This window comes from Pirellulales bacterium (genome assembly GCA_035546535.1).
Classification (GTDB): domain Bacteria; phylum Planctomycetota; class Planctomycetia; order Pirellulales; family JACPPG01; genus JACPPG01.
This window is the reverse complement of sequence record DASZWQ010000205.1, coordinates 1-47,104: the sequence shown is the minus strand read 5'-3', so window position 1 is coordinate 47,104 and position 47,104 is coordinate 1. Positions and strand designations below refer to the sequence as shown.

The following is a 47,104-nucleotide window of genomic DNA, read 5'->3' as shown; positions in this document are numbered from 1 at the left end:
GTGCCGGCGGCTTTCCTGTTCGTTCGCGGCGTTGATTGGACGAGAAGCGCGAAAGCGCTTGATCATCAAGCGGATGGGGAGGGATTCGAACCCCCGGGGCACTTGCGCACCCAGCAGTTTTCAAGACTGCCGCATTCGACCACTCTGCCACCCATCCGATAGCGCGGTTTTGCCGACCGCTTGGGGCCTCTGATTCTATCTAGCGCCGGCCCAAGAACGAAGTGCCTGATGCGAGGTGTTTGTCGGGCCAAAACCCGGCCGCTCGGGGGCGAAGAGAGAATTCCCGCAACAACCCACACGTTACGCAACTGGGAGAGGATCATTGCGCCACGGCCGGGGACCCGCGCTAAGGAAACCACCGTGGCATGCACTCTGTCATAGGCTCCCTTGTTCTCGGTTTCACAATACCCGCCCAGCAGGGCAATCTGGCCATTTCCCAGGATCGCGGGGGCGGGATGCTAGAATTATCAATAGTCGAGGAGCTTTTTGCGGGGGATGAGCGGGGCGAGAATTTGCTTTCGAGGGTGATCGCCATGAGACTATGGATCGTCGTTGCCCTGGTTCTGTTCTCCGGCTGCAAGCCCAGCGTGAGCGACTTGCGCGCCCAGTACGCCAAGGAAAAGGAGAAACTCGGCGAGCGCGAAAAAGCACTCCTGGAATTCGATCGGTTCAAGGTCGACCTGGCCGGACAGGAGCGGATCCAGAAGGCGGACGTCGATAAAGTCGAACAGTCGCTCGCCGAATCGGGGGCGGACCGTCAGGATCGAAAATACGAGGACGATCAGAAGTACGTCGCCACGCAGCGCGAGAGTCTGGCCGAAGCCGACCACATCGTGGACGAGACGCGTGCCAAGCTGGTCGCGGAAGTCGAAGACCAGCGCCGCAAAGTCGCCGAGGTCGAGGCCCAATTGAAAAAGGCGCAGCGTTAAAAGCTGGCGCCCGCGGCGGCGCGGCTCAGGCCGACCGGCACAGGCCTGCCGACTCCTGGCCCGAGACCATACTGGCACGCAGAACTAGGACACCACCGGCACTCTCCTGCGATTGACGCGCTCCGGCGGCCGAGCTACAAAGGCTGGTCTCGCCCTGCGGTGGCGGGGCCATTCCCAGCAATTGCACGCCCTTGGCTAGGAGCTTTCACGGTGGGTGGAATCAGCGAACGCCACAAGGAAATCAAGCGCCGGCGTCACCGTCGCAAGAAGCTGGCCCACCTGGCCAAGAAGCTCAAAACGGCCAAGGTCTCGGAACGCCCGGTCATCACCGATAAGCTGCGCAAGCTCACGCCCGGTGCTGACGTCATCATCGCCAACTGGCAACTGACCAAGGCCGATCGCTAACGAGCGCGATGCGGTGCAGTACTTACACCAGCCCGACGCACCAGCGTGGGTTCTTCATGTGCATCGGCCATAAGGTCCCTCGCTGGCGCTTCGGGCCGGTGGGTCGGTTCGTCGGACATTGTGGTTTCGTAACCAGCTTGCTCGCAGGGTGCGCTACATGCACGCATCCCCCCGAAAGGCGAATTTCGCGCACGGAGCGCCTCGGCGACAAGCATTTCAGCCAACCTCGGCCGGCTCGGATCTGGCGACTCGCTCGAACTTGAAGTCGCCATCTTCGTAGTCGATCCGCACCGTGCTCCCTTCGGTGTAAGTCCCCTTCAAAAGCTCGGTCGCCAGCGGATTCTGTAGCTTTTGCTGGATCACGCGCTTCAGCGGTCGCGCACCATAGATCGGGTCGTAGCCGATCAAGGACACAGCGTCCAAAGCCGCGTCGGTCACTTCCAGGTGCAACCCCGCGTGCTCGACCTGCTTACGCAGACGCTCGACCTGCAGATCAACGATCTTGCGAATCTGCTTGGCGTCGAGCGGATGGAAGGTGATGACCTCGTCGACGCGGTTCAAGAACTCGGGCAGGAATCGGCCTTCGAGCTCTCGTTGCACGGCATCGCGAATCGTCTCCTGGCTGGCGCCGTTGCGCGTCAGCTCCTGGATTTCCTGGCTGCCGATGTTCGACGTCATCACGATGATCGTGTTCGTGAAATCGACCGTGTGACCTTGATTGTCGCTCAGCCGTCCGTCGTCGAGCACCTGCAACAGCACATTGAATACATCACGATGGGCCTTTTCGATTTCGTCCAACAAGACGACCGAGTAGGGGCGCCGGCGTACGGCCTCGGTCAGTCGGCCTCCTTCTTCGTAGCCGACGTAGCCCGGCGGCGCGCCGATCAGCCGGCTGACCGTGTGGCGTTCCATGAATTCGCTCATATCGAGACGGACCATGGCGTTTTCGTCGTCGAACAGCACCTGGGCGAGCGCCTTGCACAGCTCGGTTTTGCCCACGCCCGTGGGGCCGAGGAAAATGAACGAGCCGATCGGCCGGTTGGGATCTTGCAGGCCCGACCGGCTGCGGCGTACCGCGTTCGATACGGCTTCGATTGCCTCGTCCTGACCGATGACGCGCTGATGCAGGCGTTCTTCCAGGACCAACAGCTTGGCCTTTTCGGTTTCCATCATGCGGCTGACCGGAATGCCGGTCCAGGCGCTGACGACTTCCGCGATTTCGTCGGGCCCCACTTCCTGGCGCAGCAGGCGCCGGCCGCTGGTCGGCGGCGCGGTGCCCGCGCTTTCCAATCGCACGGCCAGTTTCTTGCGCTGATTATCCAGCTCGTATAGTCGCTGATAGTCGCGCTCGTCGATCGGCAGCCCCTGCGACTGGCGCTCCTTGATCGTGTTGCTCAAGTGGCCGAATTCGAGCTCGACTTTGTCCAGTTCATTGCGGATGGCCTGCACGTCGCCGACGCCGTGTTTCTCGGCCTCCCATTGCTCGCGCAGATTGCGCAGCTTGCGCCGCAATTCTTTCATTTCCTCTTCGATGTCGGCCAGGCGGTCTTGGGCGTGTTCTTCGGTCTCTTCCGAGAGTTGCCGCTGCGCGAGCTCCAGTTGCACGAGCCGGCGCTGCACCTGGTCGATTTCGGTCGGCACGCTTTCCAGCTCCATCGCCAGCCGGCTGGTCGCTTCGTCCATCAGGTCGATGGCCTTGTCGGGCAGGAAGCGGTCGGCGATGTAGCGGTTGGACAGGTTCGCCGCCGCGACCAGGGCCGAGTCCTTGATCCTTACCCCCTTGTGATGCGCTTCGTAACGCCCCTTCAAGCCGCGGAGGATCGCGATTGTATCCTCGACGGACGGCTCGCCAACGAAGACCGGCTGAAAGCGCCGCTCCAGCGCGGGATCTTTTTCGATGTGTTTGCGATACTCGTCGAGCGTCGTGGCGCCGATGCAGCGCAGCTCGCCGCGCGCGAGCGCCGGCTTGAGCAGGTTGGCCGCGTCGTTGGCTCCTTCGGCCGCGCCGGCACCGACGACCGTGTGCAACTCGTCGATGAACAGGACCACGTTGCCAGCCGATTGCACCTCCTTGAGCACAGCCTTGAGGCGCTCTTCGAACTCGCCACGGAACTTCGTGCCGGCGATCAACGCCCCCATGTCCAGGGCGATGACGCGGCGGTTCTTCAGGCTTTGCGGCACGTCACCTTGCACGATGCGCAGGGCCAGCCCTTCGGCGATGGCGGTCTTGCCGACGCCCGGCTCGCCGATCAGCACGGGATTGTTCTTCGTACGCCGCGACAGCACCTGGATGACGCGGCGGATTTCCTGGTCGCGGCCGATCACCGGGTCGAGCTTGCCCTGGTTGGCCCGCTCCACCAGGTCGATGCCGTACTTCTCGAGCGCCTGGAACTTGGCCTCGGGGTTCTGATCCTCGACGCGCGCGCTGCCGCGCACCGCCTGCAGTGCCTTGAGGATATCGCTCTCGCCGATGGCGCTGAGCTTGAGGACCTGCTTGGCCTTGGAGTCGGTTTTCGCCAGGGCCAACAGCAGATGTTCGGTGGAAACGAACTCGTCTTTCATCAACTCGGCTTGCTTCGCGGCCGCATCGAAGATTTGCATCAGCGCCGACGACGGTTGCGGCTGCGCGCCCCCCGAGGCGCTCGGCAACTGCTTGAGTTCCCCCTGTAGCACCTTTTCCAACTGTCCGCGGTTGGTACCGATTTTCTCCAGCACGTGCCGGATGACCCCTTCGGTCTCGGCCACGAGTCCCGCCAACAAGTGCAGCGGCTCTATCTGCGAATTACCGCGATCAGCGGCCAGTTCCTGGGCCCGTTGCACGGCTTCTTGCGCTTTGATTGTGAGTTTGTCGAAACGGAATGCCATGAATGTGTTTTCCTTCTCGGCCCGGATACGAAAGCGGCCGGCGGTTCCGTCTCGAACCAGCCGGCCGCCGCGAATCTGAATTTTGGCTCGGCCGTCAGCCTTACTCCTTCACCTCGAACTCGGCGTCGATTGCCTCGTCCTCGCCCGGCTTCTTGCCGCCGTCGTTTGCCGCCGTAGCGCCAGGCGAGGCGGTCGCCGCCTCGTGCAGCACCTTGCCGACGGCGTGGAACGCCGCCTCCAGCTCGCTGATGGCGTTCTTGATCGCCTGCACGTCGCTCCCCTTGGCCACGTCGCGGGTCTTGGCGATGGCGTCTTCGAGCGGCTTCTTATCAGCACCGCTCAGCTTGCCTTCGTTTTCCTTGACGAGCTTTTCGACCTGGAAGCACAGCGACTCGGCCTGGTTGCGCCCCTCGGCCAGCTCGCGCTTCTGTTTGTCCTCGGCCGCGTGCGACTCGGCATCGCGGGTCATCTTGTCGATCTCTTCCTTCGACAAACCGCTCGACTTCTCGATCCGCACGTGCTGTTCCTTGCCCGTGCCCAAGTCCTTGGCCGAGACGTTGAGAATGCCGTTGGCGTCGATATCGAACTTGACCTCGATCTGCGGCACGCCGCGCGGCGCGGCGGCGATGCCCTCCAGGTTGAACTGGGCAAGCAGCCGGTTGTCGTTGGCCATCTCGCGTTCGCCCTGGAAAACGCGCACCGTGACGGCGGTCTGGTTGTCGTCGGCAGTGCTGAAGGTTTGCTTCCGCTCGGTGGGGATCGTGGTGTTGCGTTCGACGAGCTTGGTCATGATGCCGCCCAGGGTTTCGATACCCAAGGACAACGGCGTCACGTCCAACAACAACACGTCTTGCACTTCGCCGGCCAAGACGCCGCCCTGGATCGCGGCGCCGACGGCCACGACTTCATCAGGATTTACGCCCTTGTGCGGCTCCTTGCCGAAAATCTTCTGCACCAGCTCCTGCACTTTGGGAATGCGGGTCGAACCGCCCACGAGCACGACTTCGTCGATGTCCTTCGGGCTCATCTTCGCGTCTTCGAGCGCCTTCATCACGGGCCCACGGCAACGCTCGATCAACGGATCGACCAGTTGCTCGAACTTCGAGCGCGTGATGTTCATCTGTAAATGCTTCGGGCCGCTGGCATCGGCCGTGATGAACGGCAGGTTCAAATCGGTCGAAGCGGCCGAGCTCAATTCCTTCTTGGCCTTTTCGCACGCCTCTTGCAGACGCTGCAGGGCCATCTTGTCGTTGCGCAGGTCGATGCCCTGGTCCTTCTTGAATTCGTCGGCCACGTAGTTCAAGAGGGTGAAGTCGAAATCGTCGCCGCCCAGGTGCGTATCGCCGTTGGTGCTGATCACGCGGAACACGCCTTCCGCCACTTCCAACACCGAGACGTCGAACGTGCCGCCGCCAAGGTCGAAAACCACGATCTTCTGCGCTTCTTTCTTGTCGAGCCCATAGGCCAGCGAGGCGGCCGTCGGCTCGTTGATGATGCGGGCGACTTCCAAACCCGCGATCTGGCCGGCGTCCTTCGTGGCCTGCCGCTGGGCGTCGTTGAAGTACGCCGGGACCGTGATCACGGCCTTGTTCACCTTATGCCCTAGGTACGCCTCGGCCGATTCCTTCAGCTTGCGCAGAATCTTGGCCGAGATCTCGGGCGGCGTGTATTCCTTGTCGCCGATCTTCACCTTCACGTAGTCTTGGGGCCCGCCCGTCACGGTATAGGGCACCAGCTTCTCTTCAGCGGCGACCTCGCCGTGGCGGCGGCCCATAAAGCGCTTGATCGAATAAACGGTGCGGGTCGGGTTCGTGACGGCCTGCCGGCGGGCCGGCTCGCCCACCAACACGTCTCCCTTATCGGTGAAGGCGACCACGCTGGGCGTGAGTCGATTCCCCTCTTGATTCGGAATCACCTTCGGATCGCCCCCTTCCATGATGGCCACCACGGAGTTGGTGGTACCGAGGTCGATCCCGATGATCTTTTCGCCTTGTGCCATGAGTCTTTGCTCCTGAACCTGTTGCGCGCTTCGTGCGTCCCACGAGCGCTCTGCGGTCTGTTATGTTTGGTTTGCTTGTTTACGTCGAAACGTCGTTACGTGATTTTTGGAGTAGTCGCCGTTGCCTCCGATCCCTGAACAAAACGCAGGGAGCCGAGCCAGCCAGAAATGGCCGCGGCAACACGCTGGTCAATTTTTGAACGCAAAGCTTGTGCCGGGGTTGATCGGCAATCGGCAATTTACAAGTTCTTGCCGGAAAAGGTGTTGTGGCCTTAAATGCAATGGCTCGCTCAGCGCGGGATGCGGCGAGAGCTCACTTATCTGCCAGAATGGCGCGGGCGCGGAAACGCCCAAGATCAACGCTGCCAAAATGACAGGCACAGAATTAATTCCGGTCCTAACCTTGAGTGGCCCCCGTATTTAGCATCGCTGACGAGCTTCCTCCCCGGGTAAGCCGCCATAGGTGAAACCCGGAGACGTAACCTGATTGTAGGACTTCTCGACTCCGAATCCAAAAGAATCCAACGTGGCAAAAGAGCGTCCCAATCCCGATACTCGCACGCGGGCGGCAAAACTTGCGTCAGCGCCCGAGCTGCGCGTAGCGCTTGGGCGGGCTGATCGTGAATTGCTGGCCCAGATCAACGCCAGGGCCAAGTTGGCCCTCGCCCTGGCCGCGGCCGAGAAGCAAGACCTTCCCGCGTTCCGGCCCGACCGCGACGACGCGACGATCGAAGCGGCCATCGCGCAAAACAAAGGCCCACTCTCGGCGGATCACGTCCGCGCAATCTTTCGCGAGATTCTCAGCAGCGCGCGCCAGTTGACCAAACCGCTGCGCGTCGCGTTCCTCGGGCCCTTCTACACCTACAGTCATCTGGCCACCCTGCACCGTTTCGGCGAAAGCGTCGAGCTAGTGCCGGTCGGGTCGATTGCGGCCGTGTTCGAAGAGGTGAATCGCCGGCAGGCGGATTACGGCCTGGTGCCGATCGAGAACTCGACCGACGGGCGGATTGCCGACACGCTCGACACGTTCACGCGCGAGCGCGTGCGGATCTGCGGCGAAGTGCAGCTGCGCATTCGCCACGCCCTGATGAGCCGCAGCCCGCGGAGCGAAATTGTCGAAGTCTATAGCAAGGCGCAGCCCTTTTCGCAGTGCCGCAACTGGCTGGCCAAGCACCTGCCGGCGGCCCGTCTGGTCGAAGTCACGAGCACCACGGCGGCCGCACAGATGGCCGCCGATAAGCCTGGCGCGGCCGCTATCGCCAGCCGCGAGGCGGCCGTGCACTACGGTCTCGACGTGTTGGTCGAGGGGATCGAAGACAATCCCGACAACATCACCCGCTTTGCCGTGATCGGCGCCGACGCCGCTCCGCGCTCGGGACGCGATAAGACCGCCGTGATGTTCCAGATCGCACACCGTCCCGGCTCACTCGCGGAAGCCATCACGATCTTCAAACGCAACCGGCTGAACCTGACCTGGATCGAGTCCTTCCCGATCGCCCGCGGCGAATACCTGTTCTTCGTCGAATTCGACGGGCACGAGACCGATCTGAAAGTCCGCCGGGCCCTGGCCGCGCTCGGCAAGAAGGCGCAGCGCCTGGAAGTATTGGGCTCCTGCCCGCAGACGCAACCGGTGGGATAGGCGGAAGCGCGAAGTGATGAACGCTGAGTGCTGAACGGAAGCGGGCGTGGCTACTCGCTAGCCATCGTATCCCATATTTCGCTCATCGCTCATCACTCCGCGCTCATCACTTCTTCCTCGATCATGCGATACGAAACAGCGCCCGCGCGTTGGCGGTCGTCCGCTCGGCAAACGCTTCAACGTCGACACCGCGCACCGCCGCCAGGCACGCGGCCGTATGGGCGACGTGGGCCGGTTCGTTGCGCTTGCCGCGCAACGGATGCGGCGAAAGATACGGCGAATCGGTCTCGATCAGAATGCGATCATCGGGAATCGTGGCCGCCACGGCCCGCAGCTCGTCCGATTTCTTGAACGTCACCATGCCGGCAAAGCTGATGTACAGGCCTAGCTCGACGCATTCGGCCGCCGTCGCGGCGCTGCCGGTGAAGGAGTGCATGACGCCCGAGAGCGGGCCGCGCGTGCGGGCTTCGCGCAACATCGCCAGAACTTCGGCATCGCTTTCGCGCGTGTGTACGACGAAGGGCAAGCCGCTCTGCTGCGAAAGCCGCAAATGCCGGTCGAAATAATCTTGCTGGAGCGCAAGTGGCGACGTGTCCCAATAGCGGTCCAACCCCGTCTCGCCCACCGCCACCACGCCCGGCGCGGCGGCAAGTGCCACGATCTCGTCCCAGTCGCCCGCGGCGGCGTGAATGGTGTCGTTTGGCTGGATGCCGATAGCCGCAAACACGCCCGGGTAGCGGGCGGCAATGTCGATCGATTGCCGGCTCGATGCCAGGCTGTAGCCGATCGTCACGATACTCTCGACCCCGGCGGCCCGGGCACGCGCGATCACGTCGTCGCGGTCGGCGTCGAAATCGTCCTGATTCAGATGCGCGTGAGAATCGAAGAGGCGCATCGGGCTTGAGTGCCTGAGCTGGCAGGCCCTGAGCTTTGTAGGCTACGACGGTTGCTTGACCAGATCTTCGAGAGCTTCCAAGTGAGCCCGTTCGCTGCCCAAGATCTCTTCGGCCAACTCGCGGGCTTCGCGATCGGCGCCGAAGCTGGGCACGATGCGCTCGATATCGGCAATATCGCGCTTCTGGCAGCGGATCAACTCCAGCACCAGAAAATCGAGCGACAGCAGGTTCATGTCCGTGTATTCCATCGGGAATGAACCGCGGTCCACGCGGCCGCCGCGGGCGTCGATCAGATCGCCCAGACGGCCCACCATCTGCTGCTGATCGGCCAGGATATGCACAAGCGCCTGGCTCGCCGGCTCATCGCCCGGATGCGTCCAGGGGCAAGCGTCGGCCAGGTACGTGGGAAGCGAGCGATTCTCGATCGCGAACAATTCGTTCAGTAGGTCGATGGTTTTGGCCGAGGGCATGAATCGTTTTGCGCTCTTAGTTCAGCAATTGATGACTGGCCACCGCGGCCCACTGATACAGTTGATCCCAGGCCACGCCCAGCACGACAACCGGCAGCGTGATAAGAGCGACGAACGCTCCCTCGGCCGAGACCATCGAGAAATCGACCGGCAAACGATCCGCCGGCTCGGGATCCATGGTCATCGTCTTGACGATCCGCAGGTAATAGAACAGGCTGAGCGCGGTGTTCAATCCGCCCACGACCAGCAGCCAGTACAACTTGGCCGGCACGAGCGCGTAGAACGCCAGCCACTTGGCGATGAAGCCGCTGAAGAACGGCAAGCCGATCAGGCTGATCAAAATGATCGAAAAGCACACGACCAGGCCCGGCGACGTGCGGATCAGGCCGGCGTAGTCCTTGATCTCTTCGCTACGCATGGCGTTCCGCAGGAAAGCCACGACGGCGAACGCCCCCAGGTTCATGAACAAGTACACGCCGACGTAGAAGGCTACGGCCGCCACGCTTTGTTCGGCGGCACCGTCGTCGCGCCCGATGAGGGCCACCGCAGCCGCGGCCGGCATCATCATGTAGCCGGCGTGGGCAATCGTCGAATAGGCGAACAGCCGCTTGATATTCGTCTGAGCATAAGCGGCCAGGTTGCCGAACGTGCAAGTAATCGCGGCCAGAAAGGCGATTACGCCCACGATGTAATCACGGCTGCGCTCGAGCACGGTCGGCTTGGCGTCGAGATCCAGCTCCAACTGCCCGGCCTTACCGAGGTCGATAAGGGCCAGATCGCGCTTGAGCCCTTCGCCCGGAGCAGGTTCGGCATCCGGCACGTCCTGTACGTTCGCGACGAGTGTCACTTGGGCTTGCCGGTCGTGCAGGGCCACGGGCTCCGCGACTTGCGCCTGGTGCGCGAAGCCAATGCCGACGCGAATCAACAAGGCCATGGCCGCCGCCTTCGACGCGACGGACAAAAACGCGTCCACCTCGGCGCTGGCCCCCTCGAACACGTCCGGGCACCAGAAATGGAACGGCACGGCCGACAGCTTGAACGCCAGGCCGACGGCCATCATCAGGCCCCCGAGCATCAGCACCGCCTCGCGCTGGCCGAACGCTTCGGCCGACATCGTGGTGAGCTGCGAAACAATCGTGGGGATGTGGGCCGAGCCCGTCGCACCGGCCAGCAAGCTGATGCCGTAGAGCATGACGCCCGCGGTGCCGGCGCCGAAGACGGAATACTTGAGTGCCGCTTCGCTGCTCTGCCGGCGTCCCTTGAGAATGCCAGCCAAGGCGTACGACGGAACGCTGGCCATCTCGACGCCCAGGAAAATCATCAACAGATGATTCGCCGAGGCCATGATGCACATGCCCAGCGTCGCGCCCAGGATGAGCGTGTAGAAGTCGGCGCCATCTTCCGAATCGGGAATGCCCGACAGGCGCGTCATTACCAGAAACAACACGGCAAAGATCAAGAGCACCGAGCGGAAATAGACGGTGAAGCCGTCGAACAGCAGCATGCCGGTGAAAAGCTCGGTCGGGTAGGGGCTGCCCCCCACGACCGGTTCGCTGCCCAGGTAGCGCCAGGGGGCCGCCAGCACGAGCGCCGCCACCGAACCGGCCAGCGCCACGTAAAACGCGTCGACCCGAAATCTCGGCAAACGAAGCAGCAGCATAACGACGATCGTCGCGCAGATCGCCAACTCCGGCCGGAAGCCAGGGAGCGACACGTCGATCGTGTCTAACCGCAGATTATTGACCAGTTCCTGAAAATTCACGGCTGTTTAGTTTCTTGTCTGTTGGTTATCGCTGTGCCGCTTTTATCGCTGTGCTGCCAGGGCCATTTCCGACAGATCCTCGGCCGCATCGATCCGCGGTTGCTTCACGGTGCGCGTCCAGTCGGCCAGCTCGTGGATTTCCTTGTTCACGCTCGGCGTGAGGTACCGGAACACCGCCTGCGGGTAAACACCGAAGACGATGGCGAATGCCAAGAGCGGCGCGGCTATCGCCAACTCGCGCGGGGTCATCGGGTAAATATCCTCGCCGTGCGGTCCCTTGTATTCCGGTCCCAGGTAAACGCGCTGCAGCGTCCACAAGATGTAGCCGGCCGTCAGCACGACGACCGAGGCCGAGATCACGGCCAGCGTCTTGCTGAACGACCAGACCGACAGCGTCACGAAGACTTCGCCGATGAAGCCGCACAAGCCGGGCAACCCGAGGCCGGCGAAGAAGATGCCGAACGCCAGGCCGCTATAGACCGGCATCCGCGCGAACAATCCGCCGAATTCGTCCAGGTTACGATGATGCACGCGGTCGTATATCACGCCGACCATGAAGAACATGCCGGCCGAGCTGATGCCGTGGGCGATCATTTGGAACATGGCGCCGTTCATGCCCAGCGCCCAATAGTCGGGGTTGTAATCCGTGCCGATCCAAGCGCTCCACACGCCGATCCCCAGGATCACGTAACCCATGTGGCTCACCGAGCTGTAAGCGACGAGCCGTTTGAAATCCTTCTGCGCCATGGCGGCGAAAGCACCATAAACCATGCTCAAGACGCCGATGCCGGCCACCACGTACGCCAGGTCATAACCCGCGTCGGGGCAGATCGGGTAACAGATGCGGATGATGCCGTAGCCGCCCATCTTCAAGAGCACGCCGGCCAGGATCATCGAGATTGGCGTCGGAGCCTCGACGTGCGCGTCAGGCAACCACGTATGCACGGGCACGATCGGCACCTTGATGGCAAAGCCGATAAAGAGCAGCACGAAAGCCCACCATTGGATCGACTTGCCCAGCCACAGCTCGGCATCGAACGGCGAATCCGGTAGTTGCGCGAGTTCGGCCAGGGCCAGCAAGTTGAACGTATGGGCCGGCGCGGCCGCGTCTTCGGTAATGGCCGTGATAACCGTCTCCGGCACGTGAGCCTTGGCCAGTTGCTCGGGGCTGAGCAACTTCAGGTCGCTGTTGAAGTACAGCATCAGGATTGCGATCAACATCAGCACGCTGCCCACGAGCGTATACAGGAAGAACTTGATCGCGGCATACTCGCGGCGCGGACCACCCCACACGCCGATCAGGAAGTACATCGGCAGCAGCATCACTTCCCAGAAGACGTAGAACAGGAAGAAGTCGAGCGCCAGGAACACCCCCAGCATGCCCGTCTCCAGGAGCAAGAACAGGATGCAATACGCCTTTACGTGCTTGGTGATGTTCCAACTGGCGCCCATGGCCAAGAGGGTGACGAACGAGGTCAACACCAAGAGCGTGAAGCTGATGCCGTCGACGCCCATGTAGTAATAGATGTTGAACGACTTGATCCAATCGATCGAGAAGGTGTCCTGCATCGCGGCCTGCCCGACCTCGAAACGGGAAGTGCCCGCTGCTTCACTGCCGCGATCGAAACACATATAGGCCGTCAGGCCGAACACGGCGATCGTGATCACCAGGCTGAACAGGCGAATGGCGTCGGGCCGCTTGTTCGAGAATATCGGCAGCATCAGGGCAAAAGCGCCCACTGCCGGCAAAAACACGATCAAGCTCAACAGCAGCATGTAATTCGATTCGTAGTTCGGTGCCATCGTCGGTCAGCTTTCGTCGTCAGTCAGTTACCGTTGGTCGGTTCTGTGTGAATGTTGTCGCTGCGGGCATGCCGCGTCAGGTCGTCGCCGCCACGCTCCAGCGGATCAAGAGCGTCAACGCCACGGTGCCGATCACGATCAGCATCACGTATTGCCGCAGCTTGCCGGTCTGCAGCGTGCGGAACGAATTGCCGATCGACCAGGTCCAGGCGGCCACCACGTTGACCAGGCCGTCGACCAGGTAGCGATCGATCAGGTCGTCGATACTGGCGATCGAACGAACGCCACGCGCCAGATTATCGATCGCACCGTCAATCACCTGGCGGTCGAAATTGGCCACCAGCTTCGAGAAGAACAAGACGGGCCGCACGAAGATCGCGTTGTACAGCTCGTCGAAATACCACTTGTTCCAGAACAGCCGGTAGATCGGCGCGAATTGGCGGCGCACGTCCTCGGGATTCAACCGGTTGAAGGCGTAGAACGCGGCCGACAGGACCAAGCCCGCCAAAGCGACGAAGAACAACGACACTTCGGCCAGCCCGTGAATCGCGTCGGAGTGGCTGAGCGGCTCTTCGGGAAAAACCAAACTGGGCAGCAGATATCCGGTCGCCGCGGCACCGATGCCGACGCCCCGCGCCTGTTCGAGCAGCTTTACCACGCTGAACGGGAACCACGGGAAGCCGACGATCACGGCGAACACCGCCAGCACCACCAGCGGAATGTACATCACCGGCGGCGACTCGTGCGCGTGATCGTACACGTGATGATCGCGCGGCTTGCCGGCGAACGTCATGAACCACAGCCGGAACATGTAAAACGCCGTGATCCCGGCGCCGCCGACCGACAGGGCGAAGAAGACGCCGCCGTGCGTCGGGTTGACGTTATAGAACGACAAGACCTGGGCGACGATCGAGTCCTTCGAGTAGTAGCCGCTGAAGCCGATGACGAACGGAATCGCGGCACCGTAGATCGCCAGCACGCCGACGAGCATCGTGTAAGCGGTCCATGGCATCTTGTGCCGCAGCCCACCCATACGACGCATGTCATTGGTGTGCGTGGCGTGAATCACTGAGCCCGAGCACATGAACAACAAGCTTTTGAAGAAAGCGTGCGTCACCAGGTGGAACAAACCGGCCGCCCAACCGCCGACACCCAAGCCGAGCATCATGTAGCCCAACTGGCTGACCGTGGAGTAAGCGAGCACGCGCTTGATATCGACCGCCGTGATGGCGATCGTGGCCGCGAGAAACAGCGTGATGCAACCCGCGTACGCGATGACCAAGAGCACTTCGGGGGCAAACACGGGATAGAACCGCCCGGCCAGGTACACGCCGGCGGCCACCATCGTGGCCGAGTGGACAAGTGCCGAAACAGGCGTGGGACCTTCCATCGCGTCGGGCAACCAGACGTGCAGCGGGAACTGTGCGCTTTTGCCGACGCACCCGCAGAAGATGCCGACACCCGCAATCACCAGCAGCCAGTAACCGTAACCCTCTTCGCGCCAGGTTTGAATCTGCTCGGCCGAGGGCTCGACGCCGGCCGCGATCTGATCCATGGCGGCGTAGCGAACCATGCCGTCGGGCACGGTCAACTGATAGTTGTTCTCCGCGGGACGGACGGTGCTGAAAATGCCCGTCTCGACTACCTCGCCCTTTTCATTGCGATAGTCGCCGAACGCAAAGGTGCCCAGGCTGGCCCACAGGGCCATCAGGCCGATGATCATGCCGAAGTCGCCGACACGGTTGACGATGAACGCCTTGTTGGCGGCGTTCGAGGCGCTCTTTCGCTCGATGTAGAAGCCGATCAGGAAGTAGGAGCAAATGCCCACCAGTTCCCAGAAGACGAACACCATCAGGATGTTCCCGGCGTACACCAACCCCAGCATGCTGAAGCAGAACAGCGACAGGTACTGGAAGAACCGGTGAAAGCGTCCGGGCCGATGGAGGTGGTGACCGTCGGAGAGCGTGACTTCGTGATCGACGACCTCATGCAGCTCGTCGTGCATGTAGCCGTAGGCGTAGAAATGAATCAGGGTCGCGATCAGCGACACCATGGTGAACATGAGCACGGTCAGCGAATCGATGTAGTAGCTGATCGCCAGCTTCAAACGGCCGACCTGCGCGAGCTTGTACAAATCGCCGGTGTAGGCTACCGACGGCTTGGTCGGCAGGCCGTGGCCCGCGTGCCCACCTTCATGAGCTGCGCCTTCGTGTACTTCGCCCGCATGCTCGGCCGTGGCGTGCTCTTCAGCGATGGCCTGATCGACGGTTTCGCCGACCGCGACATTGGCGTGTGCAACGTCCGAGCCCCGGTGGTAGCCGAGCTGCCCGAAATGCCATATGCAAAACGCCGTGAACGACAGCACGAAGGAAGTGAGAATCGCGCCCGTTGCCACATAGCTGGCCAGGATGCCGTGCTTGCCCATGCGCGGGCCAAACAGCACGATCAGCGCGAACGAGGCCAGCGGCACCAGCCAGGCCAGCCCAAGCAACAGCGGCAATGATTGGTCGGGTGACATCAGCCTTTTAGTTCATCCGCGCGATCGACGTCGATCGTGGCGTGATTGTTATAGAAGTTCAAAGTGATGGCCAATGCCACGGCGGCTTCGGCCGCGGCCAGAACGATGACGAAAAGCGAAATCAACTGCCCGTCCAGCCCGAGGGAGTATGGGGAGTTGTCGCTCAAGAAGTCGCTGCTGAACGCCACGAAGTTGACGTTCGCGCCGTTGAGCACCAGCTCGACGCCCATCAGGATCCCCAGCGCGTTCCGCTTCACCGCCATGCACACGACGCCGCAAATAAACAGCACCGCGCCCACGACCAGGAAGTGCGAAACGCCGACGGGTTGAGTTAAAAACTGCATGGTTCTAGGTGCCGACTTCTCGCTCGGCGGACGATGCAAGTCGGACGGTTATGATCTAGGCCGGGCGCGACGCTTGGTGCGGGCCAGGTACGCCGCCCCCACGAGCACGACCAGCAAGTGGACCGACACCAATTCGAACGGAAGCAAATAGCCCGACATGCCAGGCTTCAGCGATTCGGACCCTGGCTGCAAGCGATCGACACGCGCGCCCAACAGCCCTAGGCCGATCGGCGTGGAGGTCTTCGGCGGCGCGTCGGGAACGCCGCCGCCCGTCGTTAGCGGGGTGAACTCGATGGTTGTCTTTTCGTCGATCTCCTCTTCAACGGCGGACGTCAAACGCACCTTCGCGCCCGTCGACTGGGCGGCATGATGATCCTCGTGCGCTTCGGCCGTCGCCGGACGATTGCGCCAATCGGGAATGGCAAACGCCGCCGGCACCAAGAGCGCCGCCAGGCAGCCCGAGAGCATCACGGCCACGATCCAATCGCCGCCGGCCGTCTTCATCGAGACGAACGGGCCTTGCGCCGTGAGCATGACGCCGAAGATCAACAGCACCAGCGTGCCGCCGACGTAGATCAACAGTTGCATCGAGCCGACGAAATCGGCGCCGGCCAGAAAGAACAGGCCGGCCGTCGCACCGAGCGAAATGATCAGGCACATCGCCATCCGCACGATGTTCGCCGCCACGACCGTCGCCACGGCGAAGCCGCACGCGAACAGCGAGAACAGCAAAAAGAAGAATGTGTGCCAGTTGATCGCGTCCACGCTCACTCCCCTTCCGCCGCCGAGCGGGCGACGGCGCTCAGGTGCGTCATCCCAGCGGCCTGGGCTACGTTGGCGTCCGCCTTCGGCGCTTCGGGTTTCTTCGCATCATCGAATTTCAAATACCGCTCGGCATAGGGCATCGCACGCAGCCCCAATCCGCCCGGCAGGTAGAACGTCCACAGCGTAGCCCCCAGGAACATCACGGCCGCGATCGGCGTGCAGTACTTCAAGCACACCTGCATCACCTGGTCGATGCGCAAGCGAGGGAGCGTCCAGCGAACCCAGATCATGAAGGTCACGCCGGCCACGCACTTGAAGATGAAGTTGAACAGCCCCAGCAGGTTGCCGATCCAGGCCAGCACGGGACCATGTTCGGGGGTCAGGTGCAAGATCGACGCCACCGGTACCGGTCCGTTCCAGCCACCGAAGAACAGAATGGCGGCCAGCCCGCTGACGATGAACATCGAACCGTATTCGGCCATGTAAAATGCCAACCAGCGGAAGCCGGAATACTCGGTATGGAAGCCGGCGACCAATTCGCTCTCGGCCTCGGCCAGGTCGAACGGGGCGCGATTCACGCTGGCCGTGGCGCAGGTGAAATAAACCCAGAACGTGATGAACGTGAACGGATCGTGAAACACGAGCCAGTTGGTAAACAGGCCTTGCTGCATGTCGGCGATCTTCACCAGGTCCATCTGGCCGGTGATCAAGACCGGCACTACGACGCACATGCCCAGCGGCACTTCGTAGCTCACGACTTGGGCCGCCTCGCGCATGGCGCCGAACAACGACCACTTCGAGGCCGAAGCATATCCGGCCAGGATGACGCCAAAGACTTCCAGCCCTAGCACGGCCAGGATGAAGAACACGCCCACGTCCATTTGCTGCGCGACCCAACCGCTGGCGAACGGCAGTGCCAAGAGCGCGGCGAACGAGGCGCAGAAACTCACGTACGGCGCCAGGCGGAACAGCACCGCGTCGGCATCCTTCGGACGCAGGTCTTCTTTCGTGATCAGCTTCAAACCGTCGGCCAGCAATTGCAGCCAGCCGTACTTGCCGCCGCAGCGTGTCGGGCCGAGACGGTCTTGAATGCGCGCCGAGACCTTGCGCTCGACCCACACGAAGAACATGGCGCCGATGAACGGCACCAGCAACAAGAGCAGACACTGCACCAAACCGACAGCGACATACGCCAGCGGAGCCAGCGACTGCGGCAGATAACTCGCCAGTGCTTCAGCCACCGTGTGAATCATCCCTGAGCGATTTACAAGTCGCTCGTATGAGCCGCGAGACCCTCGGCCGGCGCTGCGATCGCACCGATGCGTAACTCGTTACCGAGTACGGGAGTCCCGTAAGATCGTGAAATATGGCACAAGGTCCGGGGTCTGTTCAAGCCCCCCAAGACACGAATTTGCCGCCTGTCGAAAACACCTCGGCCGTCACACCCGATAGCGCGGTCAATCCGACTTGATCCGGCTGGCAAAGGCCGAGGCGCGATGGGTCGAGCCAATGCAACGGATCGCGCGCAGCGCCGCACGGCACCTGCCCCGACTTCGTGGCACGGAAGTTACCTGCCAGAGAAGTAAGCTTCGGGCAATGCACCCGTCGGGCTTCTGCCCCGCGCGTAGCAATTAGCGATCGATTTCGCCCATCACCACGTCCAGCGAGCCGACGATGGCCGGCACGTCGGCAATCAGGCAGCCGCGGCACAGCTCGTGCGTCACCGACAAGTTGCAGAAGCTGCTGCTGCGCGCCCGCACGCGGCGCGGAATACTCGCGCCGTCGCTGACGATGTAGAAGCCCATCTGCCCGCGCGGCGCCTCGGTCTCGAGGTACGCCTCTCCCTTGGGCAGTTTCTCGGTCAGCTTCACGGGCGTGCCGAAATCTCCCTTGGCCGTGCTGTAGCGATCAATTCCCTGGCGCACCAGGTCGATCGACTGCATCACTTCCAGCATCCGCACATAAAAACGGTGCCAACAATCGCCCAAAACGGCCACATGGGGCACGGCGGGATAGTCGTGGTCGCGCGGGTAATGCCCGTCCTTTTGCACGATGACCTCGAACGCGTAGCCGTCGTACATGTCGGTGTAACGATCCTCGCCGTCGCGGCGCAGGTCGTGATCCACGCCGCTGCCACGCAGTACCGGGCCGGTGCAACCGTAGTCGATCGCCATCTCGGGCGAGAGGATGCCCAGGCCGGCCGTGCGCTTCACGAAGATCGCATTGGTGGTCAACAGCGTATGGCACTCGACGATCACTGGGAGCAACTGATCGAGAAATTCCTCGCACTTCTTCAGCCAGCCCGAGGGGAGGTCGTGCGTCGCGCCGCCGACGGTCAAATAGCTGTACGTGAGCCGGGCGCCACAGGCGAGTTCGAACAAGTCCAGGATCTTTTCGCGCTCGCGGAAGGCGTACAAAAACGGGCTGAACGTACCCAGGTCGAGCCCATAGGCGCCCATGCCGACCAGGTGGCTGGCGATGCGGTTCAACTCCGAAATGATCACACGCAGGTGCTTCGCCTTGTCGGGCAACTGATACTTCATCAGCTTCTCGACGGCCAGCGCCCAGCCGAGATTCATGTTCATCCCGGCCAGATAGTCCATCCGGTCGGTGTACGGAATCCACTGTCGTGGCGTGAGATTCTCGCCGATCTTCTCGGCACAGCGGTGCAGATAGCCGATGTGCGGGGTGCACTCCGAAACGACCTCGCCGTCGGTCCGCAGCACCAGGCGCAGCACCCCGTGGGTGCTGGGATGTTGCGGTCCCATGTTCACCAACATTTCGTCGGTGCGAACGTCGAACTCGATAATGCGGGGATCGTCGAGGTGCGTGGCCATGAAACTTCGTCGCGTATGGTTTTTACAGAATAGTGCTGTCTATGCGGGGCCGACTCGCGCCGCCGCTTTAGCGGCCGCGGATGCCGTGGTACTCAAGCGGCATCTCGTAATCCTTGCGCAGCGGGTGACCGACCCAGTCCTCGGGGCACAAGATGCGCCGCAGGTTCGGGTGCCCCACGAAGCGCACGCCGCTCAGGTCGTACGTCTCGCGCTCGTGCCAGTCGGCCGTGCTCCACACGCCGCTGACGGTCGGCACCTCGGGCAGTTCGCCCGGCGTGTCGTCCTTCCAACGCGGCAGCATGACCTTCACGACCAGGCTCGATTTGTTCGGAATGCTCCACAAGTGATAGACGAGCTCCAGGTGCGGGTCGAAGCCGGCTTTGGCCGCCTTCTTCGGGTCGGGCTCGAAATAGTCGACCACCGTGATGCAGTTCAGCAGGTTGAAACGCAGCTTCGGGTCGTCGCGCAAAAATGTGCAGACGTCGACCAGTCCCTCGGGCGATACCTCGATCCACGGATCGATGGCTTCGAAGTTGCTGCCGGTGATTGCCTCACCGAATCGCTTCTGCAGGGTATCGAGAAATGTTTGGCCGCTCATCGAATATCGTTCGCTCAAATTAGACAAAAGAGCGGCGGCAACCACGTGCAGCCGCGGCCCAGGCCATGCGCCCCGCTCAACCGACCAACATCGGCTCCTCTTCCTCGATCACGTCGGGAGGTGCCGGACCGCGCCGCCCGCGCTCGACGCTCAGCGCACGTACCCAATCCAGGTCGCCACGGCGCCACACGTAGGCAAACCCGACCAGTAGAACGGCAAAGAAGACGAGAATATCCGCGATCGAGAGCGCGGCCAGCATGCGAGCCGTCTCGGGCACTTGCTCGGCATCGGCCGCCGTGGGACGAGCCGCCTCGGGCACGTCCAGCGCGTCGTACACGGCGCTGACCGGTGGGCTGAGCTTATCGTTCTCCTTCATCGCCACGATCTGGGTGCGGCCCGCGACATGGGGATCCATCAACTCGGTGGCCTTGCCAAACACGGCGGCCCACGGAAAGAAGAAAGCCACTTCGACGTCGAAGATGATGAACAACAAGGCCACGACGTAGAATCGCAAGTCGAACTGCACGAAGCTCGAGCCGATGGCCGGCTCGCCACACTCATAAACCTGCAACTTCTCGACCGAGGGTTTCTTGGGGCGAATGAATTTCCCCATCACCAGGTGGATGAAGAGGAAGAAAAAACCAAAGCCGAAGAACAACGCCAGATACCCGGCGATCAAGGTCGGCGACATGACGCGGCACCCGAGAGAATTAGGGCGAAGCGGGAAACTTCCCCGCAAAAGCAGAATTCTAGGCCAAGCGGCCCCTTTTGCAACCCTACCGGGACCGTTGGCCGCATGGACTTTCGGCAAGGAAGGAGGGGAAATCCGTTTCACGAGCACGGCACCCTGACGAGTGGTCTACCACAATTCGATGCGGGCTCTGGGGGCCATGGCCACGCTTGCCGTGGCCATGCTCAACTGGCAAGAGATCGAGCCACATGCTCACGCAAGCGTGAGCATGGCACCCCTCATTTTCTACGGTAACCGGCCGCTACCCTTTGGCCACCGCTCCGGCCGGCAGGGGATCGAAGCCGTCGGGCCAGCGCGTACGGGCGTCGTAGACGGCGCCCAGCAGGTTCGCATCCGTAAGGTCGACGCTCGACAGGTCGGTCCCCAACAGGCTCGCCCGCTCTAGCCGCGCGCCGCGCAAATTGGCCTGAAACATGCTGGCATGCCGCAGGTTGGCCTCGCGCAAGTCGCATTCGGCGAGCGACGCGGCGATGAGCATCGCGCAATTGAAGTTGGCGCGCACCAGCAATGCCTGCTCAAGGTCGGCCGAGGCGAGATTGGCGAACGAGAGATCTGCCTCGCACAAATCCGCCTTGCGCAGCACGGCCCGCGTCAGGCTCAGGCCCGATAAATTCGCGCATCGCAAAACAAGCCCGGTCAAGTTTGCCTTGTCGAGCCGCCGCGCTTCGATTCGGTGCAGAACAGCACCGCCCTTGTCCTTGATCTCGAACAGATGTGTTTCCTCGCCCGGAAGCCATGTCGAGCGATACCGCCCACGCTATTTATGCATTGTAAATGAAAAAAGTTCGAGCGTCTTGAAGGGCCCGAATTCAAAACGGAATCAAGGACGATTGCCGAGACGAAAGTGCGGCGGTTGCAAGGCGCGCTTCGCGCCAATGAGCTCGAGTCGAACAGCATTATGCTGCCGTGTCGTCAGCCGGAAATGCTGTCGTTCGTCCCGGAACCGCCCACCGAGGCACCCGCCGTCAGCGGCTGACGGCCGCGGAAGCCGGCATCCAGCTCGTGCCAGTGCAGCACTTCGGGCTCACCGAGCTTCCAGCACAGATAAATCGGCCGTCCCTCATGCGTCGCGGGAAAATCGACCAGCCCGTCGGGGCCGTTCTTGGGCTCCACGCCCAGCGCTTGCAGCTCCTCGACGTATTCCTGCAGCCGCCGGCTGTCCTTCTCTAATTCCTCTTCGATTTGCGACAGCTCTTCGCCGTAAGCGTCCTGCGGGCTGCGTTCACGGCCGGCCAGCAATAGCGCCAGCCGCTCGCGCCGCTCGACGACTTCGCGCGAGAGTTGGGCCAGGTCGTTCACGATGGCCCGCACCAGCGGCAGCGACGCATTGGCCGATTCGACGGTGAAGATCTTGCGTCCCTCGAACGGCTCGCCAGGCATGACCGAACCTCTTTACTCTGCTGGTGCTTTGCTCTTGGTCACAGCGATTGGTGGCCAGCTTACTGGTTGGGGCCGCCGTGTACCGGCTCGGCAATGATCTTCGAACCGGCAACGGCCGTCGGATTCAACGTCGCCCGACCCCAGGCAACGTCCACAGGCAGTCGCGAGAAGTCGACGATGCATCCGTCGCGGCTATAGCAGCTCAGATCGTGCGTCGCTCCCATAAATATGCAATCCACCGGGCAGGGATCCACGCACAACGCGCAGAACATGCACTTCGTGTAGTCGATCGTAAAACCCGTGACCTTGAACCCTTTACCATGCGTAACGCGTTCCTTGCCGATGTAGATGCAGTCGACGGGGCAGGCCTTGGCGCACTGATCGCAGGCGATGCAGGTCGTCAGGTCATAGCGGTGAAAACCGCGATAACGCGGGGCGACGGGTACCGGCAGTTCCGGATACTCGTACTTTTCGGTGAACGTCTTGCGCTGCGGATCGTACGTCGCAAGCCAATAGCGCAGCGTCACATACAAGCCGTGCGCGACCGTGAATACGGCGTCACGAATATTCCGAAACCATTCCAACATGGTGAGGATACCGCGTGATAGGGGCGATTCTTGGCGTCGGGAAGGACAATTCTGATGTGCGCAGGCGCTCGCACGCGCCGCGCAGGTCCCGATCGATCCCGATTATAGGCACGCCGAAAATACCCGCAAGGACTCGCGTGCGAGCCGCACCATGGCAACGGAAATCGAAAGCCGAATCGCAGGAATCCTTGGCCATGCCCGCATCGTAGGCGCTACGCCAGCCCTAGCGCGCGCTCCCTGTTGACCTCCGGTGACTGGGTGGATCGAACACGGATTGCGCGCGGGTGGGCATCGAGCCATGGTCTTTGTCCGAAGGAGAATGGTCGCGCTGAGGTCCGACAATTTGCCGCAACATCGGCGCGCGAAAGTCCATCCGCCAAAGGCGTCCACCTCGCCGGATGGGGATCTTCCCGAGCCGGACGTGCCCAAAACCGAAGCTTCACTTGTCGAAAATCAGGCCGTTGGCCGACGGTACCTGGCCCACGGGGCGGTGTCTCTTGTAACGGTCATCAGGTCATGTAAGTCCTTACAGGACAAGTGATTCTATATCGTCGTCGCAAATTCCTCAGGGGCGATCAAATCGGCGCTGGTGACTTTACCCCAACGAATTGCGTGCCAAAGTGGCGTAAAAACCCCGGGGTGGCCAATCGAATAACTTGACTAGTTTCCTGGGCTACGTAGAGTGAAATGAGGTAAATCACCTGGGTGATGTACGGAAGTTGACCCGAAATTGTCGGTTTCCGTGGTCCGCCCGTCGTGCGGATTACTGACCAGATACAAGGAAGTCGCTCCCCCCCAGGGAAGCTTTCCAAACGAAGGAACGTCCGATGTTGGTCCTATCGCGGAAGAAGAACGAAAGTATTGTCATCAACGATGACATTACCATCGTCGTGGTCGAAATCCGGGGGGATAAGGTCCGCTTGGGAGTCGAAGCACCCAAGGAAGTTCCGGTGCATCGCAGCGAGGTCTACCAGGCGATCCATCGCAATGACGATCATGGTAGCGGCGCCGACAAGCACGCACCAAAGCCGGACGTCGCGGGGGCCGAACCCGCGGCCGAAGCCTAAATCGCGCTTGCTGTCTGATCGCACTGGCTTCGTCTTCTCGATCTCTTGCTCGCGCGGCTAGCAATCTGCGACCGTTTGCGGTCGGTGCGCTTCGCTTCGAAGCCAAGCTGATTTCGCCCGCGTGCATGCATGCTACTTGACGGCTTATCGTCCGCACGATTATACAGCCGTCTTGGCTATCGCCAGGCTGGCCCCGTCGTCTAGCCGGCCTAGGACACAGGCCTTTCACGCCTGCAACACGGGTTCGAATCCCGTCGGGGTCACTTGTGATATTTGCCGCGCCTCGATCGCGGCGCCGGGGCGCTCGGTGTGCGCGCCTATTATAAGGGCGACCGCTCTTTCACCGTTTGCCGCGCAACTCGCGCAGCATCTGTGTCAGTTGCGGCAGCATCCTTTCGGCCGCCGCCTCGCCCACGTCCGCCAGCTCCCGCGCGCTCTCGAAATCGGCAAACTCGAACGCCGAGGTGTCGGGCGTGATCATCAAGTCCACGGCGCCGCTGCGTAGCGCCGTAATGCCATAGGCCTGCACCTCGTTGACCCGAAATAGCGTTTCCAGGGGGCCCGCGCGGCGCATGCGCTCGGTCGGCGTTCCCGGCTCATTACCGCCAAAACGCGCCGGCATGCGGGTTGCTACGTCGATGCCCACGACGAACGATGCCCCGCGCTCCGATAACACATCGGCGGGCAGGTTGTTGAGCACTCCGCCGTCGACCAGCGCCATACCGTCGGTGAGAATGGGCCGAGAAATCATCGGCACATTGATACTCTCGACGACGGCGCGCACCGCGTCGCCGCGGTCACGAATCACTTGTTTGCCGCTCACCAAATCGACGGCCACCGTGGCCAACGGCAATTGCAATTGCTCGAGAGTGGCGTCGCCGAAAAAGTGCCGCAGCATCCGATCCCACGCCCCGATGCGGAACATCGTCCAGATGTAGATGCGATCTCCGCCTGGTATGGCGCGCCATATTCGCGGTGGCGTGAGCGCCTCGCGAAAGGCTTCGATGGCCTCCGGCGGCGAGAAGCCGGCCGCGTAGGCGGCCCCCATCAGGGCGCCGCTGCTGGTACCGGCGATCATATCGAACGAAAGCCCGGCGCTTTCCAAGCGGCGTAGGGCTCCCAAGTGCGCCAGTCCGCGCGCGCCGCCGCCGCCGAGCGCCAGCCCGATGCGCACGCCCTGCAGATGGCGCACCAGCCGGCTGATTCCCTGTTCATGCTGGCGGCTGGTCGCTTGCCGCGGTTCGTCGAGCACGACTTTGAAATCAGGGCGCGCCACCCGGGCGTCGTTCGGTAGCGCCGGTGCAAAGCGTTCGCTCGCGCCCATGATCCAAACAATCCGCGGGCGGCCGGCCAGCCGCGGCTCGGCGGCCAGCAGCTTGCGCAGGTTCTCCCAACTCGTGCCGGCATAGCGCGTCTCGACAAGCCACCAGATTTCCTCGCACATGCTCAATAGTTGCGGTAGCTCGTTCTCCAGGCCGGCTTGCGTCAGGTCCAACAACACGCGCGTATGATGCTCGACGACTTGCTGCAAACGTTCGCGCACGACGCGCACTTTGTCCTGGCCCGATAGCCCTGCCGGGATACGCTCGATCAAGTAATTGCCCTCGGCCGGCCACTTTTCCGGCCGGTCGGTGAGGACTTCGACCGATTCGCCGCCAGCCGCCAGGGCCTGTGCCAGTGGGCCCACGAATCCTTGGGTGCGCAGCGTGGAATTGACGATGCCGACGAGCGAGAGCTCCTGGTTGCGCTTGCGGCCGCGCGAATCCCAGCGCAAACGCAGTCCGAGCGAACGACTTAGATTCGCGGCAAATCCAGGAACCGAATCCAACAGGCGCTCGAAGCTGTCGCGATCCAGTTCCAGCAGTTCGCTATCGATCACGGCCGACGCGGTGGCGGTGCGCAATCCGTCGGTGAGCACGGCCATTTCGCCAAAGTGCTGGCCGCGACCGATGTAGCCCAGCAGGCGGTACGGCTCGCCGTGGCTATCGACGGCCAATTTCACGCGGCCGCGCACGACGACGTACATCGTGTAGCCGGTGTCCCCCTGCCGGCAAATCAGATCGCCGCTGGCGACCACCATCGGGCGCACCGCATCGGCCACCGTTTGCACTTCGGCCGGGCTCAGACCGCGACAGAGATCGCTGCGGCGCAGAACTTGTAACGAAACCTGGTTGATCGCGGCGTCCTCCGTGACTTTGGGCTCCTCGACAAAAGAATCGCGCCCCGTCGCCTGATTGTCAACGCTTGCTTTTGCGGGCGTGGACGACTTCGCGTGGAAGAAGCCGCCTTGAAGGCCGTCGTACCTCGGCCGATAATCCGAGGGTGAGATTCTGTTTTGCCGGAGAGCCCCTTTGCACGCTGCCGGAGTTGAACCGTACGACGCACTGCTGGTGCTATCCTTTGGCGGCCCCGAGCAGCCCGACGACGTGCTGCCGTTTCTCGAGAATGTCACGCGCGGTCGCAATGTGCCGCGCGAGCGGCTGCTGGAAGTCGCCGAGCACTATCACCATTTCGGCGGCAAAAGCCCGATCAACGACCAGAACCGCGCGCTGATCGACGCCCTGACGCGGGAATTCGAGCAGCATGGGCCACGGCTGCCGATTTATTTCGGCAATCGGAATTGGCATCCGTTCCTCGCCGACTCCGTACGGGAAATGGCCGCGCAGGGCGTCCGCCGTGCCCTGGTGTTCTTCACGTCGGCGTTCAGCTCCTACTCGGGCTGCCGGCAATACCGCGAGAACATCGAGGCCGCGCAGCGCGAGGTCGGGCCTGCCGCCCCGCGCCTCGACCGACTGCGGATGTTCTTCAATCATCCGCTCTTCATTGAAACCATGGTCGGGCGTGTATCGCAGTCGCTAGAAACGATCCCCGCAGACCGACGTGCCGGCACGCCACTGGTATTCACGGCGCACAGCATTCCGCTGGGCATGGCGCAGAACTGCGAGTACGAGGCGCAGCTGCGCGAAGCGTGCCGACTCGTAGCCGCCTCGTTTCCAGGACACGCCTGGCAACTGACCTATCAAAGCCGCAGTGGTCCACCGACACAGCCGTGGCTCGCGCCCGATATCCTTGACGCGCTGCGCGAGCTGGCCCGGCAAGGTACAAAAGACGTGGTGGTCTTGCCGATCGGCTTCATTTCGGACCACTTGGAAGTGCTGTACGATCTGGATATTGAGGCCCGGCAGCTAAGCGATTCGCTCGGCCTGAACATGGTCCGCGCCGGCACGGCAGGCACCGCTCCCAAGTTCGTCGCCATGATCCGCGAATTGGTACTCGAACGCGTCGAGCCCGGCCACCCGCGCCGCGCGCTGGGAACGCTCGGGCCGAGTCACGACGTCTGCGCGGCCGATTGCTGTTTGCCGCCGCAACGATAAGCGCGCGGCCGGAGAGGCCGTTGGGTCGCGATTCGACGGCTGATCATCTTCGCGGCTCATACCGCATCGCTATCACACTCGGGCTGAGTTGCAGCCGGCTTACGAGCTTCAGGTCGACGTGTTTTGAAATTCCGGCGAACAACGTCGGTCCATGACCCGTCAGCCGAGGATGTACCACGAACTCGTATTCGTCGATCAATCCCAGCTCGGCCACTCCCCGGTCGCCAGTGGGCGGCGAAAACGCTAGTGCCGTCGCGATGCGGGACAGTCGGCGTGCTCCCTACAATTCGGCGGCAAATGTCTAACAGGCAACCGTCGCCGCAACGTCCGACACCAGCAACACGGCTTGAACGCCGTGAAGCTCATGGCCATCAGTGGCATTGCTTACTTCCATCGTCCAGCGACCGGTACTAGCGCCTAAAAGTAAACCCGAGTGTTCCCCCCAAGTTACCTCAATAGTGCCTGCCGGCAATATCGAGACCAAATAACTAGGCAGAGGAGTGCGGCGTCGTCGCGGCAGCGGTTAAGTAGATCTCATCAGCCGACGCCGTCGCGACGCCGAGTTCCGCAGCGACCGCGTCGATTGCTTGCTGAGCGACGTTGAGATCTACCATGCCGTCGGAGGTAAAGTAGGGGCCGATGTAGCGATCGTAGTACTGCTGCACCTCATCACGTGTCAGACGATGGAGGAACAAGGCGATGTAGTCGAGGGCCAACTGCGGCTTTTCGGCGAGCGTGTGCAGGGCTCGCTGGTTCGCCCGCACCAGCGCCGCTAGCGCCGGGTTGTCGAGCGGGCTATGAGTAGGATCCACGGCGATTCCCACCGTGGGGATCTGAAAATGGTCGCCAACCCAGGAGAGAACGGAAAAGCCCTCTTCGGCGGCGACCTGTTCGGGCCCCAAGGTGCTCCCCACATAGGCAGCATCGATCGAACCGTCGCGAAGGCGGCGCAGATCCATCTGGTAGTCGCCCGGGGCTCGGGCGATGCATTGTAAGTCGCGATCGGGGTCGAGACCGTGCTTGCGGAGCACGATTCGCGCAAAACATCCGGGCGCGGTGCGAGGTGCATGGACTGCCAGGCGGCGCCCGCGCAGATCATTCATCGATTTCACATCGCCGCGCCCCAGAAACCAGAACAGCGGACGATGGGTGTTGACGGCGAGCATCGTCCATGGAATACGGTCGGTCAGGCGCGACAATAATGTTCGACCTAAACCGATCGTTGCGCCGTTGCGCAGTCGCTCGGTTTTCCACCGGATTCCGTCGCGGACGGCGACATGCACCCCCTCGTCCTCGAAGCATCCCTCCTGATCGGCCACATACGCGACCAGTTCTTCGTGGAGACCACGGCCGACATAGGCCAGATCGATCGTGGGCATCGGCGCCATAGCCTTTCTCCTCGCCTTCAAATGTCGGAAAGTGCGTTTCCGCCGGCAGCGCTCAGTCCATTTCCACGCCGCCGTTGACCGGCAAGTAATGACCGGTGGTGAAACCCGATTCCTCGCTTGCTAAGAACGCTATGACCTTGGCGACGTCGTCAGGACGGACCAGCCTCCCCATCGGTGTGATCGCGGCGAGGTGGCCCAGCTCCTCAGGTGTCAATTGCTCGGTCACCCTGGTCCCCCCTACCGCGCCCGGTGCGACGAGATTGGCGTTGATTCCATGCGGCGCCAGTGCCAAGGCCACGTAGCGTACGAACCCGTTCAGGGCTGCCTTGGCGGTACCCATCGCGATCATTCCGTCACGAGGATGGAGCGACGGGTTGGCGCTGAGATAGATTAGCCGACCGTATTTGCGCGAAACCATTCCCGGTACAACCGCCTTCGTCATCAGAAACGCGGCGTGTAGTTCGTTGTTTAGCTTGCTGCCAAGCTGCTCCCAGGTCAGCTTTTCGAACGACGTGATGGCAAATGGGATCAGCGCGTTGTGTACGAGCACGTCCGTTCCACCCCAGCGCTGATTGACCTGATCGACCATGGCGGCGACGTCGTCAGGCACGGTGACGTCGGCTTTGATCGCCACAGCTTCGCCGCCGGCCGCGGCGATGGTTGCCACCACCGCGTCGGCCTCTGGAGCACTGGCACGGTAGTTCACGACCACCCGATACCCTTGTTTGGCCAGTAGCAGTGCCGTGGCCGCACCGATACCGCGGCTGGCCCCGGTGATGATGGCGACTCGTGCCATGTTCTGATCCTCCAGGGGCTCCAGGGGAAAACGCTGCATGTCCTGTACCATGTGCACGCACATCCGCTGCAGGCGCCCACGCCGGTATTGCTGAGTTAGCAATTGATCCAAAACCGACCCGACGGCGACAAATACAGTGTCGACTTGCTTGCTTTGAACTCACCCCTTACCGCAATGGCGTGAGTTACACAGGACATGCCCAGATAAGTGACTTATGAGCGGTTTTTTTCCTCACTTTCTGAATCCAGTGGCAAGCCCGGGCCGCGACTTCTGCTGGCGAGGAATACCGCAGCGCCATCGAAGCATAGGCTTGCTAGTTACTCGTCAACTTGAGCCCGACGATGGCAATCAAGAGCAGGCCCAGAAAGCAAAGCCGCAAGGGACCTGCGGGTTCACCAAGAAAGATTCCAAGCGCTACCGTCCCGGCGGCGCCGATACCGACCCAAACGGCATAGGCGGTTCCGATTGCGAGCGTGCGCGCCGCCATGGCGAGCAGGATCATGCTGCCGGCGATTCCCATGATGGTAAACACGCTGGGCCAGAAGCGCGTGAACCCATCGCTGTATTTCAGCCCGATCGCCCAACCGGTCTCGAGGAACCCGGCAATAATGAGAAGGAGCCATGCCATCGACGAACCCTTTCCGTTGGGCGTCGTCTTCGCATGACCGGGTACGGCGCGTCTCGTCCGGGCCAAGAATTTGGCTACGGCCGAATTCTATTCAGCAGGGGGTAATCGCTCAAGTCAGACGGCCAGAGTACGACCCTCATCATGCACGGGGACGGTAGCGTTGCGGCTGGGAAATGATCTCTGAAATTCGACCAGGTCGAAGCCGGCGCGATCGTGACTTATCGCCGAATTCTTCGCGCCACGAGCAGCCCTCCGCCGAGCATCATCAGCACGACGGTCGACGGCTCGGGGATTCCGGGAGGAGTGCCCCCAGCGAGGGACGCGATTTGCAAGGTCTGGTAGCTCCCCCCGATATTGACCGCGGTTCCACCCATGAGAATGTTGACGTAATCGCCGTTCCAGGCAATGCCACCGCCGCTCTCGGCAATCGTGAAGTCCTCATTCGAAAAAATGTTCATCGGATTGAGGTGCGTCTGCGTGGCGAGCTCGAGTTTACCGCCTGCCACAAGTGACAGCGTCGTGGTTGTCGCCGTCACCCCCTGCGCGAGCAACGTGAGGACGGTGTCGTCCGAGGTTGATCCCCCGGCCCCGGTCGAGCCCCAACTAAACGAGGTGATATCAGCGGCTGTTATCGCCCCGAGAGCACCATCCGTGGTAATCGAGCCCGACAAAACTCCATGTATCGGCACCGTGGTAGGAGTGCCGCCGACCGAGGTCGTCTCTGTGCCGCTTCCCGGGAAGGAATAAAACTTGTAAGTGATCGGCGCCGCGTTGGCACAGGACACGGCGACGGCAGAAAACAAAATAAAGACCAACGATAAGCGTGTCATTAGCGCGCCCCCCTTTTTTAAAATGAAGATGAATGTCGGGTTCTACGGCCCGCGTATGCTAGTGCTGCCATGTTGTCGAATGAATATGCCGTTCGGCGAAGAGCCCGACGCGCGGCCAGCGGCGCTCTTGAGACGCATTCGCCCACGGCTAGTGAGGTGCTTGTGACCCCCCGCGAGCGTCATGCGTTATCACGCAGAATGATGTGTGCAATGACCCGGTTGGCGGCCACGGGATAGAACGGCACCGAAATCGTCGAAAGAGGTTTCGTTCCCTTGGTCGGCAAAGATGATGTCGACTTCGAAGTCCGGTGCGCAGCCAGGCGCAACTCGGGTGATAAAGAAGATGCGAGAGGAGGGACTCGAACCCTCACGCCTTGCGGCACTGGATCCTAAGTCCAGCGCGTCTGCCAATTCCGCCACTCTCGCGCATTCTGCAGGAACAAGTGTGGGCCTCGATCCGCAAATCGTCAAGTCAGGCGATTTTGCCCTTACTGATGGCAGCCCGCTAGAGCGTACACGCGCTGAATCGGCCGCGGCGCGCTCGGCAATCAAATTGCCATGCGGATCGCGGCTCACGCGAACACTTCGCCGCCTAAGAGTGCCGGCGCGGGAAACTCGGCCTGGCATGATCGGCAGTTCTCGCGATTGCGCGGTACCCGCGCGCCGCAGGCGGCGCAATCATCGAGCGCCGGCCAGCGGCGATGGGCGAGATAACCCAACAGCCCCGCCGGACCGAGTAAGAACACGAACACGGCCCAGGCCGGCGCCGTGCGCGGCTCGTAGCGCCGCTGCCGGCGGAAAGCCAGCACCGCGAGCGCGGCAGAAATCAAGCACAAGAGTGAATACAGACGCCACGATATGTTCCAAACCCTCCATCGTACTTTCGTCAAGTCGACGTCCTTGTTCGCGGCGCCGGTGAGCAGGTAGCCGAACGCGGCCAGGACCGCCGGCGACGGCACGGCGCAGATGGCGACCCGGAGCACGGGCACGTCCATGTTTTGCCCCTCGGCAAGCGTGATCGACTCGCGCCGCGTGACGTGGCTTTCCGCGTCGAGCCAGTAGAGCTCGTGCGTGTAGGGGGGCCCGACATCGGTGCCACGCCATTGCTCAAGGACGATCTCGGGGCCGAGCGGTAGGTAGATTTTGATGTCCCGGCCGATAAGCGCCTCGGGAAGTGCGATCGTCCGTACGGTCTCTCCCTGCCAATCGAGCAAGAGAAGATGTTCCCGTGTGCGAACGAGGACGCGCATCTCTTGCTCGACATCATCGTCGACTTCTTCCGACTCATTGGTCATGTCGATCGAAAGCACCGGCTCGGCAAGCGGCACGTGCCTTACGGTCTGAGACGCCAGGTCGAGAAGGTACAACTGATCGACGGAAAGAATTGCCACGCGGCCGCCCCCGTCGCGTGGGCCGACGTAATTCGGCGTCATCCCGCGGTAGGGTCCAGCCCATAAGGTCGCCGTCGTGCCCGTGAGCGATCGCGCGCCGAGGTCGAATTGCTCGGCCGGGGGCGGCTGATCGATGCGAAAGCCGCCGGTGCCCAGGAATCCAACGAACGCCGAGGTTTGCGAGTCGTAGCCCACGAAGTAGGCGCGCTCCAGAGCTTCTCCCTCGCGCACCAGGTACCAATATTTCTGCGGTACGCTGCCATTGGTGTAACCGCGGATCCAATCGTAGAAGTTATTGGTCCGTTCGGCGGTCAGGTCGGCGGCGAGAGTTCTCGGCTGAATGAACTTGATCCCGCCGGATTTCTTATGGGTTAATTCCCCCGAGGGAATGACCTTCCGGTCCAGCGACAAATATTCGTTCGTGGCGTTCTGGCCGCTCTTCCATAGCCAAATCACGGGCCGTCCCAAGGCCGTGATTTGCAGCATTTCGCGCGCTTGCCCTCCGGCCCACGACGTGACCACGCTCACGCCCGTGAAGCCGGCGAAAATTCCCCAGGCGACCATGGCCCCGCCGGCCAGGATCGTGGCCAGCAAAAAGGCCGCCAGGCCCGAGTTGCGAAAGTATCGACCCATGATCGGCCTCGGCCCTCTCAGGAAAAATCGCGCGCACAGGCGACGTGCAAGATCGCCCACAAGTAAGCAACACCAATGATCAAAAGCGGCAGCACTTTGAAGAACCAGCTCGCGGGAATGCTGCAGAACACGACCGCGGCGAATAGCGCCAACGGTACCGGCCAGAAGCGGCTGCCATACCAGCGCGCCGAACGCAGACCGCTCAAGAACGCCGCCAGGTACAAAAGCAACATTGCCAGGCACACTGGCCAGGCCAGCCCGGTCATCGACCAGAAGAACGGGCTTGGATGCGTGCCGGGCGTAGCGGCCCACAGGGCGAAGACCAACAGCGGAAACGCCGTCACGGCCAGGCTCGCCGCAGCGCCGACCGCCAGCTTTGCGCCAAAGATGCTCGTTCGTGGCAGAGGGCGATGCAGCAGAAAGTGAAACGTGCCGCGCGTCAGCTCCGAAAACGTCTGCCACAATCCCGTCAGGAGCGCAAACAAGCCGCCGACTACGATCACCATACCAGTGCGGCTGTCGAACGGATTGTAAAAAGGAATGCTGTTTCGCTGGCTCGCGATATTGACATCCTCCGGCACGTTGCCCGTGGCGCAACCGAGCAGGTACAGTTGCACGATCGAAACCACTGCCAACAGCGGCAATAGCTCGCGCAATTCTTTACGCACGATGGCCAGGATCATCGGGCTACCTCCCACTCGATCGAGGGTAGCGCCGGCGTCTCGCCGCGCGTGTAGGCGATAAACGCGTCTTCCAGGTTCATCTCCATCACCTCAATGTTCGTTGCACCCAGTCCTTGCGCGATCTCGGCGTGCTGCGGTCCGTAATTCACGACGACCAGCTCCAACTGCCCGCCCGATTGCCGCTGGCCGACCAGGCCTGGACAGGCCGGAAAGCGCGGCGCCGCGCCCACGAACTCCAGCACCACGCGCCGCACCGTGGCCTTGAAATGATCGGTCGGGCAGTCAACGCGCAACACGCCATCGACCAGGATGCCAATCCGGTCCGCCACGCGCTCGACGTCGCCCAGGATGTGCGAGCTGAAGAAGATCGTCCGGCCGGCGCGCTGGATCAGTTGAATGATCGACTCCAGAAAATCGCGGCGCACGACGGTATCGAGCCCCAGCGTCGGATCGTCGAGAATCAACAGATCGGGATCCGGTGCCAGCGCCAAGGCCAGCGACACTTGCGCCCGCTGACCATTCGAGAGCCGACGGATCTTCGCACTTCCCGCGATGCGAAAATGATCCAGCACCTGGCTGACAAAACGATCGTGCCACACGGCGCGAAAAGGAGTGTTCGTATAAAAGCTGCGCGTGAAGCGCACCGCTTCGGCCACGGTCATGCCGCGATAGAGCGGATGCCCTTCGGCCAGGTAAGCGATTCGCGCGCGAGTCGCCGGCGCCAGGTCGCGGCTGTCGTCGCCCAAGAGTGCGGCTCGGCCCGAGTCGGGCTGAACCAGGCCCATAAGCATCTTGATCAACGTCGATTTGCCGGCGCCGTTGCGTCCCAGAAATCCGTAAACGCATCCTGCCGGCACGCGCAGGTTGACGGTATTCACGACGCGCCGCGGCCCGTAATGCTTCGTCAGTCGCTCGATGACAATCGCGTCGCTCATGCGGATCGAACCCTCGCAGGACGTGTTCACGACGTCGTGGTGGCCTCGGTCCAGGCGAACTGCCTGGTGCGCTCGGCGATCAACTCGATCAGCTCTTCGGCGGTGCAGCCCAGGCGCACGGCCTCGACCAAGAGCGGATCGATCAGCTTCAGCAAACGCTCGCGGCGGGCCCGCTTGGCAACCGGTTGCGGCGCCTCGGCCACGAACACACCCAGCCCTTGCCGGGTGTACAACACCCCCTCGCGCTCGAGCTCGGTATAGGCCCGGGCGACGGTATTGGGATTCACAACCAGCGTCTGCGACAGCTCGCGGACGCTGGGTAGCCGCTGGTTCGGCCGTAACTGCCCGCGCGCAATGCCGGCAGCGATCTGATCGATCAACTGCTGGTAAATCGGCACGCCCGTCGCGGGACTGATCGAGTATTGCACGCTGCGCCTCCAACTGTACTAATACTACTAATACAGTGTGCGGATGGCAAGAGCGCCGGAGAAGTTTTTCCTTTTTTTCACCAGCCCGAAGCGGAGAGCGAGAGTTTTTGAACGCGACCGAGGCCGGCTCCTACCGATGCGTCATGCCTTTTCGGCGGAAGGCGAACAAGCATGCTGACCTAGGGAGTGCGCTTACCCAGCCACTGAGGCCAAGGCCGGCATTCCCATCCGCTGCATCCGTGCGTAATACAACACGATCGGTACCGTGATCGCGAACAACAGAGCGTAGTAGATGCTGAACGCTGCCTCGTTCCATTGGTCCAAGGGGCCTGTGATCAGCTGCGCGATGATGTTTTGCTGCACGAGCACCAGGGCCACGAGCCAGCCGGCGTGCGGAAAGAGATCGCCACGGAAATTCCGCGCGACCGGCCAGAAGAGCGCGCACACGCAGATTCCGATCAAGAGAAGAAAGAACACGGGGCCAAAATACTGCCACAGAAGCGCGCTGTAATAGTCTTCGTTGCCGCGATAGATATTGAACCATCCCTTCAGCCCGGCCCGCAGCGAAATGCCCAAACCGTACAGCGAGCCGACGCGCAGCGCCCAGCGTTCGAGGTTGGGGTCGCCATAAGCCTCGTACTCCGGGGCCGGCTGGCGATCGTAAGCATTGCGTCGCAACAGGTAGTAGGCGATGCCGAACACGATCGTCGTCGCGAAATAGACGCGCCCCCAGAATCGCGGCGCCGATAACAGCAAGAAACCAAACAGCGACGTCAGCAGCAGGTACACTGCCAGCCACTCGAGGTTCGGCCCCGCGATCGCGCGGCGCGCGCGGACCTCGGTGCGTTCGGCCGCCGACATACGGCCGTTGACGAGAAAGTACGCGATGCCGAAAGCCAGCCCAATCGACAGTCCGCCCGACGATTCCCAGCAGCGCCACCAGTTGAAACTTGCGTTGGGCCACACGCCGGGGGCCCATTTCCAGTTCTGGCACGCGGCCCAGCCGGCCCCGTTCACGACCCCCACGGTGGAAATCAGCACGACGTTTTTCCCGTCGCGCCGCAGGAATTCGTAGGCGAGCAAACCTAGATACAAGCCCAGGTGCATGATCGCCGCGCCGCAATCGTTCGTCAGGCGGCGCAAGTTGGGATTGTGCTCGATGTCGCGGTAGCGATCTTCGAACGCCTCGTACATCGGCAGAAAGTACTGCGGATACGCGTAGAACAGCCACCGCGCCAAGTACGCGGCGCCGATGCCGCACGCCAGGCGAATCAGCCAGTGCCCCAGACGCGTCGTGTGCAGCGAGCCGCACCAGGCCAGCAGGCAAGCGCTGATACCGGCCCAAGGGACACCGGCGATGAACAGCCACAGAAACCCGTACCAGCGCGAAATGGGCACGGATTCGCCGGCACCATAGTTGGTGAGCATCTTGCCTTCGAAAAAGCTGGGCCATTGCATCCAGCCGCGCGCGCCGGCGATGCCCATGCCGGCCGTCACGGCCAAAACGATCCAGCCCGACGTGTAGCGGCGCGAAGGTTCTCGGCCCGGTTCGCGCGCGATGAACCACCAGGCGGCTCCCCACATCACGCCGGCAAAAATACAACCGACCGAGGCTCCAAAGCCCGAGCAGCCACGCACCGCCCAGGTCATGCCCCCGAGCGCTACGAACAACAGGGTGGGCAACAGCAAATCATCAATCAGGTCGCGTCGGGCGGAGTACTGCATGGACAACTGGCTCGCCTGTCAAAGTAAAAAAGAAGGGTGCCATGCTCACGCTTGCGTGAGCATGCCGGTCGTGACGCATCGCTTAATTTACCACCGGATCAGCATGGCCACGGCTAGCGTGGCCATGGCACCCAAACCCCGCCTTGGTGAGAGAGCACATGCGGCCGACGAAATCGTCAGCCAGGAATGATTTTCGAGATCAACTCGCCGCCATTGATCGTGGCTCGCTCGTGTCGGCCGTTGTGCAGCCAGGTGAGCTGCTTGTGATCGAGCCCCAAAAGCGCCAGGACCGTGGCGTGCAGATCGTGCACATGCGCGCGATCCTCGATGGCGAACAAGCCCATTTCGTCGGTGGCGCCGATGATCCGACCGCCGGGCAGGCGCGCGCCGGCCATCCACATCGTGAAGCCGTAGGGATTATGGTCGCGGCCGTCTCCCTTCTCGGACATGGGCGTGCGGCCGAATTCGCCGCCCCAGATCACGAGTGTCTCGTCGAGCAGTCCGCGCTGCTTGAGGTCTTTGAGCAAGCCCGCGATCGGCTTGTCGCTGGCGCGGCACAGCCCGCTGTGGTTCTCTTCGATTTTGCTGTGGGCGTCCCAGCGGCTGCCCGATCCGCAGTAGACCTGCACGAAGCGGACGCCGCGCTCGACCAGCCGCCGCGCGAGCAGGCACGAGCGGCCCATCGCTTCGGTCGCCGGATCGTCGAGGCCGTACAGCGACTGGGTCATTGCCGTTTCGGCGGCCAGATCCACCGCTTCGGGCGCGGCCGACTGCATGCGAAACGCTAGCTCGTAACTGGCGATGCGTGCTTCCAACTCGGGATCGTTCCCCCGGTAATGCGCGTGGCGCCGATTCATCTCAGCCAAAAGGTCGAGCTTCTGTCGCTGCTCGGTGGTGGTAATTGATGCGGGCGGTTCCAGGTGCAGGACCGGCTCCGCGCCGCGGCGAAAACGGGTCCCTTGATACGTGCCAGCCATGAAGCCCGTCCCCCAGTTGCGCGCGCCGCCTGGCGGCTCGCGATCGCCGTCTGTCAGCACGACGAACGCCGGCAGATTCTGGTTCTCGGTCCCCAGGCCGTAGCTGGTCCAACTTCCCAAGCTGGGCCGGCCGGCCAGGATCGAGCCGGTGTTCATCTGGCACACCGACCCGACGTGGTTCAGTCCATCGGCCCAACACGAGCGGATGACGGTCAATTCGTCGGCACAGCTTGCCAGGTGCGGCAGCCAATCCGAAACAGGAATGCCACTCTGTCCGGCCGGGCGAAACACGCGCTGGCTGGCCAGCAGCGCATTGTTCGATACGCCCATCGGCGTGATCGGGCGCTTGATGCTCGCCGGCAGCGGTTGGCCGGCCAAGGCGTTGACCGCCGGCTTGGGATCGAACGTATCGAGTTGGCTGGGCCCGCCGTCCATGAAGAGAAAGATCACGCTTTTCGCACGCGGTGCGAACATCGGAGCGCGCGGCGCCAGCGGCGCCGTAACCGAGGGTGACGCGGACGCCATCGCGTCGTCGCCGCGCGCCGCACGTCCCTCGCTCAACAGCGCGACAAGCGGCAGCGCCCCAAAACCGGCCCCGCAGCGCAGTAAGAAGTCGCGGCGCGAGCGAATCGCTTCGTCATGCGCGGGTCGCGAAGGCGGCGGCGGGTTTTGAAAGTCGCCAGGCATTTGTCGTCTTGAAATCCTCGATCAGTCGACGAACAAGAACTCGTTGCTGTTCAACAGCACGTGGCACAAACCGACAAGCGTCCGATGCCCCACTCGGCCGCCAGCCGGCGTAGACTTTTCCTCACCGGAACCACCCGTCTGCCGATGGAGAAAATCGCTCGCCGATTGCAATTCGTCCGGCTGCGGCTCCCGCTGAAATACGAGGCGATAGGCCGCGCGGATTGCGCGCTGGGCATCGGTCGATTCCGACGACTCCACGCGCCGGCTCAGCTCCGCGGCACGCTCGAGCGACCAATCGGCGTTCAACAGGAACAGTGCTTGCGGCGCCGTCGTCGTTTCCAGACGCCGCGTACACGTTTCATGGGTGTCGGGCATGTCGAACACTTCCAACAGCGGCTCGCGCAAATTCCGGCGCACCAGCAGATAAATCGAACGCCGGTTACGCTGCGCGGGATCCTTGTCAGGCTTCCAGGCATAGGCTTCGCTGATTCCCTTGGGCAACTCGCTGCGCACGCTCGGTCCGCCCATTTCGAGATTCAACTCGCCGCTGGCCGCAAGGATCGCATCGCGCAATTGCTCGCCCGTCAGCCGGCGACGAACGAAGCGCGCATAGAGCGCGTTTTCCGGATCGGCGGAAAGCATCTCGGGACTCGGGTCGAGCGAGGCCCGGCGGTACGCGGCCGAGGTCATGATCAGTCGATGCAGCGACTTGAAGCGCATGCCGTCGGCTTGCCACTGGGCAGCCAGCCAATCCAGGAGCGCCGGATGCGTGGGCGGTTCGCCCTGCCGGCCGAAGTCCGCGCTACTCGCGAAGCCCCGGCCGAAATGCTGCTGCCAAACCCGATTCACCATCACCCGCGGCGTCAGCGTATTTTCCTGCCCGGCAATCCAGCGGGCGAGCGCCAAGCGCCGGCCCGTGCTCCGACCGGCAATTGGCTGAATTTGCGGCGGCGCCGGTCCCAGTACGCTCAGGTAGCCCGGCTCGATGGTCGCGTCGTCACCGGGAATGGAAGTTGGCGGCGCCACTTCGCCGATATCACGCGCGAGCGTAGCGACGGGCAAGGGGGCCGGCGGCGCGCCATGCTCCTCGCGCAAGCGGCGACGCAATGCGGCGTGCGCTTCGCGCTGCTCCTTGGTCATGCACTTGGCGACGTCCTCGGTGCTCACCACCAATTGCCGCGAGGCCAGCTCGATCATTTGCGATTCGAGCGGCGTGCGGCCCCCGACGGGCGTGTCGAAAATCTTTTGCATGTAGTCGGGGAACACCCCGCGCTTCTCGGCCATGAGCTTTTCGCGATTTGGCGCTTCGAGCGCCGCGATCTCGTCGCGCAGCGTGGCCGTGGCCGTCTCCCATTGCGCCTGCTTCTCAGCAAACGCCGCGCGCTCGGCGCTGGTTGCCAGCGGTTCGTCGTCCGTTAGCGCAAGCGCCGCGAAGAAGGCTTGCAGGCGAAAGTAATCCGCCTGCAAGATCGGATCGTATTTGTGGTCGTGGCAGCGGGCGCAACCGATCGTCAGGCCGAAAAACACCTGGCCCGTCACGTCCGTAATATCGTTCAGGATATTGCTGCGCTGGTCGGCCACGTCGCGGCCGTTCTCCTCATAAGGCCCGAGGCGCAGGTAGCCCGTCGCCACGAGGGCCCGCGGGTCATCGGACTGCAATTCATCGCCGGCCAGTTGCTCGATCACAAAACGGTCGAAGCCTATGTCTTCGTTCAATGCCGCGATCACGTAATCGCGATAGCGCCAGGCGTTCTCACGCAGATCGTCCGACTTGAACCCGTCGCTCTCGGCGTACCGCACCAGGTCGAGCCAATAACGAGCCACGTGCTCGCCGTAACGCGGCGAGGCGAGCAGCCGATCGATCAAACGCTCAAACGCCTCCGGCGCGGCGTCCGCCTCGAATTGCGCCACTTCCTCGGGTGTCGGTGGCAAGCCGTGCAAATCGAACGTCGCACGGCGAATCAACGTCCGCCGGTCCGCCTCGGGGGCGGGCTGGATGCCAGCTTCGTTGAGACGCTCTTGCAAGAACCCATCGATGGGATTGGCGGTCGGAGTCGTGGTCCGCGGCACCGCGGCGCGCACAAGCGGCCGCCACGCCCAATAGTCGCGATCCTCGGCGGAAAACGCGCTCGTGTCGGCAGCGTGCGCCGGTAGCGCCATGCTCAAAATTGTGCCAACGGCCGCGCCAAGGAAAAGGACAAGATGCCGGCCAAATACCGGCCGCAGACGAAAACGCATCCGCTCTTTGCAGCGAATCGGCCGGCCATGGCGTGCGGGACAAGGCATCGGTCTTTGCCCGGTGGGAAGGAGCGAGGTAGCCGAGGACGTGCCAGCGGCCGCGAAAGCGCCAGCACGTATAAGGGGCCAGAACAATAGCCTACGGCGATCGGCAGCTTAATTCAATGCGCCGCGGATTTTGTTAGTCCTGGACGATCCGGTGGGCATTTACGTTCGGGTCTGGGCTGTGGACACGGTCGCGGGTCATTCTGGAATAGGCTTGTCCGTGAAGAATTCAGGGGCATGCGCAATGCCATGATACAGACGCAGAGGATTGCCAGGCATGGCCGCAATGCGTGCCGCCTCCTGCGCACGCTCAACCAGCATTCCGAAGCGGAACGCGGCCAACAATGCCAGGACAGACAGCACGACTTTGAACCACGGTTTCATGCCTCAATTCTAACGACACCGCCCGCGCCGCTCCCGAAAATTCTGAGAGTCGAAGTAAACCAGTACCCATCCCCCGCTCTTTTGACACGCGCTTAGGCCGGTCGATAGGCTGGATGATCATGGGCGAGATAGCCAAGCACGCGCAGGTGGTTCGGTGACGAGGACTGTCCATGAAAGGTGGGAGTCGGATGGTTGAGACTTTTACCGATCTTTCTCGGTTGGTCATACGGCTGGCGGATCACGAAGCGATGCGCTTCAACCACGAATACATCGGCACCGAGCACCTCTTACTCGCGTTGACCAGGGACGTGGGCGGCGTTGCCACGGCGGCGCTAAAGAGCCTCAACTTGGACACGCGCAAAACTCGCTTTGCGGTCGAGAGGCTTTTGCCGGGCGGTCTAGTGATGACGCCCGATCTGCGTTTGACGCCGCGTGCGAGAACGGCACTTGCCTATGCTATCCAGGAGGCCGCAAGCCTAAAGCAAAAACTCGTCGGTCCTGAGCACATTCTACTCGGCCTGCTTCGCATGCACGAATGCGGTGCAGAGCACGTCTTAAGCGACTTGGGTGTAACCAAGGAGGCCGTGCGTCGAGAGGTACTCGGGCATTTGGGTGACGGGCCGAGCCACACAGATGCGAGTTGACGAGCATGATACCGTCCATGCCCAAAGCTCCTAAGCACACCCGCCGGTGGTTCCAATTTTCGGTGCGAGCGATGCTTGTCGTGGTAACTATCACGGCATGCGTGGTGGTAGCCGTTAGTCGGTTTAAGTACGATCCAATAGAGAGGATTCGAGAGGCGGCGATTGTGGAGGCAATGCGAAGGACATCGTTACCTCGCAGCGCCATCCGCGTGCATAGGGTTCAACACGATAACCAAGAATACTGGGTTGGTGTCGATTACCTGCCTGCTACGCCCGGTGGTCACGCACTGCTGACATTTTCGCCTGATGGCACGTTCAAAGACTACGAGCCGGGCGAATAGTAACTCCATTCTGAGTTTCCATGTCCCCAGCGCCCAAACACGCTCGCCGACGGTGGTTCCGATTCGGGCTTGGGACGATGTTCGCGGTCGTGACTATGCTCGCGGTCTTCTTCGCTTATCACGTCAATTGGATAAGGCAGCGACACGCGATCCTGGAAAACGCTGCATCTATTGAGGAAGTTGCTCCAGGCGGCTGGATGGTCACTTCGCACCCTCCAGGCCCGCCAGTAAAAGCACCTGGACTGTTGAGGTTCTTTGGAGAAAAAGGGTATTGGGGGATTGAGCTTAAGCGTTGGGGCTATCATGACGGCCAGCCATTCCAAACAGAGGATGAGCGGCGCAAGGAAGCGTACAACGTCAAGCGACTCTTCCCAGAAGCGACTTACGTAAGCGGGCTAGAGTATGAGCCGCCATAAACTGAAAACCTCCCTACTAATCACCCGCGGTTCTACCGCGCGTAGCCGCGCCTTTCCCGCCGGGTATCATGGGGGGTATGACAAAGTCGGAACGGGTAGCTTTCGGCGCAAGTTCTGGTGCCAGCTTCGCACTGCTGTTCTCGTTCGTTGCAAGGCTGCTTTGGATGCGATTCAAGGGCGGAAGGCTGCCGCTCAATGAGGACCTATTCGTCTTTGGCTGCATCGACGTCGGAATAGCCGTCGGCGCATGGATCGAATGGCGGCGTATCGTCAGAGCCGATTCCTAATTTCAAACGTCCATGCCCCCGGCCCCAAGCACATCCGCCGCTGGTTGTGGGAACGGACGAAATATTTTCCCCCGCGTGGGCTAAGGAGGAAACTCTGAACGCGACCACTTGCATGCTAGCCGCAGTCATTTGCCTCGTCTTGACCCGTTCTGGAACTGGTCAGTCGACGGCTGCCTTGGGCATCGAAATCAAGAATGTTGTCAATTCAGGAGTCCTGTCGGTTGAAATGCGAAATCGATCATCAGATACCCTGAAGCTTTGGAACGACTCGAATAGCTGGGGATCCGCGACGTGGCGTGTAATGCGTATCAGAGATGGGCACCTAGAAACATTCTTTCAGAATCCCGACCAGATATTCACAAGGAACATCCCGACGTTTAGGGAGTTGCATGGCGGAACGAGCATTCAGGTACCACTGGCGCTGAACGAGGGAAACTGGTGCGGGTTCGGCCACTCCTCGTCGTTTGATGAACGTGGAATTGGCGGTCAGGAGGTGGCATTCGAAGCAAATGACACCATCATTGTCTCGTACGACGTCCCCAATAGCACCGAAGCGAAGCAGAGAGGCGTTTGGTACGGAGTCGCTGCAAGCCTGTTTGTCCGACCGGCAGTGCGCGCGCGATGAGGCGGTAAGGCGAGCGCTTCGTGCTAGATTCCGACGCGAGGTAGGCTGACAGCCACGTCCATGCCCCCAGCCCCCAAGCACACCCGTCGCTGGTTGCAGTTTTCGTTGAGGACAATGTTGGCCGTCGTGACGGCGGTCGGCGTTCTCGCAGCCGGGTGGACCCATTATGAGTTTCTCGGAATGGTCGCCCCGTTATTCCTGCTGCAAGTGCCCCTTTGGGTATCACTCGCGGTGCAGCGGAAGCGTCGATCGCTTTCCTGGTTTCTGCCGGCCATTCTCGCAATTGTGACGCTATTCGTCGGAGTAAATTTGTTGGTGATTTGGCTGCCCGGTTGGAATCTTTGACGACTCGCCCAATGATTAAAACTTCGCTATGGCTACAATGACTTGGCGTGCGGTTGGCCGCCGTGCAAGGTTACAAAAATCAGTCCATGCCCCCAGCCCCCAAGCACAGCCGACGACGGTTTCAGTTTCATATTGGGACGTGGTTCGTACTCGTGGGAATCGTGTGCTGGTCTCTTTCGATACGACCGTGGTTCATCGAAAGCGAGAATCACGTAACTGGTCAGGCGAAAACACTCGCATCCGGAGCAACCACTTGGTCCGGACAATTTCAACATTCGTACACAATGAACCCGTCATTCCGCTGGCCTGCAATTGCCCTCGCTACGTTCATTCTTTGGAAAGGCTTTCGGCGTGCAGTCGTTAACCGATAACAGCGCGCATGCCCACAGCCCCCAAGCACAGCCGCCGGTGGTTGCAGGTTTCGTTTGGGACAATGCTACGCGCCCTAGCTTGGTGACATTCGATTTGATGATAAGTTATCTCAATACCGACTTGGATCTCGTCGCGCCGCGAGATCTTACGCCTCTGGCGAGCGTTTTGGAATCGCGCGGGGTGTTCCCGCTTAGCGTCCAAGAAGACGGTAATGGCGAGTGGTATGCAACTTTGGAAATAGAGTGCGATCTAGAAGGTCACAATCGCGAGCCAGACGTGACAATTCGTGTCATGCTCGATGCCATCGAGGCGTTGGATGGCGAAGTCAAAGACTTGTGGACTGCATGTACGAAACGCGAATTCAATATTGGTTACGACTGCGGTGATGAGCCGTGGGCGTTCAACAATAGCTTGGCTAATCGAACACTAGACCGAATTGCTCGCGTAGGAGCCTCATTGCGGATAACGCTCTATCCCCCAGATCGGACACAGGGCGCTACGGAGTCGTCCCAGCCCAAGCCACATTCCTAGCACATGAACTGACGACATAGTCCATGCCCCGAGGTCCCCAAGCACACCCGCCACTGGTTCCAGTTCCTGTTTGACCGGCTCAAATCGCGATAGCATGACGTACGACATCCGCTCAGCAGACGCAGCCGTCATTCTTACTCAACTGACGCGCGGGTTGATCGTTGCGGCATTGATTGGGTTTGCGGGATGCGGCCCCTACCCACCAAGCGTTGCCAAAAAGGCAGAAATCGATGCCCTTCCTGCGTCCACACGAAGCGTTTACGCACGCAGCTTGAGCGATGGCGACGTTCCGGCGCTTGCTCGGCTGCGCGAGCTGACCTTATTAGATTTCACTCCGGGGTACGCAAGGAAGGACCTGACGACGGGATTCAAGAAATGGGAAGCCGCGATTACCGACGAAGGGCTTGCAAAGCTCGCGGCGATCGAACTTCCGAAATTGGAGACGCTTGGTTTGGGGCACTGCGAACACATCACAGACGCGGGCCTCGTTCACGTTGCAAAAATGGATTCGGTTACGTCGCTCCATTTGGAAGATGATCCAGGAATAAGCGATGTCGGATTGCAGCACTTGCTCGCGATGAAAAACTTGACCGCTTTAGATTTACGAGGCTGTCAAGGGATAACGGACGCCGGGCTTCAGATACTCGCAGGCAAGCCCGGCTGGCAAATGATCGCGCTAGGGCGTTGCTCAAACATCACGGCGCAAGGCATCGCCAAGTTGCGAGCAGCATTGCCAAACGCCAAAATCGACCTGCGTGCCGAGTGACTTGCGTCCATGCCCCCAGCCCGCAAGCACACCCGCCGCTGGTTCCGGTTTGAACCTGGCGCCGTCGTCACCGTGGCCGGCGTGGCCGTCGTCGCAGCCCTATTGGCGGCGGTTGCGTTCGACGATGCATCTCCTCCTGAGGGGGCGAGCGATGCTCCTGGCATAATTGCAGCGCTAGCGATCTTCGCTCTTTGGCTGATCGTTGCGAGGTCAGTCACGTCAACGATGCGTCGGCAGACGACCGGCGGCCGCTTGAAGGTGTGGCAGTTTACACTCACGCAATTGCTCATCCTTTCAGTGTCCATCACCGTCATTTGCTGGCTGTGCCGAATGATATATTTAGATCGCTTCGGACCAGCTTGAAGCGACGGCCCTGTACCATTCGGAGCGGTAAGGAAAGCGATCACATGAACGCATTCTGGGGACCCTTTTGTTTTGTATTCGACTCTGCCCCTGCCAACCAGATAACGGGTGTCGTGCTCGTGTGTGTTTTAGGTGCCGGGATGATCTCATTGCCGTTAGCACCCGGGAAGCTGACCGGCTTTGTGTTTCTCATTGCCGTCCTTTTATGGCTAATAAGCGGTGCCATCGGGGAAACAATTAACTGCTGAACCACGGTGCATCAACCAATGATTGGTCACAAGACCCCAGCCCCAAAGCACACTCGCCGCTGGTTCCAGTTTTCGTTGGGGACAGTGTTTTTGGCGGCGATTGCCTGGCTTGGATGGGAAATTCACTTCAGCAGTTACGATTGGCGGGGCGTGCCGAACCGACTTGAATCTCGCGTCGCCTCTGGCGCGCGAACAATCGACTTTGCGGCTGAAACGTCATTTACTTGGGATCGGATGTTTGTCTTTGACTGTTATAGTTCGCAGGCGGACGTTGAAAACGCACTTGGCTTCAAATGGTCGGGCTTTCGCCATACGACGATCGACTCCTCAGACTCGGTTTGCCTCGTCGTCTTCGTGAAGGGAGGAAAAGTCGTCTACTGGTACGAGCAACCAAGGACGATCGACCTCAGCCACATTGCAAGCAAACTTGGCTATTCGCGATCCGATGCAAAGTTTGATGTCGAGCGCACAGACTGGGTGAGGCTAAAGCCCGTTTCTGCATCGCAACACCAATGGGAAGTGGAATAGCTGTCCATGCCCCCAGCCCCCAAGCACATTCGCCGCCGGTTCCGGTTCGGTGTCTGGGCCGTGCTGGCGTTTGTTACGGCCATATCCCTGCCGCTTGGTTGGATTGCGATTGAGCGATATCAATCGCGTTATGAATTGGGCGTTGTCGAGCGCTTGAGAATGAACGATGGCGGCGTCGTCTACGGCACGCTCAACGAATCTTGGGATTACTACGGACGCGAACCAGACGATTGGTGGCACCGGCTCCTTGTCAACGTTCTCGGGAAGCGGATTCTTGCCTGTGAACTGAATGACCAAACAATCAGTGATGATGACTTGTCGCTGCTCGCGGCCTTTTCAAACCTGCAAGCGATATGGGCGACGAACTGCACGTTGGGTGATCTTGCCCGATTGAAATCGCTCAAGAAACTCAAGGTGCTGTGCCTTGTCGAGAGTCCTATTCGAGAAGTTCGTCCTCTGGCAGCATTCGAGGAACTGCAATTCCTCATGCTCTATGACTTCAAAGGCACCCAGGAGGAAATCGACATTCTGCAAACAGCCCTTCCGAACTGCAAAATCGACTACACCTTTGCGCGCTGACTTCGTTCATAGTGCAGCAAAAATGCAGCACTTCCACCTCCGCACCCGGTAGTTCGCCGAACGCCAACGTCTGTAACAGGGATCTATTGAGACAAAAATGATCCACTGATTTGGCGCGTAGGGAAAGAGGTGTCGATTACCCCGCTTTTTTAGAATTCATCTCAGTACTGTCCGGTTGAACTTTTTTGATTTTGTTTCAAGTAGTTGGCCAAACGCAACTTGCATTCAAGCATGAGCGCGCACGACTTCAAATTGATCGCTGAGAATGAACCACTTTGTTCCGGTTTAGTCGGGCAAAGGGT

At 61.4% G+C, this 47,104-nt stretch carries 38 protein-coding genes, 3 tRNA genes and 1 riboswitch; of the genes, 10 read left to right on the top strand and 31 right to left on the bottom strand.

Annotated features, from left to right (window positions below; genetic code table 11):
• Window positions 1–70: 70 nt before the first annotated feature.
• A tRNA-Ser gene (locus VHD36_24370) sits at window positions 71–157 on the bottom strand.
• Between the two features lie 376 nt (window positions 158–533).
• On the opposite strand from VHD36_24370, the gene VHD36_24365 reads away from it, so the two are divergent.
• Together VHD36_24365 and VHD36_24360 are read left to right on the top strand one after the other, a co-directional pair.
• Window positions 534–929, top strand: coding sequence for a hypothetical protein (locus tag VHD36_24365; protein ID HVU90480.1), 396 nt, complete (start codon window positions 534–536; stop codon window positions 927–929).
• Window positions 930–1,139: 210 nt separating this feature from the next.
• Window positions 1,140–1,334: a DUF6800 family protein gene (locus tag VHD36_24360; GenBank protein HVU90479.1), complete on the top strand. Its 195-nt coding sequence runs from the start codon at window positions 1,140–1,142 to the stop codon at window positions 1,332–1,334.
• A 216-nt stretch (window positions 1,335–1,550) separates the two neighbouring features.
• Here VHD36_24360 and clpB read toward each other — a convergent pair whose 3' ends face one another.
• Both clpB and dnaK read right to left on the bottom strand, forming a co-directional pair.
• Window positions 1,551–4,199 carry an ATP-dependent chaperone ClpB gene (gene clpB, locus VHD36_24355; protein ID HVU90478.1) on the bottom strand — a complete coding sequence of 883 codons (2,649 nt, stop codon included), beginning with the start codon at window positions 4,197–4,199 and terminating at the stop codon, window positions 1,551–1,553.
• 100 nt (window positions 4,200–4,299) lie between these two features.
• Window positions 4,300–6,198, bottom strand: coding sequence for a molecular chaperone DnaK (gene dnaK, locus VHD36_24350; protein ID HVU90477.1), 1,899 nt, complete (start codon window positions 6,196–6,198; stop codon window positions 4,300–4,302).
• A 526-nt stretch (window positions 6,199–6,724) separates the two neighbouring features.
• Between dnaK and pheA the strand changes: the two genes are divergently transcribed.
• Window positions 6,725–7,837 (top strand): prephenate dehydratase, encoded by a 1,113-nt coding sequence (gene pheA, locus VHD36_24345; protein HVU90476.1) that lies wholly within the window; start codon window positions 6,725–6,727, stop codon window positions 7,835–7,837.
• Window positions 7,838–7,958: 121 nt separating this feature from the next.
• On the opposite strand, the gene VHD36_24340 is transcribed toward pheA, so the two are convergent.
• From VHD36_24340 to VHD36_24275, 14 genes are all read right to left on the bottom strand, one after another.
• Window positions 7,959–8,732: a TatD family hydrolase gene (locus tag VHD36_24340; GenBank protein HVU90475.1), complete on the bottom strand. Its 774-nt coding sequence runs from the start codon at window positions 8,730–8,732 to the stop codon at window positions 7,959–7,961.
• 42 nt (window positions 8,733–8,774) lie between these two features.
• Window positions 8,775–9,203: a hypothetical protein gene (locus VHD36_24335; GenBank protein ID HVU90474.1), complete on the bottom strand. Its 429-nt coding sequence runs from the start codon at window positions 9,201–9,203 to the stop codon at window positions 8,775–8,777.
• Between the two features lie 16 nt (window positions 9,204–9,219).
• The gene (locus VHD36_24330; protein HVU90473.1) at window positions 9,220–10,965 is read right to left on the bottom strand and encodes an NADH-quinone oxidoreductase subunit N; all 1,746 of its coding nucleotides are present in this window, start codon (window positions 10,963–10,965) and stop codon (window positions 9,220–9,222) included.
• 42 nt (window positions 10,966–11,007) lie between these two features.
• Entirely contained in the window at window positions 11,008–12,768 is a 1,761-nt protein-coding gene (locus VHD36_24325) for an NADH-quinone oxidoreductase subunit M (protein HVU90472.1), read from the bottom strand.
• Between the two features lie 76 nt (window positions 12,769–12,844).
• Window positions 12,845–15,286, bottom strand: coding sequence for an NADH-quinone oxidoreductase subunit L (gene nuoL, locus VHD36_24320; GenBank protein HVU90471.1), 2,442 nt, complete (start codon window positions 15,284–15,286; stop codon window positions 12,845–12,847).
• Window positions 15,286–15,630 (bottom strand): NADH-quinone oxidoreductase subunit NuoK, encoded by a 345-nt coding sequence (gene nuoK, locus VHD36_24315; protein ID HVU90470.1) that lies wholly within the window; start codon window positions 15,628–15,630, stop codon window positions 15,286–15,288. The genes nuoL and nuoK overlap by 1 nt, the downstream gene beginning before the upstream one ends.
• A gap of 48 nt (window positions 15,631–15,678) precedes the next feature.
• Entirely contained in the window at window positions 15,679–16,395 is a 717-nt protein-coding gene (locus VHD36_24310) for an NADH-quinone oxidoreductase subunit J (protein HVU90469.1), read from the bottom strand.
• Between the two features lie 2 nt (window positions 16,396–16,397).
• Window positions 16,398–17,636 (bottom strand): NADH-quinone oxidoreductase subunit NuoH, encoded by a 1,239-nt coding sequence (gene nuoH, locus VHD36_24305; protein HVU90468.1) that lies wholly within the window; start codon window positions 17,634–17,636, stop codon window positions 16,398–16,400.
• A 390-nt stretch (window positions 17,637–18,026) separates the two neighbouring features.
• Window positions 18,027–19,232, bottom strand: coding sequence for an NADH-quinone oxidoreductase subunit D (locus VHD36_24300; protein ID HVU90467.1), 1,206 nt, complete (start codon window positions 19,230–19,232; stop codon window positions 18,027–18,029).
• Between the two features lie 67 nt (window positions 19,233–19,299).
• The gene (locus VHD36_24295; protein HVU90466.1) at window positions 19,300–19,830 is read right to left on the bottom strand and encodes an NADH-quinone oxidoreductase subunit C; all 531 of its coding nucleotides are present in this window, start codon (window positions 19,828–19,830) and stop codon (window positions 19,300–19,302) included.
• A 76-nt stretch (window positions 19,831–19,906) separates the two neighbouring features.
• Complete coding sequence (locus VHD36_24290) at window positions 19,907–20,521, bottom strand: NADH-quinone oxidoreductase subunit A (GenBank protein HVU90465.1); 615 nt, start codon at window positions 20,519–20,521, stop codon at window positions 19,907–19,909.
• Window positions 20,522–20,822: 301 nt separating this feature from the next.
• Window positions 20,823–21,251, bottom strand: coding sequence for a pentapeptide repeat-containing protein (locus VHD36_24285; protein HVU90464.1), 429 nt, complete (start codon window positions 21,249–21,251; stop codon window positions 20,823–20,825).
• Between the two features lie 242 nt (window positions 21,252–21,493).
• Window positions 21,494–21,961, bottom strand: coding sequence for a DUF2203 domain-containing protein (locus tag VHD36_24280; GenBank protein HVU90463.1), 468 nt, complete (start codon window positions 21,959–21,961; stop codon window positions 21,494–21,496).
• 59 nt (window positions 21,962–22,020) lie between these two features.
• The gene (locus VHD36_24275) at window positions 22,021–22,548 is read right to left on the bottom strand and encodes a 4Fe-4S binding protein (protein ID HVU90462.1); all 528 of its coding nucleotides are present in this window, start codon (window positions 22,546–22,548) and stop codon (window positions 22,021–22,023) included.
• 827 nt (window positions 22,549–23,375) lie between these two features.
• On the opposite strand from VHD36_24275, the gene csrA reads away from it, so the two are divergent.
• Both csrA and VHD36_24265 read left to right on the top strand, forming a co-directional pair.
• The gene (gene csrA, locus VHD36_24270; GenBank protein HVU90461.1) at window positions 23,376–23,615 is read left to right on the top strand and encodes a carbon storage regulator CsrA; all 240 of its coding nucleotides are present in this window, start codon (window positions 23,376–23,378) and stop codon (window positions 23,613–23,615) included.
• A 189-nt stretch (window positions 23,616–23,804) separates the two neighbouring features.
• Window positions 23,805–23,878 (top strand) — tRNA-Glu (locus VHD36_24265).
• Between the two features lie 77 nt (window positions 23,879–23,955).
• Here the strand turns inward: VHD36_24265 and VHD36_24260 are convergent.
• Window positions 23,956–25,716 carry a cyclic nucleotide-binding and patatin-like phospholipase domain-containing protein gene (locus tag VHD36_24260; GenBank protein HVU90460.1) on the bottom strand — a complete coding sequence of 587 codons (1,761 nt, stop codon included), beginning with the start codon at window positions 25,714–25,716 and terminating at the stop codon, window positions 23,956–23,958.
• A gap of 250 nt (window positions 25,717–25,966) precedes the next feature.
• Between VHD36_24260 and VHD36_24255 the strand changes: the two genes are divergently transcribed.
• The gene (locus tag VHD36_24255; GenBank protein ID HVU90459.1) at window positions 25,967–26,989 is read left to right on the top strand and encodes a ferrochelatase; all 1,023 of its coding nucleotides are present in this window, start codon (window positions 25,967–25,969) and stop codon (window positions 26,987–26,989) included.
• A 488-nt stretch (window positions 26,990–27,477) separates the two neighbouring features.
• Here VHD36_24255 and VHD36_24250 read toward each other — a convergent pair whose 3' ends face one another.
• The 13 genes from VHD36_24250 to VHD36_24190 form a co-directional block, all read right to left on the bottom strand.
• Complete coding sequence (locus tag VHD36_24250) at window positions 27,478–28,377, bottom strand: ABC transporter substrate-binding protein (GenBank protein HVU90458.1); 900 nt, start codon at window positions 28,375–28,377, stop codon at window positions 27,478–27,480.
• A 52-nt stretch (window positions 28,378–28,429) separates the two neighbouring features.
• Window positions 28,430–29,224 carry an SDR family oxidoreductase gene (locus VHD36_24245; protein ID HVU90457.1) on the bottom strand — a complete coding sequence of 265 codons (795 nt, stop codon included), beginning with the start codon at window positions 29,222–29,224 and terminating at the stop codon, window positions 28,430–28,432.
• Window positions 29,225–29,486: 262 nt separating this feature from the next.
• Window positions 29,487–29,801, bottom strand: a complete 315-nt coding sequence (locus VHD36_24240) for a multidrug efflux SMR transporter (GenBank protein ID HVU90456.1) — start codon at window positions 29,799–29,801, stop codon at window positions 29,487–29,489.
• 17 nt (window positions 29,802–29,818) lie between these two features.
• Window positions 29,819–29,881: riboswitch (guanidine-III (ykkC-III) riboswitch) on the bottom strand.
• Between the two features lie 138 nt (window positions 29,882–30,019).
• Complete coding sequence (locus tag VHD36_24235; GenBank protein ID HVU90455.1) at window positions 30,020–30,631, bottom strand: PEP-CTERM sorting domain-containing protein; 612 nt, start codon at window positions 30,629–30,631, stop codon at window positions 30,020–30,022.
• A 344-nt stretch (window positions 30,632–30,975) separates the two neighbouring features.
• Window positions 30,976–31,057: transfer RNA gene (locus VHD36_24230), tRNA-Leu, on the bottom strand.
• A 146-nt stretch (window positions 31,058–31,203) separates the two neighbouring features.
• Entirely contained in the window at window positions 31,204–32,655 is a 1,452-nt protein-coding gene (locus VHD36_24225) for a hypothetical protein (GenBank protein HVU90454.1), read from the bottom strand.
• A 17-nt stretch (window positions 32,656–32,672) separates the two neighbouring features.
• A complete protein-coding gene (locus VHD36_24220; protein HVU90453.1) occupies window positions 32,673–33,338 on the bottom strand; it encodes an ABC transporter permease subunit in 666 nt (221 codons plus the stop codon).
• Entirely contained in the window at window positions 33,335–34,273 is a 939-nt protein-coding gene (locus VHD36_24215; protein ID HVU90452.1) for an ABC transporter ATP-binding protein, read from the bottom strand. The genes VHD36_24220 and VHD36_24215 overlap by 4 nt, the downstream gene beginning before the upstream one ends.
• Before the next feature lie 26 nt (window positions 34,274–34,299).
• The gene (locus tag VHD36_24210) at window positions 34,300–34,701 is read right to left on the bottom strand and encodes a GntR family transcriptional regulator (GenBank protein HVU90451.1); all 402 of its coding nucleotides are present in this window, start codon (window positions 34,699–34,701) and stop codon (window positions 34,300–34,302) included.
• A 192-nt stretch (window positions 34,702–34,893) separates the two neighbouring features.
• The gene (locus tag VHD36_24205; protein ID HVU90450.1) at window positions 34,894–36,426 is read right to left on the bottom strand and encodes a hypothetical protein; all 1,533 of its coding nucleotides are present in this window, start codon (window positions 36,424–36,426) and stop codon (window positions 34,894–34,896) included.
• A gap of 176 nt (window positions 36,427–36,602) precedes the next feature.
• Complete coding sequence (locus VHD36_24200) at window positions 36,603–38,090, bottom strand: DUF1501 domain-containing protein (GenBank protein HVU90449.1); 1,488 nt, start codon at window positions 38,088–38,090, stop codon at window positions 36,603–36,605.
• Between the two features lie 21 nt (window positions 38,091–38,111).
• Window positions 38,112–40,250, bottom strand: coding sequence for a DUF1549 and DUF1553 domain-containing protein (locus tag VHD36_24195; protein HVU90448.1), 2,139 nt, complete (start codon window positions 40,248–40,250; stop codon window positions 38,112–38,114).
• A gap of 321 nt (window positions 40,251–40,571) precedes the next feature.
• A complete protein-coding gene (locus VHD36_24190; GenBank protein HVU90447.1) occupies window positions 40,572–40,757 on the bottom strand; it encodes a hypothetical protein in 186 nt (61 codons plus the stop codon).
• 170 nt (window positions 40,758–40,927) lie between these two features.
• Between VHD36_24190 and VHD36_24185 the strand changes: the two genes are divergently transcribed.
• The 4 genes from VHD36_24185 (at window position 40,928) to VHD36_24170 (ending at window position 46,802) form a co-directional block, all read left to right on the top strand.
• Window positions 40,928–41,401 carry a Clp protease N-terminal domain-containing protein gene (locus VHD36_24185; protein ID HVU90446.1) on the top strand — a complete coding sequence of 158 codons (474 nt, stop codon included), beginning with the start codon at window positions 40,928–40,930 and terminating at the stop codon, window positions 41,399–41,401.
• Window positions 41,402–44,412: 3,011 nt separating this feature from the next.
• Window positions 44,413–45,084 (top strand): hypothetical protein, encoded by a 672-nt coding sequence (locus tag VHD36_24180; GenBank protein ID HVU90445.1) that lies wholly within the window; start codon window positions 44,413–44,415, stop codon window positions 45,082–45,084.
• A 629-nt stretch (window positions 45,085–45,713) separates the two neighbouring features.
• On the top strand, window positions 45,714–46,223 hold the full coding sequence (locus VHD36_24175; protein ID HVU90444.1) for a hypothetical protein: 510 nt from the start codon (window positions 45,714–45,716) through the stop codon (window positions 46,221–46,223).
• Window positions 46,224–46,229: 6 nt separating this feature from the next.
• On the top strand, window positions 46,230–46,802 hold the full coding sequence (locus VHD36_24170) for a hypothetical protein (GenBank protein ID HVU90443.1): 573 nt from the start codon (window positions 46,230–46,232) through the stop codon (window positions 46,800–46,802).
• The last annotated feature ends 302 nt before the right edge of the window (window positions 46,803–47,104 follow it).

Excerpts from the sequence above, each read along its gene's own strand:
- VHD36_24365 (HVU90480.1), top strand. The coding sequence starts at position 534 with ATGAGACTATGGATCGTCGTTGCCCTGGTTCTGTTCTCCGGCTGCAAG.
- clpB (HVU90478.1), bottom strand. The coding sequence starts at position 4,199 with ATGGCATTCCGTTTCGACAAACTCACAATCAAAGCGCAAGAAGCCGTG.
- dnaK (HVU90477.1), bottom strand. The coding sequence starts at position 6,198 with ATGGCACAAGGCGAAAAGATCATCGGGATCGACCTCGGTACCACCAAC.
- VHD36_24340 (HVU90475.1), bottom strand. The coding sequence starts at position 8,732 with ATGCGCCTCTTCGATTCTCACGCGCATCTGAATCAGGACGATTTCGAC.
- VHD36_24335 (HVU90474.1), bottom strand. The coding sequence starts at position 9,203 with ATGCCCTCGGCCAAAACCATCGACCTACTGAACGAATTGTTCGCGATC.
- VHD36_24325 (HVU90472.1), bottom strand. The coding sequence starts at position 12,768 with ATGGCACCGAACTACGAATCGAATTACATGCTGCTGTTGAGCTTGATC.
- nuoL (HVU90471.1), bottom strand. The coding sequence starts at position 15,286 with ATGTCACCCGACCAATCATTGCCGCTGTTGCTTGGGCTGGCCTGGCTG.
- nuoK (HVU90470.1), bottom strand. The coding sequence starts at position 15,630 with ATGCAGTTTTTAACTCAACCCGTCGGCGTTTCGCACTTCCTGGTCGTG.
- VHD36_24300 (HVU90467.1), bottom strand. The coding sequence starts at position 19,232 with ATGGCCACGCACCTCGACGATCCCCGCATTATCGAGTTCGACGTTCGC.
- VHD36_24295 (HVU90466.1), bottom strand. The coding sequence starts at position 19,830 with ATGAGCGGCCAAACATTTCTCGATACCCTGCAGAAGCGATTCGGTGAG.
- VHD36_24290 (HVU90465.1), bottom strand. The coding sequence starts at position 20,521 with ATGTCGCCGACCTTGATCGCCGGGTATCTGGCGTTGTTCTTCGGCTTT.
- VHD36_24280 (HVU90463.1), bottom strand. The coding sequence starts at position 21,961 with ATGCCTGGCGAGCCGTTCGAGGGACGCAAGATCTTCACCGTCGAATCG.
- VHD36_24275 (HVU90462.1), bottom strand. The coding sequence starts at position 22,548 with ATGTTGGAATGGTTTCGGAATATTCGTGACGCCGTATTCACGGTCGCG.
- csrA (HVU90461.1), top strand. The coding sequence starts at position 23,376 with ATGTTGGTCCTATCGCGGAAGAAGAACGAAAGTATTGTCATCAACGAT.
- VHD36_24250 (HVU90458.1), bottom strand. The coding sequence starts at position 28,377 with ATGGCGCCGATGCCCACGATCGATCTGGCCTATGTCGGCCGTGGTCTC.
- VHD36_24245 (HVU90457.1), bottom strand. The coding sequence starts at position 29,224 with ATGGTACAGGACATGCAGCGTTTTCCCCTGGAGCCCCTGGAGGATCAG.
- VHD36_24240 (HVU90456.1), bottom strand. The coding sequence starts at position 29,801 with ATGGCATGGCTCCTTCTCATTATTGCCGGGTTCCTCGAGACCGGTTGG.
- VHD36_24235 (HVU90455.1), bottom strand. The coding sequence starts at position 30,631 with ATGACACGCTTATCGTTGGTCTTTATTTTGTTTTCTGCCGTCGCCGTG.
- VHD36_24225 (HVU90454.1), bottom strand. The coding sequence starts at position 32,655 with ATGGGTCGATACTTTCGCAACTCGGGCCTGGCGGCCTTTTTGCTGGCC.
- VHD36_24220 (HVU90453.1), bottom strand. The coding sequence starts at position 33,338 with ATGATCCTGGCCATCGTGCGTAAAGAATTGCGCGAGCTATTGCCGCTG.
- VHD36_24215 (HVU90452.1), bottom strand. The coding sequence starts at position 34,273 with ATGAGCGACGCGATTGTCATCGAGCGACTGACGAAGCATTACGGGCCG.
- VHD36_24205 (HVU90450.1), bottom strand. The coding sequence starts at position 36,426 with ATGCAGTACTCCGCCCGACGCGACCTGATTGATGATTTGCTGTTGCCC.
- VHD36_24200 (HVU90449.1), bottom strand. The coding sequence starts at position 38,090 with ATGCCTGGCGACTTTCAAAACCCGCCGCCGCCTTCGCGACCCGCGCAT.
- VHD36_24195 (HVU90448.1), bottom strand. The coding sequence starts at position 40,250 with ATGGCGCTACCGGCGCACGCTGCCGACACGAGCGCGTTTTCCGCCGAG.
- VHD36_24190 (HVU90447.1), bottom strand. The coding sequence starts at position 40,757 with ATGAAACCGTGGTTCAAAGTCGTGCTGTCTGTCCTGGCATTGTTGGCC.
- VHD36_24185 (HVU90446.1), top strand. The coding sequence starts at position 40,928 with ATGAAAGGTGGGAGTCGGATGGTTGAGACTTTTACCGATCTTTCTCGG.
- VHD36_24180 (HVU90445.1), top strand. The coding sequence starts at position 44,413 with ATGACGTACGACATCCGCTCAGCAGACGCAGCCGTCATTCTTACTCAA.
- VHD36_24175 (HVU90444.1), top strand. The coding sequence starts at position 45,714 with ATGATTGGTCACAAGACCCCAGCCCCAAAGCACACTCGCCGCTGGTTC.
- VHD36_24170 (HVU90443.1), top strand. The coding sequence starts at position 46,230 with ATGCCCCCAGCCCCCAAGCACATTCGCCGCCGGTTCCGGTTCGGTGTC.